The sequence below is a fragment of the Bacillus sp. FSL K6-6038 genome, assembly GCF_038050455.1.
GTDB lineage: Bacteria > Bacillota > Bacilli > Bacillales > Bacillaceae_G > Bacillus_A > Bacillus_A pseudomycoides.
The window spans coordinates 2,423,161-2,480,831 of sequence record NZ_JBBOUH010000001.1; the positions used below are offsets into that span (position 1 = coordinate 2,423,161).

A 57,671-nucleotide genomic window follows, 5' to 3' on the forward strand; every position below is an offset into this window, starting at 1 on the left:
CATTGGAGAAATGGCCTGGCGAAACCCCGGGCGGTGTGCTACGCAATATTGCATCTCACAACTCCTACCATTTAGGAGAAATTGTGCTGATTCGCAGATTATTTAGTGCTTGGCCACCGCCAACAGGCGGATATCCGGTCTAAACAAGGTTATGGGTGGAACCCTTTCCTTTGAATTGATTCAATATAGTTATATTGCGGATATTAAGTGGATTTTGAGGGGAATGGAAAGTTGTAAGAAGAGTTGAACACTATTATGTGAAGAGACACCGCCTGTTAAAACAGGTGGTTTTTTTGCTCTCGACCTATATTCTTTTAGGGGTTCTGTTGCAAAGTTTTCTAAATGAGACTACACTCTAGAAAAAAAGAGTAAGGAGAAACACAAATGCGATATTTTAAGTAAGCGTCAAATCGTCCCCACAATTTAATATTCAATTAATGATGAGATAATCTCCTCCAAGTATTTATGTACTTGAGGAGATTGAACATTTTTTGTAATTTTATTTAAAATCTATTTACGATTAGTCTTAATTCCTATTTCTAGTATAATGAGTTCCTCTTATTACAATAGTATTTGTGTTTTCGTCCTTTCCACGCTTAAGGTTTCTGGTAAGCTTAGCCATAATGAGCTGGGATTCTGCATCATCTGCACCTTCGATTTTATATAAAAATTTCTTTGCATTTTCACCTGAAAGTACTTTTATAAGCTTATCATACCAATAAATAAGCACCTTATCGTCTTTCTTAACATCATATGAAAAAATTATATCGTTAGTTTGATTCTTACCTTTATCGAACATAGCTATTCCATACCTTTCGACCATAATGACTATTCATACTTTAGTGGGTGGTAAATAACTTTCTATTTTTAGTTTTCATAGTCGTATTCATGATTATATATATTCGTAATATCTAACCAAAAACCTTCACTATTAGACAAAAATTTCACTGTTATATGATTGTTTGGGCAAGAACTTCTTGATATCCTTGTTTTTGGTTAAAAGGTACCCATATCAAGTATCCAACATAATTGTCTTCTAGTTACAGCAAGTGGGGACAGTTTGATGCTTACGTATATACTTATCTAATGTTCCAAATTTGTTATGTTGCTTATTTAAAATAGAAAGATAACTTTTTTGGAACCAATCCTAGGAAAAATGAATTTTAAAAATTTCTTCGTTTGATTTACGTTTTTCATTTTGCATATATAAACATAAAATGAGAGAAATAAATGATTCGGAGGAACTAGATATGGAAAATAAAATTTATGTAAGTGACGTAATTACTACAGATGTGTATGTGTCAAAGTTCTATAATGAAAATGAAATCGAACGTTCAAGAGAATCTGTATTAAAATTTACAAAAAGAAATGTAGATTAAGTAAATTTACGGGAGTTTATTAGGCTGACAGGATGCGGATGTCATACAGATTATCAGTAAATAACAATTTTTAATTTTGATGAGTATGTTGGCTTATCAAAAAATGATAAAATAGTTACCGCAATGGTAAAATTTTATCATGATAAAAAAGAAAGGGGAATCTCTATGAAATTGCTACGTTCATTTCTCATTCTCACTCTTGTTGTATTGTTAAGCGCATGCAATACAGTAACAAAAGTCACAAAGGTTCAAAAAAATGGCGAAACGACTTTAAAAATTGGCTCCCTGCAAGGGTATCACGATGTGCAAACGATTAAAGCTGAAAAAGGAAATGTGGAAATTCCTTATGAGGCAGCCGTTGAAGAAGGTACGATTTTATTGCAAGTCACAAAAGACGATAAGGTCATTTATGAAGAAGAAGTCACTTCTCAAAAAGAAGGTTTGCTTTCTTTTGAAGCGCCAAAATCCGGATCATATGATTTAATTGTACGCGTGAAGGGTGAAGAAGAGAAAGCGAAAGGAATTCAAATACATACGAAGCTATGAAAAATCGGCAAGCGGAGTGTACCCGCTTGCCGTTTCCATTTCCAGTTGGTTCTGGCACAACACATGCTCATCAATTTACTCAGTTACTGTATATTGTTTGGCGGAATCGTATTTGCTATTTCTTTATTTTTGGGCTGAGATTGAACCGTTTCTTTTTTTACTAGTTGTGTTTCTATATTGTTAGAACAACCTGTAATTATAAATAAAGAAGTAATTGCTAATCCTGTTGCTACATAATATTTTACGTTTTTAGACTCCTTTCCTATATGTATGATATTTCAAGTATATGGAATAAATGTCAAGAAATTGTGGAGTGATATGCATGATTTCGAGTGAAAAGGAATCGTTGGGGAATCTGTATCTCGCTTAAACTGGCAGTAGGACGCTCACTGATTAATGTTTTACTTTCTACACGATAATTATTAATTGACGAAAAATTATAACAATAATAAAATGAATTACATTGGATAATTTGTTTTGATACATAGAATTCAAGGGGGATTATTATGAAGCCAACATTTTTTGCCCAAAATAGAGAACGATTAACGAGAACATTGCCAGATGAATCGATTACTATTTTATTTGCCGGACAGGCACCACATATGTCAGCTGATGCACACTATAAATTTGTGCCGAATCGAAATTTTTACTATTTAACGGGAATCGATGAGCCAAATGTTATTTTTATTTTAAAAAAATTTGGAGATAGTGTAGAAGAAACTCTTTTCATTGAAAAACCAGATCCAGTGCTTGAAAAATGGGTTGGTAAAACCGTTTCGAAAGAAGAAGCAGAAAATATTTCTGGTATTAAGAAGGTTGTATATATAGAAAGTTTTGAAGTAACAATTGCGAATACACTTTTCGCAGAAAATGTGAAACATGTGTATTTAGATTTAGAACGTCGTAATTGGAAAGGTACTGAGACGAAGGCGCTAGCATTTGCGAAGCACGTAAGAGAACAGTATCCTCATCTTTCAATTGGGAATGTCTATCCGAACATTTGTGAATTACGAGTGTTCAAAACAGATGAAGAAATTAAAAAAATAAAAGAAGCAATTGAGGTTACTCAAGAGGGTATTTATAATGTGCTGAAACAAGCGAAAGCAGGCATAATGGAATATGAATTAGAAGCGCATTTTGATTTCACATTAAAATCGTCTGGTATTAAATATCATGCATTCGATACAATTTTGGCGAGTGGTAAAAATGCTACTGTGCTGCATTATGAAGATAATGATGCAAAAGTGCAACAAGGTGATTTAGTACTGCTCGATTTAGGTGCTCAAAAAGACTACTACAATGCTGATATTAGTTACACATTCCCAGCTAGTGGAACATTCTCTAATCGCCAAAAACAAATATATAATATTGTATTAAAGGCATTAAAAGAAACGACTGAACTTATAAAGCCAGGATTAAAATTCGCTGCATTAAATGAACATACAAAAAAAGTACTGGCAGAAGAGTGTAAAGAAATTGGTTTAATTCAAGAAGATGAGGAACTATCTAAATATTATTATCATGGTGTGAGCCATTTCCTCGGTTTAGATACTCATGATGTAGGAACATACAAAGATAGAGTATTAGAAGAAGGTATGGTCATTACGATAGAACCAGGTTTGTATATTGAAGAAGAATCAATTGGAATTCGTATTGAAGATGATATTCTTGTCACAAAGGACGGGTATGAAAACTTGTCAAAAGATATCATTAGAACGGTTGAAGAGATTGAAGAGTTTATGAGAGAAAATAATGAAAACGTTAAGGAAAGACAAGTTGTTACAAAATAGTAAATGTAAAAGACGCTCTTATTCTTACTTCACATATACATAGGCTTCATTTGCAGTTACGTAAACGTAAAGTAACTCCAAAATATACAATAAAAGTTGATTTTGGAGTTGCTTTTTGTTTACTTCACTTTTTTCGGCATTCTGCATCTAGGAGGTAAATCCGTTGACCACGGCAAGACTTTATCAATTTCTTCTTTATTGTTTAAATCGATATTGGGAAGTGTTTCAAACAAATAAAGAAGATAATGATAGGGACTTAAATTGTTCTCTTTTGCGGTTTCAACCACACTATACATGATGGCACTTCTTCTAGCACCTCGCGGTGTATCTGAGAAGATCCAATTTTTTCTCCCAATTACAAACGGTTTAATGGAAATAACCAAAAAAGTCAAATGTAATTTGTCTAAAGATATGGAATTTTTAACAAAAATGCATAATTGTGTTATATAATTATGTTGTCAAACCATATTTTAGGCATTTACCCCCGATTGTGTATAATGTATATTTTATTTTGATGTGCTAAAATATTTAGCTGAAAGAACTTGTAGCGGGGCTTGCTACAAGTTCTTTTATTTTATTTGGAGTGGACCTTACTTTAACTAGTAAACAGGGAGCAGCCCCTTATGTCTATAGAATTGAAGGATATTCTTTTAAAAGTGAAACGCTGATAGCGTTGCAAGCAAATGAAGCGGAAACTACTAAAATTAAGATACCTGATTATATTCCTGTATTAGTTGATTATGATATAAGTGTTAAAGGTGAGATTATAATAGGTGGGTATGTTTATAGATTCCGCGCAGGTGAAGAATCAGGGTTTTCCGCAACATCACCTGACAGTTATGGCGGAGGAGTTTCATTTAAGTTTGAGAAGGAAGCGTGATAATAGAATGCGAAAAATTTCAAAAATAGTTATATGTGTTGGTGCGTTAATAATGATTATACTGGGCATGATTGTACATGATACATGGAAGGATAGGATTTACTTTTCCTTAGCTGTACTTTTTGTTACCGTACTTTCTTTACTATGGAACATAGTTGCTCATAATATTGTGGATAAACTTAGAAAAATGGAGAATAAATAGTTATGAAACTGTTACCGATTGGAACAGTAGTTAAATTATAAGATATAGAACAATTTGTTATGATTATTGGAAGAATGGTGACTTCAGCAGATAATCGTGATTTTGATTATATAGGTGTTCCTTACCTAAATGGCTATCTTGGAGAGGAAAAAGCATTATGTTTTAATCACGATAAGATTGTCGAGGAAATACATAGAGGATATATGACTGAAAGCAAATTAGTTCTACGTGAGAAATTAGTAGAAATGTAAAAGAAGAGGTTAAAATACAAAACGGTTTAGCAAAAGAAGACATAAATTTAGTTAAATTTGTGATAAGTCACTATCTAAGGCTTCAAAGCTAATAGACGAAGCAAATGAAAAAATGCAAAAGATAGAGTAGGAGTAAGGGCGTAACTAATTTAGCTTATAAGTAGTATTAAATTTTTGGGGGAATTTTAGGATGAAAGCAAAGAAACTCGTATCATTAGCAGTACCATTTCTATTATTAATAGGTTGTGGAACGGATAAGACAGACGCAAAGCCGAAAGAGAAAGTGGAATCTAAAGCAGAAACAAAAGAGAAGTTATCGAAAGACAAGTATCCTGAGCGTATTACGAGTATATCTTCTGAATTCTTACAGAAAGTCGCTGATATATCGGAAACAGCAAAGGATAGAACGAGACCTGATAAAGAGGTAGCTACAACGTTACTAACACAAGTAAATGATGTACAGAAAATCATCAAGAAGTTTGATACGATTGAACCGCCAGTAGAGTTCCAAGACGCCCATAAAGACCTATTAAAAGCAGTAGATTGCTATAGTGAAGCCTATGCAATTCAAGCCCAACTTCTAACAGCAGACAAGAGAGTAGACAAGTCTAAAGCAGAAAAGGCAAAAGACTTAATGAAAAAGGGTTCTGAACTTTGGGCGACTGGTTTCCAACCAATTCAAGATGTGGTAGTAGGTAAAGTAAACGAAATTGAAGGTAAAACAGCTTCTAAAACAGACAGTTCTTCAACTTCTGATACTTCTACTCTTAGCAATGAGACCGTACAAATATCAAGGGACGGTAAAGAGTTGTTTGGTGAGTGGGGTAGTTACAAAGGTTCTGACTTCCATAAAGGAATAGAATTCCGTGAAGATGGTTCGTTTACCGCTTACGATGATACAGGTAAAACATCTTATGAAGACAACCACATGGAAGGAAGTTGGTACTACAGTGAAGAAACGAATCTAGTCACATTAATGCTGAAGGAATTTGTAAAAGACGGTAAGAAGATTGATAGGAACCAATTGGAAGTAGCAATAGACTACAAGATTGAGTCTTTCAAAGAAGGTTCTTTTAAAATGGTAGACGAAAAAGGAAATCGTCTAGAGGGAGAAAGACGTAAGTAATCAGTTCATCCAAAGGGGTAGAGGAAAATGAAAGCAAAGAAACTTGTAACGTTAGCCATTCCAGTTATGTTATTAAGCGGTTGTATTACAATTGAAACAGGTGGGAAGAAACAGGAAACAAAGCAAGAAGAGTCAAAGAAGGTTGAGAAAGAAAGTAAAACTGAAGACAACCTATCAGTAGCAAAAGGTGAAGAGTCAAACAGTAGTTCATCAAGTAGTCAACCAAGTTCTTCACCTTCAAGCAGTTCTACTTCTTCAACGGCTAAGATAAGTGGTGCAGAAGTTGATAAGTATAAGGAAGACATAGTAGAAAATGCGAATAAGATTGGTGACGTTATTAAACTGATAGAGAATTCAGCAAGTTCAGATATAAAAGAGTATAGTTTAAAGAAAAGTGAAATCCAACTGAGTTCGGGAGGGGCGCAAGCATACGCAAGAAAGATAAAGTATCTAAAACCACCAACTGAGTTACAAGCGGAACACGAAAAGATAGCACAATCCATGGACTTGTACTATGAAGCCTTTCAACTTCTATCAGAAGCAGTAGAGGAACAAAACGAGAGTAAGTTGAGACAATCAATGGGGAAATCACATCAAGGTGCAAAAGTATTTGAAGAAGCAACGATAGGTATTGAAAGTAAAACAAACTAACAAAGGGGTATATAACAATGAAACGTAAAATGTTAGCTTTATTAATTCCTGCATTACTTGTAACAGGGGTAGGTTGTACATCGGTTCATAAGATGGTAGACAAGGAAGCGGCAGAAGAAAAGGTAAAGAGTGAAGACTACAAAGACCAGTTAGCAAGTCTAATGAAAGACTTCAAAAAAGAGTCAGCTAAGTTAGACAAGATATTAAACGGTGATAAAACATTAGAAGAAAAAGAGAAAGAATTCAAAGTAGAATCAGAAGCTTTAGTAAAGCTAACAAAAGAGGTAGATAAGCTAGACCCTGGTGAAAAGTATAAAGACGTACAAGCTAAGTTATATAATGCAATGTCTTTAGTTAGAGTAGGGGTAACTTCAATTCAAGGCGGTTTAGAGTATAAAGAGAATCGTACAATACAAAGCGGTGGAGAAAGCTTATTAGAAGCTTCACAACTCATAACAGAAGCAGATAAGTTAATGAGAGAGACTAAGTAAAGACTTTATAAGTCAGTAACCGCAAGGTCAGTTAAAGTAAGAAAGTAGGGGTATAAATGAAACGTAAGGTGTTAGCAGTTGCTTTACCTTTACTATTAATAAGTAGGGTAGGTTGTTCTGGTGTGAAGTAAACGTCAAGTAACTCCCAAATATACAATAAAAGTTGATTTTGGAGTTATTTTTTGTTTTCTTCACTTTTTTTCGGTACTCTGCATCTAGATGGTAAATCCGTTGACCACGGCAAGACTTTATCAATTTCTTCTTTATTGTTTAAATCGATATTGGGAAGTGTTTCAAACAAATAAAGAAGATAAAAATTTGTTAATATTTAGATATTAAGAAAATTATTTCTCAAGAAAGTTCTGTTGATTTTGTAAATAATACAAGTGCGATTTACTTAGTTTTTAAGCTGCAATGATTATAATTAGCAACGAAAGGTAACAAGTCCTGTAGTATTTCCTATTAGATAAAATGGGGGAGAGCGATGTTTAAGAATAACTATGAAATAATAAAAGAGAGAATATTAATTCAGTTAAAGAAAAGCATTTTAATAACGGGGAAGAGAGATAATGTTTTCTAAAGAAGGACTAAAATCGTGCAAAGGAAACCTCAAAATCATAGGTAGAAATGGTTCTGGGAAAGCTGGAAAAATGAAGTAATTATTCAAGAAGTAATAAGGGATTATAACGTTTTAGCTGTGAATGTCGATGATGATTTCTATACTTTATACAGATCAAAAACACATGGAGAGGATAAGACTTTAAAGATTATGAACAATTTAAATCGAATTGAAGACACGCATAATTTTTTAAATACACTAATTAATGCATCTATAGGATTTGATTATGTATTTATCGATGAAACATATCTGTTATTTAAGGATAATCAAAAGGAGTTTGTATCTACAATACAAATTCTAAAAGACAATAATATAAATGTAGTGGCAACTTTTCAAGTAATGGTAAAATTATTTCTGCTTTTCCAAGACAAGGTAGATAACTTATTTATTGAAGGAGAAAATAATATGGATTACAAATTTGAAATACTTAGTACAGGTAGCTTAGTTATTAGATTACCAAAGAAATTCGATATTTTAGAAGCCTTTTTAAATGTAGAGGTATCTGAATTCGGCGATTGGATAGCAGAAGTTATAGATAAAGTTTTAAACGGAAAAAGTGATTATGAAAAAATAAGTGCGAATATTTTTGGAGCAGATGTTCGAAAAGATAAAGCCCTTATATTTAATAAATATGATGAAGATGAAATTGAAGATTCTCTTGAAATAGAAACTATTACATTACGAAATCTAATAGATATTTGGTTAAATGAACACAACAGATTGACAACTGAAAACAACAAAATGTAAATGATGTTACATACAGTACCAAAAAAACGTCCTCACAGGCGTTTTTTTTATACGTAACTATAACTCCAACTCTGCTACCATTACATCCAATATATTCGCCTTCAGATATGTCATCGTGAGGATAGCATTGAGGTATTGACATTAAATCCTGCCCCTCTTCCGGAAAAGGATGTGAAAAAATATGGTAATGGATTTGATATGGAAAATATTCGGAATGTAATCAATGAGAAGGATCCACTTCATCTAGGTGCGAAGGCGGCGGACATGGTCATACCGGGAAAAAATATATATAATGCGTAACGGTAAGGAACATTCCAAAGCTTTTAAGCAATCAGAGTTTGATAATGATAGGAAACTTATTCGGTTTCAACAGCCTGCTGATTTTAATGATAGAGGTTTGGATAATAAACTGACCCCCTCTGGAACTTTGTGAGAGTGCTGATGAGTTATATGAAGGGTTTACTGGAAATAAATCCAATTTTAATGAGTTCAAATTATATATAACGTAAGAAATCTCTTTCTAAAAAAGTATCCATATTCTTGTCTTTCTACAATAATAAAGAAATAGGGTAATGGCAAACTTCTGCCAGAGCAGTACATCCTTTTATAATGAACTCTTCGATAGATACTAGAACGTATATTTGGTATAATCAAAACATGCTACTAGAAGCTTAATAGTATGGAAATTAATTAACTAATATAACCAGGCGATATATAAGAACTTTAGGTAGACTTTGCAAGTATTAATAGAATAAGCGAACAATTTATACTTTGCAAAGTCATTGTTAGAAAGGAATAGATGAGATGAATCAAATTTCATTTGAAGATTTATTTGATGAGAATGTAGTGGAGGCGACCGAAATAGAAGTACCTTTATCTTCACTGCAGAAAGATATCTTGGAATTACTCAATTCTGAAGAAATAAGTGCAATGCAGCTATGTGAAAAATTAATACTATCAGGAAAAATACCTAATGAAAGATTCACAACCGATAAGCCTAAAGCTTACGGACAAGTATGCTTAATTCTTGAAGGTTTTGTTACTGAAGGAAAGCTTACTTTTATAAAAAATGATGAGAAAAGAGATAGATTATATAAAATGAAAGAAGAAGTTTCTTAATGCTTCAAAAGCGTATTATACCCACTTACTCTACGAATTTACTCTTTCTATATTATGCTTTACGCAGTCTAAGACTCCTTTTGCTTTCAAAATAAATAGACAGGAGAATAGAATGGGATATCAATATGAAATATTTATGTTTTGGTATGTAGGTTTTATTTTCTGGGTGTTACTATTAATTTCTTTAATAACTTTTATTGTCGCTATAAAACGAGAATCTTGGATAATGACACTTGTCAGCCTCATTTTAATAATTCCTAATGTTATATTCATGCTAATAGATAAGTTGGAATTAATTATATATCTAGCTTTAATTTTACCTATCTTACAAATTTTAATGGTAGTTAAATTTATAAAAAAAGGCATGGGTTTAACATGAAAAGTTAAAAAAGTTAGAGAGGGAATTTTCAGTCATAGAAGCAGCTTGATTATGCGTATCTGCATTTCGAATTTAAAGTTAATTTTAAGGATAGTCCTAGATCTTTAAATTTTATTGAAAATATCGTGTATTTGTTGATTTGAAATAAAGTTCAACCGTTTTGAAATTATCAATACCTAAAACGTAAAAAGTCATAAAAAATAAAGGGTGATACATATTAGTCATGTATAATATGTATCACCCTTGTAATTCTTGTTCCACAATCGCGCCCTTTAATGGAATAACTAAAACATGGTCTCAATCTTTAAATTCAATTAATTCTTCTTTCACTATAGCACCCGTTACTTTAAGTACAATTCTTCACATACTTTAAAATATAAAAGGTTGATCATCTATTTTGAACAGATATTCTAACATTCATTCTTATAAATTATGTAGTTGCTAAAACTAATAATTTTCATAAGGTTGAATAAAAACCTCATTTACTTTATGATACGGTTCTCCGTTGTATATCTAAATGAGTTTTTTTCTCTTTTATAAATATCCTAACAACGCATTTAAGCAATCATTTTCCATCCTACTAAGTAGTTTACGGGCTTGTTCGATAATTCTATTTATAAAAATTCGCTCCTTTTTTATTGACAGAAAATTCAAATTCATTATATAATTTTTGGTATTACCAATGTCTTTAACATGTATTACCATAAAATAAAGGGGACGATGGCTTGAAAGAAAAGGAACGCTCCTCAGATAAAATTGAGAATGAATTAATTAGATCCATATTGGCTGGTGTTTATTCTGTAGGAAGTACTTTACCGCCGGAAAGAGAGCTTGCGAAAGAATTTGGTGTTGGTCGCCCAACTATTCGGGAGGCGCTTCAACGTTTAGGAAGGAGTGGATGGATAACAGGGAGAAAAGGAATGCCAGCGCTTATTAATGATTATTGGAGCAATGGGAATCTAACGACACTTATTAATATTGTTGAGAATCATCATACCATTACAGATGAGTTTATTATGTACTTATTAGAATTTAGAAGTTCGTTGACTCCGACTTATATTCGTGATGCTGTTACGTTTAATCAACCTAAAGTGGTTGCTCTCCTTGCCAATCTTGAGCAGCTTGAAGATAGTGCAGAAAGCTATGCAGCATTTGATTGGGATTTGCAAAAAAGGTGTGCTGGGTTTGCGGCCAATCCGATCTTTCTACTCATTTTAAATAGCTTCGATTCCATTTATGTAGATATGGGGAAAAGATATTTTTCTGTAAAAGATCATCGTGGGTTGTCCTTCAACTATTACCACGACTTATTAAAAGCTGCATTAAAGGGAGATGCAATTGAAGCGGAAAGATTGTGTAAGACAACAATGGAGAAAAGCTTGGCTCTCTGGAAAGATAGAAAAAAATAAAGAAAGCTGGAGGCGTAATAAATGAAACTAAAATATTTTAAAGAATATTTTTCCTACCCTGATATATTGATCATGAGCTGTTTTTTCCTCATTAGCTTTGGATTTATGATTCTACATTTAATCTCTATCGGAATTTGGGGTGCTTTTATTTTGGGAATGATTATGTATTCCGTAGCTGAGTACGCTACTCATAGGTTTATTTTTCATCTAAAGCCACCAAAGAATGCATTTTTATTAAAAATGCTTAAGCGCCTACATTATGACCACCATACAAATCCGAATGAATTACATTTATTATTTTTACCCTTATGGTATAGTGTACCCAACATTGCAATTGCAGGAGCAATTTTTTATTTTCTTTCATCCAGCTTTTTCATGACAAACGCATTTATTGCAGGTATTATGCTCTTTTTATTATTTTATGAGTGGAAGCATTATATCGCGCATCGCCCCCTTCAACCAATATCACCATGGGGGCGCTGGATGAAAAAGGTTCATTTATGGCATCACTTCAAAAATGAAAATTACTGGTATGGTGTTACGAACCCAGCCTATGATTTTCTCATGGGCACCTTTAAAGACCAAAAGGATGTTGCCCAAAGTAAAACTGCTAAAAATCTAGAAAAACGTGGTGACCAGAAAATAGAATTATAAAAAATAATCCATTGTCATCATCCTGGAAATGTCGAATGAATTTTGCAGCTTCGACATTTCTCAGGGAGTGACAGGCATTTTTTCCTATTGAGTAGTAAGCATGGTAATAGATTGCATAAGACTCGTTTGAAAGTTTTTCTTACCGAAAAATGCATCCGCTTTGTTCTGTATTTCTCTTAGCATTGCGTCATTTTCACGAAGTGTTTCGCGGATTCTATCTACAATCTGCATCGCGTTTGCCCCAGTGATTTCTTTAGCGACTCGTTCCAGAAGAATCTTTGTATCAACAGAAAATTTCCGCGTAAAGCTATGGCACCTGACAATGTTATTGCGAAGAAACTCGGAATATTCAGGCGTGAAAGCACGACGAATACAGCCCCTCATCCCTGCATAACCATAGGAAATCTCCGATGCGGCCCGATAAAACAAAATCATCCCGTCAGCACGGCTTGATTCAGGGTGCAACCTGAGTTCCGTAATATACGAAACTAAGCGCTTCACCACTACTGTCCCTTGCTCAGTCGCTTCCCACCATTCTAATAAACGCTGTTGTTTCTCTTCAGTCATCCATGTATAATTTGTTCAACAAACCTTTATAATCTTTTTTTACTTCCCAAAAATAATCAAAAAACTGCTTTAGGGCATAACAGTATGTTTTTAGTGTATTGCTGCTTTTTTCTGCTGCATCTAAATACTTCAAATACTTCATCACCGGAACTAAAGGCATTCCTCCTTCATCAAGAAGTAAATACCTTTTCTTACTACCATCAAGTAACACTTCCTGTACTTTCATAACATCCTCCACCTTAAAACATAAGATCATATAGTAAACATATTAAACTAGAATTTTTAAATATAGTTTATAATTCTAATATGTATTAAAAAGAGGATATTAGCTCTTATATTGAACTAACTATCCTCTTATAATCATAGTACAGTTAATTAAAAAAATGTCTTAGCGTGGGTTTTATGTCATTTGATTGGCGGGACCCCATCGCTATCAAGCTAAGATTTTGAAGTACCCCCAAAATGAAAATTTTCTTTCTCTACAGTTAGTTATTTGGAGAAGTCAGTGTTGGTTTAAATAAAGTTTGATCAAAAATGTTTTGCAAATCCTTATTTAGTGAGAATCAAAAAGAAATCATTTTGAAAATAGATTAATCAAGATGGTTTCTTTTTGTGTATTGCATAGGGATTTAGTAGGGTCATTTTAATTAAACTTTATCCCAGTGCTATAGATAACGGCGCACCTTGAAATAAAATAGGGTGTGATGTTTAGTGGTTTTTACATTTTAATAATTGCATATAAATAAAATATGCTATAGAACACCGAGATACAATAGTATTATGTTACTGTAATTCATAATTTATACAGAAAAGGGTAGGGATAGAATATGCTATATTCCAAAAAGTTAGTAGGTATGAGTTTGATAGTATCACTTACAATAGGTGGGCTAAGTACTTGTAATACATATGTAGATTCATCGAAAGTAAAACAAGGAAGTGTATCTAAAAAGAGTGATAATGCAAATAGACCAGCTGAAGCTCTAACAGCTTATATGAATGCGGGCTTCTATGATAAAGACATAGACAAAATGAGTAAATTAACAGGTGAAGATGGAAAACAATTTAATGAAGCGATGGCGGAAAAGGTTAGAAAAGCAATCCTATATAATTATGAAGGCGTATCTAGTATTACAGAAGAATCAGTAGATAACTATTTTAAAGAAGCAATACGGCAAAAGGTGAAATTTGAAACGAATGTTGTATATATAGACGGAGAAGGTAAAACTGCAGGAGTGGAAATAAAATCAAAGCCAATATTGATATCAAGTTTGAGAACAAAAGTTGAAGATGAGCAAAAAAGAATATTAAGTGAAAACCCATCAATATCTAACCCAAAATTAATAAAGCAACTACATGATTATTCATCTTCAATATTACTTGAAGCAGAAATATCTTCTACGGAAGAATCGGTAAGGGTTGATATGTATAATAAAGGTGACGATAAGTGGCATATAAATGGAGAGGATATAACGAAACTTCCAAGGATTTTATATAAACCATAATATATTATTAAACTCTTTATAAAAAAGATACTATTAATTCGATATACAGGTTTACTCAAACGATTTTCGAATTTTCTGTATTGTAAAAGGTAAGAATTTTTCTTGGAGCGAAGTTATGCAGAAACAACATATTGTAGGTTTGAAACAAAGTTTGATTAAAAACACCTCACAAACCCGTATTGTACGATAAATAAAAAGAATCCATTTTGAAAAAAAGTGAACAGCTCCCTGTCAAGTAGACAGGGAGCTGTTCAAGATTGATCGAAATGAATTCTTCTTTTGTAGATATGTTTTAACATTTATAAAAAAGTTTGATCATTATCTAATCCTTATTCAACAGCACAGACAGCTTTCGCTAAATAAAACTATGTCCAGAGAACAGTATTTGAAATTCACGATATAACATGTTGGTAAGTTATATCCCTTAATGTGGGATGTAAGGTTTGATGAGGGGAAACTCAAAATAGGTTTCCTTCTTGGTATATATAGTAAACGTTCTTTTTCGGTTATTTCTTCATTTTTTGATCCATTTAGTATTGTTCCGATGATCATGATTTCTTATTTTATGTTAAAGGAAGTTTTAGTCTTTCAAAGTGGAACAGTCCCTGCTCCGTTTACAATGCGAGTTCTGTTTCAAATTAGTATTCTCACATGCTTGGCTGTGCCAACTGTCATGCTGTATACGGCGCAAGAAGTCCAGCGTGTAAAAAGAGAAGAGTTTATGATGGCAGCAACGGTTCTTGGAGGAAGTAAATGGAATCAATTATGTCGACATGTTTGGCCACATCTGTTGCCATCTTTTTTCTTACTGGTTGCGCAGCAATTTGTTAGTATGTTATTGCTACTTTTACATCTTGGTTTACTCCATTTGTTTTTTGGAGGAACTATATCATATAGCAGTGATACAGATAGTGTGACGAAGGAGTGGACAGGACCGATTGGACAAAATTTCCGTCATTTGACCACACATACTTGGATCGTTCTTGTGCTGATTTTTCCATATCCTTACAATTTCGTCGGGAAATCTTATAAGTAATAGTCTACAAGGGGCGATTGGAATAGGAAATCTGAGGAGAAGGAAAGTAGGAGAGAAAGAAGAGAAAGTTGAGAAACAGGCGAAAAGTGAAAGAGAAGATTTTTCTTTCCATCAAGAAGTATCTAAATAAAAAAGATAGATGAGAACAATCTGTTTTCATCTATCTTTTTTCGATTTTACAAAGGTGGTAAATCAATTTTTCCTTCTTCAAATAACTCTTTTAGCATATGTTTCGTATATCCGGCAGCTTGCCCAAATGTAATTTTTGCAGGCATTGGTGCTTCATTTACATCTACTACTACATCAATAATACATGGCTTATCTTGTTTTACTGCATTTTCAAAAGCAGGGAGAAGTTCATCTAAGTGTTCTACACGGTAGCCAACTCCACCGCATGCTTCTGCATATTTTGCAAAATTAGGGTTTGTTAAATCTGTACCAAACTCAATATTTCCCATTACTTCTTGTTCGAATTTAATCATTGCAATCTTATGGTTGTTGAGTACAACAACCACAATTGGTAATTTATATTTTACTGCAGTGACAAAATCATTCATTGTCATTCCAAATCCACCATCACCACAAATTGCAAAGACTTGTTTATCTGGATAAGCGATTTGACCAGCAATTGCTCCAGGTAGACCACATCCGAGTGTAGCGAGCCAACTAGAGATGATAAATTGTTGATTCGTCATCCGAAAATGACGAGCAGCCCATACTGTTACATTCCCAACATCTACTGATAAAATGGCATCATCATGAGCGACATGTTGCAAGGCATGCATAACTCTTTGTGGTTTGATTGGTGTAGAAGAGTCCTCTTCTTGGTTATGCAATTTTTCTTCCCATTTTTTCATCAGTTCTTGATGATATTCTAGGAATGAAAGATCCTCATGCTTCTCTACATTTTCTAAAAACCATTTCAGTGTTTTATCTGCATCACCAGCTAATCCGATATCTGTCACATAGCGCTTTCCAATTTGCGCAGGATCCGTATCAATATGAAGCGTTTTTGCTTTTTCGGGTAAAAAACCAGTGAAAGGGTAAGAAGTACCGATCATAATTAATGTATCCGCATGCTTCATCGCTTCGTAAGATGGTTTTGTTCCAATTAAGCCTAATCCACCTATACAAAGAGGATGTTCATCAGGAATAATCCCTTTTGCTGGAAGTGTTAAAACAATTGGTGCGCCAATATGTTCTGCGAATGCAAGTAAAGATTCCTTCGCATGTTTTGCTCCTTTTCCAGCTAAAATAACAGGCTTTTTTGCGTTATTTAATGCTAGTTTTGCTAACTTTAGATCCTCTTCTTGCGGAAAGAGTTCGGGTAATGTAAAAGAAGAACTTGTTATACGTGCGCCAGCTTCTACTTCAAACTTCGGAACATCATCTGGTATGGTAAGAACAGATACACCTTTCTTTGTATATGCCATACGAATCGCTTGGTTTACAACCGCAGGGAGTTGTTCTGCTGACATAATTCGTTGATTATAAACAGCGACATCATCAAACATTCTTTCTAAGTTTACCTCTTGGAAAAATCCTGTTCCGAGTAAATCTGATTCAACTTGACCTGTAATTGCGAGAACGGGTGCTTGATCTAGTTTCGCATCATATAATCCATTTAGTAAGTGGATCGCACCAGGCCCAGCGATAGCCATACAAACGCCTAATTTTCCTGTTAATTTTGCATAAGATGCAGCCGCTAATGCACCGGCTTCTTCATGGCGAACTTGAATGAATTTAATTTGGTCTTGTTTTTTTCGAAGTGGCTCAATAATAGAATTGATCGAATCACCGGGCATACCGTAAATGTGATCAACGCCCCATTCGATAAGCAAATCAACAAGCGCTTCACCTGCTGTTTTTCGAAACATGAAAGATCCTCCTTACATACTGAGATACTATTATGTTTCGAAAAAAAAGGTAAAATATACAAATAATAAATAAAAGTGCAGTTCTAATGGTGTCCTGCGAAGAATGTAAAGGCTGTTATGAGTAAAAAACCGCTCACAGACCAGGATAAGAAGGGAAGTAAAGCGAGGTGTTTCTTCGCTTTCCAAAGCATTTCATGTATTGTGACATATCCTAAAGAACCGATTGCACTTCCCATTATCATCCCTTGTAAATGAATCGCTTTCCCGTTCATCATTATCCCAAAGATTGTGCCAGTGCCGAGGATAATTGATAATAACAGAATTGTTAATAGAAATGAGAGATATTTATGCTGTGTAAATAAAAAAGGAATAATTAAAGCTAATCCTTCTGGAATATGGTGTATAATAATCGCAAATAAGAATGGAATGGCAGTTTCATTATGGTTTGTAAAAGCAGCGCCTAATGCAAAGCCGCTCGGCATATTGTGAATAAAAATAGCGAAGGAGAGAAATAAAAAAGTTTGCCATGCTTGCTGGTCTTTTTTATGTATGATAGGGTGATGGCAATAATTATCTAGTAAACTCATAATTAATAAACCAATGGCAATTCCGAGCATAGGACCTATGATTTCATAGCTTGAAAAAGTTTCTGGAATGATTTCTAGTGATAATAGACCGAGTAAGATACCGCCGCATAGCGCATATAAACGATGCATTTTCTCTTCTATCAGTTGACGTGTGGCAAGTCCGACAGCGCCACCTAATAGTAATCCACCAAACGAAAAAAACGTAACGATCATCGGAATCCATAATCGTTCCATAGAATCACACTCCATTTTTATGGCCTTCATTTTCAGCTTACTGTGTGAAAGGGGAGATTAGTCCAAATTATTTGGAAGTAATTCTAGATTATTGAGATTCGAAGTATCCGAATAATATGGTGAAAAAATTGTTAGTCTGAAACAACGGGAGATTGTATTTGTTTTAGAGAAAAGCGAGTCTGTTCATATACAATCCAATCAGAATATATTGATAGCTATTGAATCAACTTGAACTTGTAGAGTTTTCTAATGAAATGTAATGATTGATATCTGTAAGTAGAATTTGTATAAAAAATTTCAAAATGATAGACTTTCAAACTTGTGAGATATTTATTCGAATACATGGTTAATATGAAAAAAAGGGGGAATAAGGTGAAAAATAAATTATTATTTGCTTGTTAAAAAGCAAAAATACTTTTGATTTGAAGAAGTTTAAAAAGAAGCTACTTTTAATATTACAGACGAGGGATTATGTATCGAGATCAGAATTAAAATAAACTAAAAAGGGCAAATATATTAGACTTACATAATATGTTGATTGCTTTTTTCTATAAGAAGTTGAAGACAGTTCTTCAATCACATTAATGTTGTCTTTTCATTCAATCCATGATGTATACACTTCTCTTATATAAAACATAAAACGTTCATTATTTAAAAAAGTAATTCTTATAATGATAGGAGCAAGTATTAAGTAATGTAAGGATTTTTGGATATTTTGTAGAATTTTATAATTATCAAGCACTTAATCAGCTTTTTGAAGAACATTTATCCCGCTATTTGTGGGCAGACCCCTACCTCAAAATTCAACAAAAGCAAAGAAGTTGGGTGGGGGATCAACTGCCTGTAAAAGCCCGATTGGTCAGGCTAATAATCAGTAGGATGCTTACTACCCATAAATACATACCAAAATTCACCTGTTAAAGGGGGATATAGTTTTGACAATTAAAAAGGAGACAAATCTTAATTCACCGCTGCAATCCAAAGAAACAAGTGGAAATGTGCTTTCAACAATTACACAGTTGCCTAGTATATACGTGATTTTTGTTTTTGGCTTACTGATTTCCAGGGTTGGTGATTCCCTTTATACGTTTGCCCTTCCTTGGATTGCCTATGAGTTGACTGGTTCAGCAGTAATAATGAGTTCTCTTTTTGCTATTGGTGTGCTACCCATTGTTTTATTTGGTCCAATAGTAGGAGTAGTGGTAGATCGTTGTGACCGACGAAAATTAATGTGGACCGCTGATCTAGGATGTATTGCTTTGGTAGCATTCATTCCCATTCTTCATATGCTAGGTCTTCTCCAAATCTGGCATCTATACGTTGTTTCTTTTATTTTAGCAATACTATCCATGTTGTTTGATGTAGCTACTGTTACAGTAATTCCACATATCGCAGGTCAGTCGTTAACAAGAGCCAATTCGGCATACCAAATGGTTAATCAAATTGCTAGTTTAACAGGACCCGCATTAGCGGGCATTATAATTGCTGTAATAGGAGGACTTAACGCTCTCTGGATAAATGTCCTCTCTTTTGTAGCTACTTTAATTGTAGTCTTGCTATTACCAAAAATCGAAAAAAGAAAACCCATGGATAAAGCGGGAAATCTATTGGGGAACCTAGGGAACGATATGAAAGAGGGATTTAAATGGCTATTAAATGATCGTCTTAACCTTGCTTTATCTTTTCAAGCAATGGTAGGTAACTTTGGCGCTAGTGCCATACTGGGAGCACTTATGTATTACTTGCTTTCAACATTACACTTATCTGCTGAACAAAGTGGTCTTAATTATACGTTGATCGGAGTAGGTGGCCTTTTAGGAAGTATCATTGTTGTTCCGCTCGAACAACGTTTTAGACGTGGAATTCTTATTCCTGTTCTTTTAGGTATAGGTGCGATTGGATTGACCTATGCCATATGGAGTAAATATTGGCTTGCACCAGGTATTGCATTTGGTATTGCTATGATTTGTAATATAGCTTGGAATACCATTGTAGCATCGGTCCGACAGGAAACTGTACCTACCGATATGCAAGGAAGAGTTTTAGGATTCTCAAGAGTGCTTACCCGTCTGGCTATGCCGTTAGGAGCATTAGCGGGTGGAGTGATTTCTGACTTTAACCCAGTTGCAATATTTATACTAGCATCAGCTACAAAGTTCATTGAAGTCATAATTGCACTTACGAGTCCTATACGTAAACTATGAGTATTTGATTCAGATGAAAATCCATTAGAATGTTGTCAAGGGCATATTCAATCGGATATTAAGATACCTAGAGTATAAATCTAACGTAAATCCAACTGAGAATTTTGGTGAGAGTGCAATGAAGCTTCAATGTAAAGATACCAAAGGGAATTTATATACAGAATATGTTATTGGATATTTTGAAAGAGGTTATTCTGGAAATGCTGTAATAACGATAAAATTTGTTGATGCAAATGGAAAACTTGACATAGAAATCAAAGATACTACATCTTTATATTGAAATGTACAATTCTCCAATTCTTCCTCGTTTCTTTATCAATCTTGAGGTGAGAGTCCTACTGCCTGTTAATATGGGATAAAATAATAACCTGTTACTAAAAAAGTATATGAAAGTCAAGACGCATAGATGAAAAATGTATTCGAAATGAGTAGTAGTCGTATTAAAATTTTTGGGGGGAATATTTTGAAACGCTATTTTATCAATAATGGGAACATAGATGTACATATTACAGAATGGGGGAGTAAAAATAATCCCGTAATCTTTTGTTTACATGGATTAGGAAGCACGAGTCTTAGTTTTATAGAAATTGCTGAGCAGCTCAAAGCGGAGTATAGATTGATTTCAATTGATGTGCCTGGACACGGTAAAACTTCTCCGTTTGAAAGTGCTGAAGAATATGAAATGCCTCGTTTGGCAACATGGTTAAACGACCTATTGAATCATCTTGAAATTGAACAATTTTATTTCTTATCACATTCTTGGGGAAGTTTGGTGTCTTTGTTTTATTTGATGGAATACCCCGAAAGAGTAAAAGGCAGTATTCTCATCGATGGAGGATATCAAACAAAAAGACTTAAAGAAGAAACTGTAGAAGAAGAAATAGCTTACTATGAAAAAGATTTTGAAGAATATGTATTTAATGATTGGAAACCTTTCTTCAAAAGTGAAAAAGCAGCATATACAAGATGGTCTGCCTTGTTAGAACTGGCCGTAAAAGACCTTGGTTTAGAAAATGACAATAAAGTGTATTGGCATGCAAGAGGTGTAACAGCCGGTCATATCATTAAAGCTATGCATAAACATGAAACAATAGATATTTATGAAAATTTGCCGTCCAACATCCTATTATTAAGGGCTACATTACCCAATAGCTGGGATGCATATAGAAGTAAGACAGCAAACATCTTTAAACAGAAAACAGGAGGAACAGTAAAATTAATTCCTAATACTACTCATATGCTACATTGGGATAAACCAGAGGTTGTAGTGGAAGAAATAAGAAAGTGCTGGTCTCATTCTTATTAAACAAATAGATGTTTTAGTTGAATAAGTCAAAGAAAAAATCGATTCCTTTCAAGTTCAGGGAATCGATTTTTTAGGTGTGTAAATTCAATAAGGATATTATTACTTGTTATATCTTTTTTACATATTGAAAATGAGAATAGAACTCTTAATTTAGTGAATGAAAATGTTAAAATTATAAATATTAAATCAATAAAAAGTGATAGATATATTTGATTCTGTATCATAGGAATTTAGAATAGTAATCAAAAGCAATTATTGAATTAAAGGGGATAAAAATAACAGGGAGGGGATAGCCATGATTTATGTAATTAGACACGGGCAAACAGATTTGAACAAAGAAGGAAGACTGCAAGGGAGATTAGGATTACCATTAAATGAGTATGGTATAGAACAAGCAGAATGTTTAAGAGATAAGCTTAAACATATAAAATTTGATTATGTATTTTCTTCTCCGCAAGAAAGAGCAGTTGAAACAGCAGAAATCGTAACGGGTATAAAAGCAATAACCGATAAAAGACTTGATGTTTTTGATTTAGGAGAGGCAGACGGATTAAGAAAAGACGAAGTAAAAATGGCTGGAGGTGCTCCTGATTCTAGAGCTTATAATGGAGTTGAAGATAGTAACAGCTATGTGCAAAGAATTTTTAACTTTATGCATGATCTTGAAGTGAAATATAGAAAAAGAGAGTTAAATATTTTGTTATCTGGACACAGGTGTACAACTGGCTGTATCGGTGCTTATTTTGAGGGGATTCCAGAAGACAGAAATATTTCAAAGTTTTCATCTAATAATGGAGAATATAAAGTATATAAATTTAATCGTAACTCGTGATATAAAGGCTTATGAAATATTGTATTTTTGGGTTTAATGTTAACGTTAACGTTGATGTTAATTGAATAAACTAAAACTCAAAAAGGCATCTGCTGATTCTCAGTGGATGCCTTTTTAGTATTGAGAATGCGGGGGCAGATTTTATAAATAATAATGGTAATAGTCCCCTATTTTACTTTTGATTGCCATACACTATGTTCAGCAAACAGTTTCTTTCTAATTACTTAAAAATCTTTCGCAAAATTTTAATTTTGTTCCTATACGGTGGAAATACAAACCCTAAATCTATCCTTGAGCTTTTCTTTAAAATACTTTTACGATGTGTAAAAGTATCAAAACTATGTTTGCCATGATAGGAACCGAACCCTGCATTTCCTACTCCACCAAAGGGTAAGTGGAGATTAGCCATATGTGACATTGTATCATTGACGCATCCTCCTCCAAAAGAAATTCGTCCTAATACCTGTTTTTCAACATTTTTATTTTCAGTAAACACATACAAGGCTAACGGTTTAGGATGGTTGTTAACCATGTGAATGACCCCATCTAAATCGTTGTACTCCATAATTGGTAAAATTGGTCCGAAAATTTCTTCTTTCATAGCTGCATCATCCCATGATTTTACTTCAAGAAGTGTTGGTTCAATATATAAATGACTTCTAGATGAATTTCCACCAAATATTATATGATTTTGGCCTTTTTCTAATATAGAAATAAGTCTATCAAATTGTCTCTCATTGACAATTCGACCATAATCATTGCTTTTTGATACATCCGATCCATAAAAGCGGGTGATTATTTCTTTCATCTTCGAAATCAGTTTTACCTTAACAGATTTGTGTGCAATAACATAATCGGGTGCAATACAGGATTGCCCAGCGTTTATGAATTTTCCCCAGATAATACGTTTGGCTGCTATATCGAGGTTAGCTGTTTCATCGACAATAGCTGGTCCTTTTCCACCAAGTTCTAATGTTACTGGTACAAGATTTTTTGCCGCAGCTTCCATGACAATTTTTCCAACTTGAACGCTACCAGTAAAAAAGATATAGTCAAATGGTGCATGAATTAATAAAGAAGTTGTTTCTCTGTCTCCTTCAATTACACGAATATATTGCTTATCAAACGTTTCACTTATTATTTTGTTAATTACAGTTGAAACATTTGGTGCATTTTCTGAAGGTTTGAGAACTACACAGTTTCCTGCCGCAATTGCCCCAATAAGAGGTTCAATTAATGATTGGAATGGATAATTAAAAGGTCCAATAATTAGCACTGTACCATATGGCTCTTTTATTATGTAGCTTTTGGAAGGTAAAAAGTGAATAGGTGTTTTTACTTTTTGTGGTTTCATCCACTGTTTTAGGTATTTCATTATAAAGTTGATACTGTTTAATGTGAAACCAATTTCTGCAGCATAAGCTTCAAACTCGCTTTTGTGTAAATCTTGATATAATGCGCTCAGCACTTGATTTTCATATTGTTGAATAGAAATTTTTAATTTTTCTAACTGTTTAAGGCGGAATTGAAGACTATTTGTATAATCATTATGGAAAAATTGTCTATGCTCTTGAATAAGTTGTTGAATATTATCAACCATTAGGAAATCCCTCCAATAGAAAGAAAATATTTAAATACTATGTATATCAATTATAGAGAGTATTTGCTCCATATATTCTATTCACTAATGCATCCGTTTGCTGAAAAAAGCTACTGTTAAACTAAGGGTGGTTATCTTAGAATTGGGTAAATTCTATAAATATTACATAGTATTTCAAAACATGCTCTTCATATTTGCTTTTATATCAAGGTTAAAACCGTTAATTTAATCAAACTTTACTTTTAAGCTACACGTGAACGTTTTTGTATTAACAATAAGAAAGAAATTATAGATAGAATATTTTATTTCAATATTCTTTAATTTTTAATTTTTTTATAAACACAGTAACTGCTATGATTTTTTTATTAGGAGGGGATTTGTGGTGAATATAGTACCAATACAGAAAGATGATGTTCCTTATGTTATTATGGGAAAAGATTTAAGCACTATATAATAGCGAATATCTCATATTTGTAGGAAACTATAAAACAAAAAAGAAGACTTGCTACTAAGAGCTTCTTTTTTGTTAGAATTTTAAACATTTAATCTAAATGTACCGTGCAATTATATAATTCTGAATCCCATCCGTTCTCTATTTTTATAATTTTAGTTATTGATGTATTTTTAGGAGATTCTATCATGCTCAAATGAGGTACTAATTCTTTGAGAAGCTGCTTAATGAATGAGCCATGACTAACGATTAAGATGTTTTTGTTAGGATATTTATATGTAATTTCTTCAATAAAAGGTATAGCTCTTGCTTTAACGCTATCAGCACTTTCGATTCCTAAATCAAGCTCTCTCCAATTATCTCCCCACTTCGAAATTCGTTCGTCTTCGGTCGTTCCTTCAATTTGTCCACCGCTTACTTCGCGAAGTCTAGGGTCTAAATGGATTTCTATATTTTCAATGTTTTTTTCTATTGCCTCAGCAGTTTGTTTCGCTCTTAATAAATCGCTAGAGTAGATTACATTCCACTTCTCTGTAGCTAAACGTTCTGCAAGTTTATAAGCTTCAGATAATCCAGCTTGATCAAGTGGAATATTTGAATTTCCTTGTGCTCTACCTTCTTTATTCCAATGTGTGCTGCCATGCCGGATAATACCGAGTGTAGTCATATGAAAACCTCCAAACTATAGTTTTTAGAAAAATAAAAATGATTCCGTTATTATATGACAATTCAGGAAATAAAAAAAGGAAATTTTATATTTTCTATACAAAAGTTTTAAGAATATTGTTATGCAAACAGATGAATTAGGAGATTTAAAGATAAATGCAAGTAGGATTCTTGTATAGAAATAAAGAACCTTTAATGTATTAGTTGAAAAGGAGGTAAAGTGATGGAGGTTACGATTCGTGCAGTAGAAATACAAGATGCTAGAGCAATTCATCGTATATGCATACAAAATGATGTTTTACCATATATGGTTTTCTTGCCTAGTATGCGAGTGGATGCGATGGAAAATAGGATTCGAAATCTAGCGCCGAATCAATTTGAATTTGTTGCTGAGTATGATGGAAAAGTCGTTGGGTTTATTGGTTTAACGCAAGGGCAAGGACGAAGGTCACATTCGGGAGATTTATTTATCGGTGTAGATAGTGAATATCATAATAAAGGCATTGGGAAAGGTTTGATGACGAAAATGCTGGATCTTACAGATAATTGGTTAATGCTAGAGAGAGTAGAACTTGGTGTTTTGGAAATAAATCCTGGTGCAAAAGTACTATATGAAAAATTTGGATTTAGGGAAGAAGGTATAAAAAGGGGGAATCAAAAAGCTCATGGTAAGTTCATTGATGAAATTATGATGAGTCGTCTTCGGCCCAATGGTTTAATTGTACATAATTAAAAATTACAAGAAAAAGAATGCTTTTTTTGTAAAGCATTCTTTTTCTTGTAATGGGGAGTAGCTTTTTCTTAAAGATGTAAGATTTACATAAACATAACACTTTTACTTATTATGTAAGTAGTCTATACTAGAGTACATATATTTTCAAATTGGAGCGAGTAAATAAAACATGGAGCTGAGAAAATTAGAACATATCATTGAAGTGAAAAAAGAAGAACTTTTTGCACTTGTTTCAAATTATGGATTTCAACACCAAAAAGTACTTGAAATGAGCCAGGAATTAGACAAGTTAATAAATTATTTTATGTTATTAAAATAAAGAGCTGTCACTTTATACAGAAATAATGATTAAGTGATAGTTGGTTATTTTAATTGTTAGTTTATTAGCTGTAAATATTAAAAAGTATAATTATTTCCTTATTTAAATATATCTTCTAACATCATTAAGCGTTACGAACCTCATTTTAGAATCTCATCATGTTATAAACACTACTGTAATATGAAGTGTGTTTTATTTAAATAATTTAATGAAAGAAAGTAAATAGATTAGCGATATTTTTGTTTATGAAAAGACCACCAAGTAAAATGAAATCATTAACTTTTGTTGATGTTTTTTCCAGTTCAACCATAGAATTGAGAAGAAACCTTATAACAAGAAGCTGTGCATCATAAAAAATATTTGAAAATGAAGAAGTAGTTTCGTATATGAATGAAATTCATGAGAATAGTGCTGAGAGAACTTTCATTCAATTATGGAATGAAACGAATCGTTATCCTTTTTGTGAAACTAGTGATGTTTCTAATCTTTAAGTGCCTGCATTATGTATTGCTGAAGGGAGTTCGGAGGATGAGTCTTCAGCTGCTATATCTTTTAAACAACTAAATTCTGAGATTCATATTGCTATGTTTCCTTTGGCTTAATCATTTAGTGTATAATGATCAATCTGAAATGTATTCACATACATTGTATACCTTTTCAAGAACTTTGAAAGTTGCTAGTCGAGAAAGCTCATTTTTGGGTATAATAATAAAGGAATTTATTTATAGTATCGGTTAGGAGCGTAGCAGGTATGAAAACAGTTGTTGTCATAGGTGGAGGTATTACAGGACTTTCTACTATGTATCATTTAGAAAGATTAAAAAAGGATTACGATATAGATTTGGAATTAATCCTTGTAGAACAGAATGAATATTTGGGCGGGAAAATTCACAGTGTGAAAGAAAAAGATTTCATCCTGGAAACAGGAGCCGATTCAATCGTTGCACGAAATGAAAATGTTATGCCATTTGTAAAAGAACTGAAATTAGAAGATGAAATGGTATATAACGAAACAGGTATTTCTTATATTTACTCAAATGATACGTTACATCCGATTCCTGCTGACACAGTATTTGGTATACCGATGAGTGTAGAGTCGTTATTTAGTAGTACGTTAGTTTCAACGAAAGGGAAAATCATTGCACTGAAAGACTTTATTACAAAGAATAAAGATTTTACGAAAGATACATCACTCGCTGTATTTTTAGAAAGTTTTTTAGGAAAAGAGTTGGTTGAAAAACAGATTTCCCCCGTTCTTTCAGGAGTGTATTCTGGTAAATTGAATGAGCTTACAATGGCTTCTACACTACCATATTTACTTGATTACAAAAATACATACGGCAGTATTATAAAAGGTTTTGAAGTAAATAAAAAACAATTTCAGGCTGCTGGGAATAAGAAGTTTTTATCATTTAAAAATGGACTTTCTACGATTATTAATCGTTTAGAAGAGGAATTAGCTGAGACAGATATACGAAAAGGAGTAACAACGACGAAGGTAAATAGAGTTGATGATGGATATGAAGTTTCTTTTTCAAATCAAGAGACAATAAAAGCGGATTACGTTGTTATAGCTACTCCACATGATGTTGCACAAACATTATTAAGTTCTAATGAATTAGATGATGATTTCAATAAACTAAAAAATTCTTCGTTAATTAGCATTTATTTAGGGTTTGAAATAGCTGATGAACAATTACCGGTAGATGGAACTGGTTTCATTGTTTCAGAAAATAGTGATTTACTTTGTGATGCATGCACGTGGACAAGCAGGAAATGGAAGCATACATCAGATAAACAAAATTTATTGGTGAGATTGTTTTATAAAAGTTCGAATCCTGCTTATGAAAAAATGAAACATAAAAGTAAGGAAGAATTGATTCAAGTTGCCTTATCTGATATTGAGAAAAGCCTTAGAATTCAGGGAGAACCGCAAATTGTTGAAGTTACGAACTGGAAAGATTTAATGCCAAATTATCATTTAGAACATAACCATGCAGTTCAATCTTTAAATGAGAAATTATTAGATGTTTTTCCAAATATGTATCTAGCGGGGGCTTCATACTATGGTGTAGGCATTGGGGCTTGTATAGGAAATGGAAAGAAAACGGCAGAGAAGATTATTGAAGTATTGAATAATCACTTTGAATAACGTAACCTTTATATTTTTGACGAAATCCCTCTCTAGTATAAGAGTGGGATTTCGTCTGTTTTTTACTGAAAATTGTATCTATCGTTTATTCTTTAATTTTGATTAGGGTTTCTGCACGTTTCGTTTTATTTTCTGTAATTGTTAATGTGACGTTACCAGCTTCTTTAAATGAATAAGGGGAGAGTTGATAAATCTCTTTTATGTTATATTTTTCTTTTATTTCTTTTGTGGATGTATTTTTTATTAGGGAAATATTCGGTTTCCAAGTTTCTGTTTTACCAGAAGGGTAGTTTATGATAATTTGAGGTTTTTCTAAACTCAGTGTTTTCCAAGAAGCGAAATAAAGTTCGGTTTCTTTTTCTTTTTTGATTATTTGTTCTGAGAAATAACCAAATTCACCAATATCACCTGAAACGATATATTGTGTATTGTTTAGTTTAATGTCTAGCAAGGAAGGTTGATAAGTGGCTGCGTGATAAAATCCATATGAAAGTGATAATACCGAGGCGATTACAAGCCCAATTATAAATTTTTTCAAGCTGTTTCCTTTGAAACTTGTCATCATCGCCGAGTTTGGTGCGAATCGCTGTGCGAATAAAAAAACAAGTGAAATGAACAAGAGGGCAATGCCTATAAAAATATACATGATTTTCGGTCACCTCCGTTAATACAACTCTTATCTCTGCGTTGAATAATAACGTGATGTATTGTTCACTAATATTTTAACATAAATATCCAATTGATATTGGATATGGGGAAGCTTTCGAGAAACAAATGTATATAGTTCATTTTTAAAGAGGTGCTTGTTATATTAAGCACCTCTTTAAATAAAGAAACATTAATTCTTATTTTTATTTGTTAATTCCATTTTCCGTGTTCCGAATAATAGTAAGAATCCGATTATGGTAATCATAATGATTGCAGTTACTATTAAATCAGTAAACATCAGATTTTGGTTTTGAATTTCTTTTCCGGTAAGTGTTAGAAATACTTGAAAGATAATAATTTAGAGTATTAATTCTGTTAGATTTTGTGTATAAACCGAATAAATTAAGAAAACCATGGGGGAAGCCTGTTTCATCTATTTAGAAAACAGGCTTTTATTTATGATGAAACTTCCGATTGGAGAAGATTTTTCTGATATAATAAATCAGTAAAAAGAAAAACATTAGGAGGATTTCAATGGCATTTCCTGTTTTAGAAACAGAACGGTTACGTTTAGTTGAAATTGATCAATCTTATTGTCAAAAAATATATGAAATCTTTTCGCTTGAAGAAGTAACGCGCTATTATGGAATGAATTCCTTTACAGAATTTGGTCAGGCTTCGCGTATGATTGAATCTTTTTCAAAAAATTTTTTTGAAAAACGTGCAATTCGATGGGGAATTGTATTGAAGGAAACAGGTATTTTAATTGGTACAATTGGATTAAATAATTTACAACTTTGGAGTAAACGTTCTGAGATTGGTTATGATTTACATCCTTCTTACTGGAGAAAAGGCTATGCAACGGAAGCTGTGCAAAAAATCATTACTTATAGTTTTCAGGAGCTAGGGATATTCAGAATCGGTGCAATTACATATCCTGAAAATGTAGCATCTTGTAAGATGTTGTCCAAAATAGGATTTCAGAAAGAAGGACTATTAAGAGGGTATATTCATCAAGGAGATCAACAACGAGATGTATATATATATTCTATTATACGAACAGATTTAGAAAAGAACCATGAGATATAGTACGCATGGTTTTTCTTTTATAATTAGATAGTAATGAAAAATAACGAACCCCTCTTATCAAAAGATAAGAGGGGAATGAAGCAATTAACCTAATTTAGGTAATAAACGTTCTCCGCTTTTCATGCTACTTTTACATAAAGGGCATTTTGGCTCTTCTTCAAATGAAAAGTTCTTTCTCATCCATCCTAAACAATCCTCTGATTCACATTCCCAAACAGGGGTTTGTTCTGGTGGTACTTCTGCTACATCGTTCTTTCGATTGCGATACATGTGACCACTCCTTTTATGTAAAAATTTTAATTATATATTAAAAAGGTTGTTAACCGTGCGATGGTAACAACCTTTTTATTGTTTAAATTATAGCTTTACAACGTTTTTAGCTTGAGGTCCGCGGTTACCTTCTTCAACTTCGAAGCTAACTTCTTGACCTTCGTCAAGAGATTTGAAACCTTCGCCAGTGATAGCTGAGAAGTGAACGAATACATCGCTACCGTCTTCAACTTCGATGAAACCGAAACCTTTTTCGCTGTTAAACCATTTTACTTTACCTGTTAATGTCATGGTAAATGCCTCCTAAAAATAAGAAAAATAAATTACAATATGATCCGTCTTATTTCAACGAAAATAAAAATTCACATATTATCAAAAAACCATTAGGAATACTTATTATTCTTAATAGATGCTTGATAATATGTAAAGTTAAGCTTTTATAAATTTGACCTTAAGACCTATCTTACAACAAATGGTGAGAAATAGCAAGTGTTGGAAGGAAATAGGATATTTTTAAGAGCGAGTGCTTCAATAATGCTATTGGTATAGGGATTTGATTGTATTTCATGTATCTAAGTTTTTTATTAACAAGATTAAAAATATTCACTTTTATGTATTATTCCTGGTTCGAAAATATGTGAAAATACTCCAGATGATTACGAGTGGCATTCCTTGTTGTATTTTTTTATTTATGGATATGAATTTTAAATGAGGATATAAAAGTATAAAAAATAATAAATTTAGTGTAAAATAGGAAGTATTTGTAAGTTATAGGAGGGAAGGGAGGAGTTGTTTTGAATAATAGTCGATTTAAAACAATTGAAGCAGCAAAGGAAGGTCGAAAAAAAGTACATCCAATTTTAGCAGTAATATTATCGATTGTATTTTTAACACTTGGTGAGTTATTCATGCTATTTATGTTGTTTTTACCAAAAGCAGAAACGACATTGATGAAAGGGATTTATGATAACTTAAGGATGTTATTAACATTTGGCGGAGCAATTTTATTTGTATTTTTATGGGTTCGTTTTGTGGAAAAACGTCCATTTTCATCAATTGGTTTTTGGAAAGATAAAGCTTTAAAAAAATACTTACGCGGAGCATTCATTGGGCTTACATTTATAACAATACCCGTTTTAATTTTAGTCTTAAGTGGTTCTGTTACCTTACATATACAACAGTTTTCAAGTACAGTCATATTGGGAATGGTAGGTTCTTTAATAGCATTTTTAGTACAAGGTGCCACAGAAGAAATTGTTGTACGTGGTTGGTTATTTCCAGTTATTTCAGTTAGAAGTCGGGTATGGATTGGAGTTGCTGTTACCTCATTACTATTTGGATTTCTCCATCTACTGAATCCAGGCATTACAGTTCTTTCTATATCAAATATCATATTAGTTGGTGTATTCGCAGCGTTTTATGTATTAAAGGAAAATAGTCTTTGGGGTATATGTGCTTGGCATTCTATATGGAACTGGGCTCAATATAATATATATGGTTTTGCGGTAAGTGGTACAACAATATACTCTACACCTCTGTTTAAATCAACAACAAGCGGTCCGAAATCGTTACATGGAGGAACTTTTGGGATTGAAGGAAGTGTAATCACAACAATTATGCTTGCTGTTGTCTGCATTGTATTATGGAGACAATTGTGGGGAAGAAAATTGAAACAACATAATATTGGGTAATTTATGGGGGATAGTTATATTGTGATTAGAACAACATCGTGCATAATGTGAAAAGTAATGAGTATGACTATAACGTTTAGATGTTTGATAGAAGGTTCCTAAGATTAGTATATTTGATTTTTTTATTATGCAACTGTTCTTTGATATGATACAGGATATTTTTTACAATATAAATTTGAGTGTTCTAGATGCCTAAAATCAATATCTTCATGTGGATAAGAATGAAGTTTATTTTGTAATTCATACGTTTCGTCAAAATGAAGGAATGTTATACCTTTATGTAATAAACTCATTTCAGTCATCTTCTTTACGTACTAATCTAGCACAAATTTAAATGACATAAAAATAAAATGCTTTCTTAATTCAACTGATTTCAAAGGGTATAGTCTGGATAAAGCTAACCGTATTTTGCCGAGCAGAGATGGAGTGTGGAAAAATTCTTATGTGAATTTTAGAAAATCATAGTCCTTTTACAGAATAATCTTGCAATATGAAACTGAATAGAAATACAATAAAAGGAAACCTATGAAAGATTTTGATCAAATGTTATTTTGGGGGAGAGAATGGATGGAGAATTTTTAAGAAAAAGCATTTTTAAAGAATAATTTATAACAAGTTATTTTTGAAAAACGCAATAGGTAGGAAAAAAATGAGTGATGGAATGTTGGGGGGAGGAAATATGTACAATGAAAACACTATTAAAAATACTAGGGATAATTGCTGGAATGGTAGTAATCGGTGTGGCACTTACTTACGGAATTTTATATTATCTCAATCATATTAAACCAACCGCTAAAAAAACACCAACTGCGGCTCCGGCAGTGGAAGTGTTAGCTGATAGTAAAGTAAAAGCAGAGAATGCAAAGCTGTTAGATAATGGTAATTATTCATTGCCAAATAGTGACTTTAATAAAGGCTTTAAGTGGACTGATGAAAAATTACAAATCGCATTACATGAAATGGCACATCAAAAAGTAAAAGCGGATCAAAAGTGGGGTTATATTTTTATAACGCAAGAACGAATTGAAAGTTTATTGGGGATTGTTAAGAGTAGTGATATGAATCATAAAAATACATATATAGATATTTTAGAAAGATGGAAACAAGGGAAATACGAGAAAGTTGATGCGGATCATAATACGATTTGGAAATTACAAAGCGGTAATCTTGGCGAAGGTAAGGGTGTAATGTCACAAAATGAGCAGAAAGAGTTGCTTAATAAAGTCTTCATGCAAAAGGAGACATTCTCAGGAAGTATGTTAATAGCAGGTGGTGAACAAGTTAAAAAATAGTTTTGAAAACTTGATAGATAAGGATAAATACGCAGCGAAATATAAAAGTTCCGCTGCGTATTCGCTTTATTTGACATATGAAATAAATGGGAATAAGATTCATATATGAAATAAAGAAGGAAGGCTTTTTCGAATGGATATGAAAAAAAGAGAATTATATGGAAATATTCGAGATGTCTATCATCAACTGCAAAGAAATTTGGATAAAGCGATAGAAGAGCACGATATAAGTTATGTTCAATTTGGTGTGATACAAGTACTTGCGAAGTCTGGAAAGGTTTCTATGTCTAAGCTAATTGAAAATATGGGGTGTGTTCCAAGTAATATGACAACGATGATCCAAAGGATGAAACGAGATGGTTACGTTGCGACAGAGAAAAATCCAAATGATCAACGTGAAACACTTGTGTATTTAACTGAAAAGGGAGAAATAGCTAGGGAAAAAGTCGATGTAAAATATGCAGGTTTTTTAGAAGAAAATTGTAGCTGTTTTACTGATGAAGAAGAACAGAAGCTACAAGAACTATTATTAAAATGGAAGCATCGTATAGTTTAATTGTGATATATAAGAAAAAGTGTAACATTCTGTTACATTTTTCTTTATATAAATAATTCATATATGAAATAAAATAACGTATATAAAATCGGAGGTGTGAGGAGGAATTTAAATAATTACTTCATATATGAAATAAAAAGAGGGGGATACAAGTTGCAAGTAAAATCAATGTTACGTATTTTAGCAGTTATCGCGTTTTTTATCGGTTTAGATTCTTTAATTGTTTCACCATTGTTGCCTGCGATTTCACAGACAACAGGAATGCCTGCTGAAAAGGGAGGGCTTTTAATTACAGCATACGCACTATGCTATGGGATAACAGCTCCATTTTTTGGACCATTGTCTGATAAGGTGGGGAGAAAGCAAATGATTGTCACAGGTCTTATCATTTTTTCAGCCGCTACATTTTGTACCGGGCTTACGAATCATTTTGAAATACTCTTATTGTTTCGTGGACTGACTGGTTTATCCGGAGCTATGATCATGCCAAGTGTATTTGCATTAGTATAGGAGATAAAGTACCGTGCCAGTCACGAGGAAAAGCGATGGGGATGATTATGGGAGCAATGGTTGGATCGACGGTATTAGGTGTCCCTATCGGTGCGTTTTTATCTGAGGTAGGAAACTGGCAATGGACATTTTATATTATTGGATTACTAGCTTTGCTTGTTACGTTAATTACAAGTCGATTGTTACAAAAAGAGATTTCGAAAAACCAGTTATCAATTTCTGCACCCAAAGCAATGATTGGATCTTGTAAAATCGTATTTACAAATTTCTCTGTTTTCTTTGCGTTATTAGCAACGTTTTTATGGACTGTAGGACTACATGGTATGTTCTCATACATAGGTGTGTATTATGGAAGAAATTTTGGGTTTACAATTGGACAGATTGGAATTGTTATTTTCTTTGCTGGTTTAGGAAGTGTAATTGGTAATGTAGTTGGTGGGAAATTGGCGGATAAAATAGGTAAGAAAGTTGTGGTTTCAATCGCAAGTATATTTGCTTCTATAAGTGTGATTTTATTTACTGTATATATTGGAAATGTAAAATATGCGATTACCGCACATATGATCTGGAGTATATGTATTGGGTCAGCCTTCGCTCACTGCCTTGATTTCAGAATTAAATCCAGCTATACGAGGGACAGTTATGGCATTAAATAGTTCTGCAATGTATATCGGAATGACGATTGCTTCAAGTGTTGCATCGTTTACTTTGAGTAAAGGTTTACCGTTCTTTGTCTTAGGAATAATTTGTGCAATTGCTAGTTTACTCGTCCTTCCGAGCATATATTTTCTTGTTCAAGAGAAGGCTACAACTACGAAAAATCAAATTGGCATATAAAATGGGAAGGAAAAAGAAGGTATACGTTATAGGTGAGAAATGAATGAAACTCCAAAAAGAGTTGGTATCCTTCAGCAGAGACAATCAACTCTTTTTCTTTGTTTACTTTACCTTTGTTGTTTCACCTAGTTTATATTTAAATTTCTATTTTTTGAAAAGAAGCTACAATCTTTTGTAACTGCTCAATAAACATTCGTGTAGCGGCACACATATATTTATCCTTTCTATAAATAATTCCAATTTCTATTGTTGCAGTAGGATTTTTGATTTTAATAGCTTGAATAGAGTTACTCTGTAGAAAGTCTATATATGGTTTAGGCAACACTGTAATTCCCATTCCTTTTGACACCATGTGAATTAATGATTCCATTGTACTTATTTCTAAAATTGGTTTTGGTGTAAAGTTAAAGTTTTGACAATGCGAACGAATAAGCTGTGTTAAAAAGAAATTTTTGGGAAGAAGGATAATAGGATATTTCTGTAACACTCCCATCGTTACAGTAGTGTGTTGTGTTAATTCGTGATTAGTTGGCACTACTAAAGTAAGTTCATTTTGATAAAGCGGAATAGATATGATTTCTTTGTCTTGAACAGGAAGAAATGTAATGCCAATATCTAATTCATTTTGTAACAATTTTTCACGAATTTCCCCAGTACGAAGACCTAATACGGAAAGTTCAATATTGGGATATAACGCATTAAAATTCAAAATGGCTGGTGGTAATAAGTAGTTTACGGTTGTCAATAGAGCACCAATGGTTAACTTTCCTTGCTGAAGCCCGTTTAAATCTTGAATTGCAGCATACGCTTGTTCTACTTCGTGAAAGACTTTTTTACTATGTGAAAGCAAAATTCTTCCCGCTTCTGTTAAAGAGATTTTTTTGCCAATTCGATCAAAAAGAGGCATACCAATTTCATGTTCAAGTGCACGAATCTGTTGACTCAGTGAAGGTTGTGAAATGTTTAATTTTTCAGCTGCTTTTGTAAAATGTAATTCGTTTGAAACAGCTACAAAGTATTCTAATTGTCTTAACTCGATGGGAATCACCTCTAATGATAGGTTTTACCTATCATTATCATATAAATAATTGAATTGAACAATGATCATCTTGAAATTATACTCACATTAGTAGAACAGCAAAGTAATCATTGTAAAAAATAGATGAGGTGATGAAATGATACAAGCATTAAAATCTAATACATTACCAGGTAATTATTCTCAAGAACTTCATAAGAGATATCAACAAGCTGTACCAATAGGGGTATATAATTTAACACCTTTGTACGTACAATCGGCAAAAGAAGCAATGATAACAGATGTAGATGGAAATAACTTTATTGATTTTGCGGGTGGAATTGGTGCAATGGAGCTAGTGACCGATCATGTAACGAAAGAACCCGCAAAAGAATTAACAGCGCAGTTAATTAAGGAGTTTTGGAAAAATGGGCTTATAAGCATTGGGGCGGGTATACATGATAATGTTCTTCGATTTTTACCACCACTTGTAATTTCGAATGAAGAAATTGATAAGGGGTTTGAGATAATAAATCAAGCTTTTGAAGCGCTTTGTCAAAATAGTAAAAGGAGTGGGGAATGATGCCAAGGTCGTATGACTTGAGGTCTCTTAATGTAGGTATGCCAAAAGAAGTGTCATATGGTGGGAAATTAATTCAAACGGGTATTAATAAATCACGGGTAAGTGAGCCTGTTTTTTTATCATCACTAAAATTTAACGGAGATGGGCAAGCTGATTTAGTCCATCATGGAGGAATAGATAAAGCAGTTTGTGTTTATTCCTATAACCATTATCCGTATTGGGAAAAGGAATTGAATCGAAAGCTTGTATACGGTGCTTTTGGAGAGAATATGACAGTGCAAGACATGCTTGAGGAAGATGTTTGTATAGGTGATATATTTCAAATTGGCGAAGCGGTGGTACAAGTAAGTCAACCAAGGCAACCTTGTTTTAAATTAGCAAAAAAGTATGATATACCGCAATTACCACTCTACTTCCAAAACACAGGGTATACGGGATTTTATTTTCGTGTTCTAAAAGAGGGGTGGGTATCACCAACAGATTCTCTTACGCAACTTGAGTCTGATCGTAAAGGTATTTCAATCGCTTTTGCAAACCATATAATGCATAAAGAAAAACGTAACTTTGAGGGAGTACGAAGGATTTTAGGAGTAGAGGCCCTTTCAGCAAGTTGGAGAAAAACATTTGAAAAACGTTTGAAAGGAGAAGAAGGAAGTACGAAGGAGAGATTAGAAGGGATTAGTGAATAACGGGGTAGGAACTGGAATGTTTTTTATACTGTAATGTTAAAGTATAAATATTAAGTGACTCCTATGCATCTACCAGAGCTGATTCGTGCAAAATATATCCGTAGTGAAAAAATTTGGATAAATATTGATTGTTCAAATGAAGAAAGATAAACAAAGGATTAGCGAATCTCACTTAGGTATTTTTAGGAGGAGTTAAAGATGAAAATAGGGTTAATCGGTCTAGGGAAAATGGGATTAAATTTAGGTCAAAATTTAATTGATAAGAATCATGAAGTAGTGGCGTATGATGTAAATACAGATGCTATAAAAGAAATAAAAGAATATGGAGCTATAGGTACATCTAGTCTATCTGAACTTATTCAATCTCTCGAAAAACCAAGAATTCTATGGATTATGGTGCCACATGCTGTTGTTGATACTGTTATTAATGAAATTACACCGCTTTTAAGTCAAGGAGATATTGTGATTGAAGCGGGTAATTCCTATTATAAGGAATCCATTCGTCGTTATGATGAGTTTAAAAAAGCTGGTGTACATTTTATGGATGCAGGAACGTCTGGTGGAACAGAAGGTGCTCGTAATGGTGCTTGTTATATGATTGGAGGAGACCGGGAAGCGTGGGAAACTGTTGAGACTGTATTTCGAGATACAGCTGTAGAAAATGGATATTTATATGCAGGAAAAGCAGGAAGTGGTCATTTTTTAAAAATGGTTCATAATGGGATTGAATATGGTATGATGGCTGCTATTGGTGAGGGATTTGAAGTGTTAGAGAAAAGCGAGTTTGATTATGACTATGAAAAAGTAGCAAGAGTATGGAATAATGGTTCAGTTATTCGTTCATGGCTCATGGATTTAACGGAACGCGCATTTTCAAAGGATGCAAAGTTAGATGACATTAGAGGAATCATGCATTCTTCAGGAGAAGGAAAATGGACAGTTGAAACGGCTCTTGATTTACAAACAGCGACACCTGTTATTGCCCTGTCCTTATTAATGAGGTATCGTTCATTAGAAAATGATACATTTACAGGTAAAGTTGTTGCAGCACTCCGTAACGAATTTGGCGGACATGCGGTAGAAAAAAGTGACAAAAAATGAGTCGTTATCTTAATGTAATTGAAAAACGTTTTCTACATAAAAACAACCTCGTTCTTAAAAGAACGGGGTTGTTTGATATTTATATATCTTTAAAAAGAAGAACACGTGCTGGAGAGGCATCAGTTCCAACTAGTTTTAATGGTGCAGCTACCATAAAATACTGATCTGCCGGCACGTTTTTTAAACGTAATCCTTCAATGACGATAATATTTGCATCGAATAATGCCTTATGAGTTGGGTGTCCTGGTTGGCTACGTTCCACCCCGAGAGCATCAATACCAACTCCTCTAATGTTTCGCTTCGCTAGATAATGGGCACCGTCTTCTTTTAAAAAAATAAATTCATAATTAAACTCGTCTTCAAAAGAATTACGAGTTTTAAATAAGATAAAGTCATTCTCTTGAATATCGAGGTGTTGTAAATCAGTTATTGTAATTCCATCTTCAACAGTTGTTAAATCAAAAACTTTAACAGGTCCCACTAATTTTTCTAATGGAATACTTTCAAAGGTTGCTCCTTCGTTAATCATATGTAATGGTGCATCAATATGTGTACCTGTATGGACGTCTAATGTAATACGTGACTCCGTGACATGCGCATTTGTTGTTCTTGAAAATTGTGGTTGTTTTTCAGGCTTATTTTTGTAAACAGTCATCCCTTCAAATATAGGTGCTGTAATATCATGTATTTTCATTGTAACTTTCTCCTTTCAAATGAGAGGTTATCGTTGGCCACCAATGGAAGCGATCTCTTTCTAATAAAGCATCAGATTCTTTAGGGCCCATTGATCCAGACTCATAGTTAGGAAAATGTTTCGCCGGTTTATTACGCCAAACACTCGAGATTGTATCAACGAATTTCCAAGAAAGACATACTTCGTCCCAATGTGTAAAGTTAGTTGAATCACCACGCATACAATCGTATAGAAGAACCTGATATGCTTCAGGTGTATTCATTTTGTCCATACAGTTATTACAATAACTTAATTGGATGGGTGTCGAAGTAGTACCGCTATCGGTTTTTTGCGCATTTAAATGGAGGGTAATTCCTTCTTCCGGTTGAATATGAATGACCAATAAATTAGGATGAACTTTTTTTTCCTTATTAAAATATAGATTCATTGGTAAGTCTTTAAATTGTATGACAATTTCAGTTGATTTTTCTTGCATACGTTTCCCAGTTCGAATATAGAAAGGAACTCCTGACCACCTGAAATCTTCAATCATTAATTTACCAGAAACGAATGTTTCTGTGTTCGATTCTGAATCTACTGCGTTCTCTTCACGGTAGCTAATTACTTTTTCCTCGTCTATCATACCTGGTCCATACTGTCCTCGTACAAAATTATGTTCTACTGTTTCTTCTGAAAGTGGCTGTAAAGCACGTAGTACTTTGACTTTTTCACTTCGGATTTCATTTGCGGTTAGCTTTATTGGTGGTTCCATTGCAAGGAGTGCCACCATTTGTAACATATGATTTTGGACCATATCACGTAGTGCACCTGAATCTTCGTAATAGCGGCCTCGATCTTCTACTCCTAAAGTTTCACTTGAAGTAATTTGGATGTTAGCTATATATTGATTATTCCAAAGGGGTTCGAAAATTGCATTCGCAAATCGAATGACTTTAATGTTTTGAACCATTTCTTTACCTAAATAGTGGTCAATACGATAAATTTCATCTTCTGTGAAGGCATGGCGAATTTGATCATTTAATGCTTGTGCTGATTCATAATCATGTCCAAATGGCTTTTCAATCACTAAACGAATCCAACCTTCTGTTGAAGTTAATCCTTCTGATTTTAAATTCGTGGCAATTGTGCCGAAAAAATCAGGGGCCATTGCTAAATAAAACATACGATTCCCTTCGGTAAAATACCTTCCATCTAGAGTGATTAATAAACTTTTTAGCTCCTGATAAGAAGATAAATTCGTTACATCAAAAGGATGATAATAAAAATGGGAAGCGAATGTATCATGAGTCATGTTTTCTTCTTGTAAATTGTGAATAGATTGTTTAACATTTTCACGAAATTCTTCAGTAGATAATGGTCTTCTTGCCACACCAACAACGGCAAAGTTTTCAGAGATTTTCCCTTGTCGAAAGAGCCTGAAAAGAGACGGGAATAATTTGCGCTTTGCTAAATCACCTGTCGCACCAAAAATAACGATAATACATTTAGGAGTAGTATAATTTTTCATGGTTAAATAGCCCTCACTTTAAATGAAATTAGTTCCCACTTAGTATGGTGATTATTGAACAATACATGTAAGAGTAAGATAAAATAATTTTTATCCCGCTATTCGCGGGCAGTAAGACCCCCCCACCTCAAAATTCAGCGAAAGTACAGGAATTGAGTCGGAGATAAACTGCCCGTAAAAGCCCGATTGGTGAGGGCTAATAATTAGTGGGGGATGAAGAAAACCCGCACTGATTAAAGTTTCACTTTATCTGACATATATCGGTTAGCTGTTAAATATAAAAATTATAAAAGTGTTGTAATACTAAAAAAATAATTCCTTAGAGTTTTACTGAAAAGAACTTGTCTGAATCATAAAGGGAAAAAAAAGGTGGATTAGTATTCGGAGTTATCTTGAAAATCTTAACTTATTTTGGTATATTTTGTGATGATGCGTTGAGTTGTAAGAAGACTTACTTGATTTAAACACAATAGAAAACAATTACATTGATAAGAATGAACTTATGGAGGAACAATATGGGGAATCTTATTCTTTCTGAAAACTTTTTTGTGGAGGAATCGAAAAAGGAACCGTTATTTCAATTATTTGAAGAAGTGTTTCGTATTCCTGTTCAAACGTTACAAAATTTTGAGGCCAATGGATTTTGGGACACTACATACAAACCTTTTTCATATTTACAAGAAGGTCAAGTAATAGCAAATGTGTCTATGTTTTCGCTACCGATTTTTGTAAATGGAGAACGGATTTATGCAGCTGGTATTCAATCTGTCATGACACATCCAGAATATCGGAGAAAAGGCTTGATGAAGCAGCTGTTTTGTAAAGTATTACAAGAAATAGATACAAAGTATGAATGTGCAATATTATTTACAGAGAAACCGGAATTATATGAACCATTTGGTTTTCGAGTCGTACAAGAATATCTGATGACATTATCATATGATAATACTCTACCTCGCTCGTCTTCACTTCGAAAATTAAACTTTTATGATGAAAAAGATATGGAACTTATAAAGGGAATAATAGAAAACGCTCAACAGCTTTCAATGGAATTTTCAACATTAAACTATCAGTCTTCTTTTTATTTTAATATGTACGATGCGAAATGGAATGAAAAACTATATTATTCAAAGAAACTCGACGCGCTTATTGTATTTGAAGTGAAAAATCAAGTACTGAAACTATTTGGTATTTTCGCACAAATCTTTCCGATTTTAGATGATATATGTGCTGAAATATCTGAGCCATTTACAGAGATTGAATTTTACTTTTACCCTGATGAGTTAGGGCTTGAAGAGGTAGCGCACAAAGAGTTTCAATCTAAAAAACATTTGATGGTTCACGGTGGTGAAAAGATCGATTTTAAAGGATATAAATTTCCAGTTTTGACTGAATTTTAAATAGAATCTTAATCTAGAAGTAACTATTAACAGATACTTTTTGATTGGATTACAGGAAATGATAGATAAGTGAATTATGGAATGTTTAAGAAATTATACTTGTAGTCCATCAAAAGATAATGGATTTGAAACAGAATTTTTGGATTTTACAATTGAGCATACATAATTAAAATTAGCCGCATTCTATTATGAAAGAATGCGGCTTTTTGTTATTGTCTTGAAATAGAGTTAAATAAGCGTCCATAAAGTTTTGTGATAAAAGTCTTATTTTCCATCAAATTAAGGCACTTTGATTGACGAATGTATAATTAATACTCATCATTTAATAATGTTAAATATTAACCTGTAGAACATAATTGTAGTAGTGATGAAAATGTCCAGATGAATAGAATGGAGGGGGATTTGAGTTATAAAATGACAATTTCATAAGAAAAGGAGACAATGTATGAAATCATTTCGCAAATTGTTACAGTATTTAAAACCATACATGTTCTTCGCCGTTATTGGACCACTGTTTATGGTACTTGAGGTTGCGATGGATTTAATTCAACCGACAATTATGCAACATATTATTGATGTTGGAATTGCTAATCAAGATTTTCATTATGTAATTAAAATGGGAATTCTTATGATAGGAGCAGCAGCACTTGGATTAATTGGTGGGCTTGGATGTATGATGTATCCTACGAAAGCGGCTGTTAACTTCGCAACGGATATAAGAAAAGATGTTTTTACAAAAATCGAGAATCATTTGGGACTGGGAAATTACTAACGATTGTTACAAATGATATTACATCCATTCAAGCAGCCATGACGATGACATTACGCGTTCTTGTTCGTGGCCCATTATTATTTATAGGCAGTATCATTATTGTTTTTGTTACAGCAAAAGATCTATTTTCTATTCTACTTGTTGTTGTCCCTATTCTTTTAGTTGCAATTGTTTTTATCGCTGGGAATGCAAGTGGATCCTTTAGAAGGGTACAAGAAGCGCTAGATAAAGTGAATACAAAACTACAAGAAAATCTATCTGGTGTTCGCGTTGTAAAGGCTTATGTAAGACAGAATCATGAAATTTCTCAGTTTGAAAAAGTAAATAAAAACTTAACGGGCATTAATATTCGTGCAGTACAAATCATTTCATTAATGATGCCGATCATCATGCTCGTTGTAAATGGTGGTATTGTAGCTACCTTATGGATAGGTGGCGTAAAAAATTTTAATGGTACACTACAAGTTGGAGCGATTTTGGCATTTATTAACTATTTGAATATGATATTAATGTCACTTATGTCCATCAGTATGGTATTTATTCAAATTGCGCGTGCTTTCCCATCCGCTGATCGTGTGCAACAAGTACTAGAAACTAATGTTGATATTGAAAATGAAAAAAATGTGTATCAGCCGGAGGAAGTAAAGGGAAATGTTGAATTTAAGCATGTAAGTTACAGTTACAGTAAAAATAATGAATATGTTTTAAAAGATATTTCATTTACCGCAAGAAAAGGTGAAAAAATAGGGATTATTGGTCCTACAGGAAGTGGGAAATCTACTTTAGTTAAATTACTTCCACGTTTATATGATGTTGATCAAGGTGCGATTTTTGTTGATGGTGTCAATGTCAAAGAGTACGATTTACAGGTGCTTCGCTCTTCAATCGGATTTGTTCCACAAAAGGCATTGCTGTTTTCAGGGAGTATTGAAGAAAATATGCGATATGGTAAAGAAGAAGCAACGCAAGGTGAAATAGAATCTGCATCAGGGGCAGCTTGTGCAACGGAGTTTATAAATAAGCTTGAAAATACATATCAGTATAACTTAACGCAAGGCGCAACGAACCTTTCTGGTGGTCAAAAACAGCGTCTTTCTATCGCAAGGGCACTTGTTCGAAAGCCATCTATCCTTGTGTTAGATGATTCTACATCTGCAGTTGATGCAAAAGCAGAAGGAATTATACAAATAGCATTGAAAGAAGAACACACAGAAACGACAACATTTTTAATCGCCTCAAAAATATCATCTGTTATAGATGCTGATCAAATTCTAGTTTTAGATCATGGTGAGTTAGTTGGAAGTGGGACGCACGAATATTTAATAGAAACATGTGAAGTGTATCAAGATATATATCTTTCCCAAGGTGGTAGTTTGCATCAAGAAAGGGGGGAAGAGCATGCGTAATTTTCAAGGACAGTTCGGAAATAAAGGTGGACGTAGCAATTCCAAATCAGGAAAACCAAAAGATACAAAAGGAACTGTAATGAGGATTTGGAACTATATGGGTTATCAAAAAGCAGCTCTTATGTTCGTTACTGTTCTTGTATTTGTCACAACATTACTTGGTTTACTAGGTCCATATTATATGGGAGTTATTATTGATGAATATATCATACCAAGAGATTTAAATGGGACAGCAAGAATGTGTATGCTGCTCATTGGGATTTATGGCGTTACGGTATTATTAACGTGGCTGCAAACATACTTAATGGTTAATGTTGCATTAAAAACGATACAAAAAATAAGGCAAGATATTTTTGAAAAAATCCAAACGCTTTCTCTTCGTTTCTTTGATGTTCGTTCACAGGGAGATTTAATGAGTCGCGTTACAAATGATATCGATAGTTTAAACCAAGCGTTAACACAAAGTGTCGTGCAAATCATTTCGTCTGCTTTAACATTTGTTGGTGTGACGATTGCAATGTTTTCACTAGATTGGATTTTAGCAATTGTGACACTCATTACAGTACCCATCATGTTTTTTGTAACAAAAAAATTGGTTGCATATAGTGGTAAAAACTTTGCGAAGCGCCAAAAAGATTTAGGAGAATTGAACGGTTTTATTGAAGAAGCGATTACAGGTGCAGATGTTATTACGTTGTACGGAAAAGAAAAAGAAACAGTAAATAAATTTCATGCGATTAATGAACAACTTAGAATTTCTGCTACAAAAGCTGATACATTTTCAGCGTTTATCTTCCCAAGTATGAACTTTATTAACAACTTAGGGATGGGACTTGTTATCTTAGCAGGTGCTATTATGGTTTTAAATGGTATGACAACAGTTGGTGTCATCGCAGCTTTTATTAACTATTCTCGTCAATTCTCAAGACCACTTAGTCAGTTTGCAACGCTTATGAATACAATTCAAGCTGCAGTTGCTGGGGGAGAGCGAGTTTTTGAAATTATGGATGAAGTTCCAGAAATTCAAAACAAAAAAGATGCAATTGTTGTTCAGAATCTAAAAGGAAATGTTTCTTTCGAACATGTATCATTTGGATATACGAAAGAAAAAGAAATTTTAAAAGATGTAAACTTACATGCGCATCCAGGAGAAACGATTGCACTTGTTGGCCCCACTGGATCAGGAAAAACAACAGTCATTAATTTATTAACACGCTTTTATGATATTCATAAGGGCCAAATTAAGATTGATGGAAAAGATATAAAAGATTACGATATTAGCTCCTTACGAAGTAAAATAGGAGTCGTCTTGCAAGATACATATCTTTTTGCTGGTACAATTATGGATAATATCCGTTATGGACGGCTAGATGCAAGTAATGCAGAAGTTATTGCTGCAGCAATAACTTCTGCACATTTCTTTATTAAACATTTACCAAATCAATATGAAACAGAGATTGCTTCAGAAGGATCGAATTTAAGTCAGGGGCAAAAGCAACTGCTTGCAATTGCGAGAACAATTTTAGCAGATGCAGATATTTTAATTCTTGATGAAGCAACATCAAACATTGATACAAGAACAGAACTTCAAATTCAATCTGGATTAAACAATTTGATGAAGGGACGCACAAGCTTTGTAATTGCCCATCGATTAAAAACAATTGAAAGAGCGGATCAAATTTTGGTTATTCAAGATGGAGAAATTATTGAGAGGGGCAATCATGAATCTTTAATTGAAAGTCAAGGGTTCTATTATGGACTGTATACGAGTCAGTTTAAAATTTAAATTTAAATGTTGATGTAATGCGGTTTCTTGTATTTGAGAAACCGCATTTTTTTGTGATTGCAAACATCAGAAGTACAAAAAAAACAAAAGAGGGCGAAGAACCAAAATACGGATTCAAGCCAGTTGGTTTTTATTCATCTGTTGAAAAGGCGTGTATTGCTTTTTTGGATAAAGAATTGAAAGATAGTTAGGTCACAAGTTGAATTTATAAGCAATAGTAAGTTATCTCCTGAAAGTAAGAGGATCATTAAGGCATTTATTAAATCTTTAGTTTATGCAAAAGGCGTTGGATATGATAAACCAATGTATGAAGCTATGCTGGAGATAGAAAATGATTATACCTTATTTTCTTTGTTATATAGAAATTACACAATGGACTAGTAAACAACTTAATGAGACAAGCATATTATGAAGTGTGGGACGAGTTATCATAATTGAGATGATACTTGGAGCTCCATACTCCTTTCGCAAAAGAGTACCTAATGGCGGGTACTCTATTTTATTGAACAAAATGGACATTTGAATTGAAAGGATGATGGCAGTGGAAATAATTAATAAATTCGTTGATTACTTGAAGAAATTGGCTGGAAATAAAAAGGGAGTTATTGAAGAAGAGGATGTAAAAGATGTTTGCTGAGGATATAGAAGTTTATTTAAACAATAACGGACATATCTACTCTTACAGTGGGAAAGTAAAAAAATGGCAGAGCAAGTGTTGGTAATTGTCCATGTATTTTCTGAACTGATAATAGTTATTAAATAGAAGGAATGTAGTTGCAATTCAATTTAAGTGCTAACAAAACAAACGAACTCAACGAACCAAGATAGAGGGGGGAAATCATGGACTCTAATGTTACGTTTACTATGCAAATGAATGGTGAAAGTAAAGATGCTTCAAACAACATCTCTATATCCCGATACTAACTATACCAATGGTGAATGCTTGTTGTAATCCGTGTGAAATAATCTGGATAATCAAATAATAATATCATTTAATAGAGTCACCTTGTTTTGAACAAGAGTTTTCTACATAAATGTTCTTTCAAAATGAATAATCATTTACTTATTTTATAAGAGAAAGAGCATCTGTTATGGATGCTCTTTTTTGATGTGTATATATTACACAGTAAATTTAATTCTGAATAAAGTGAAAAATTCTATTTGTTTTTACCGCAATTACATCCCTTTTTCTTTACATATCCTTGGCGATATAGGTTTTGTGATGATTGGTAATTGGAAGATTGTGAAGATGAATTGCGGATATCTTTATTGTTAGAAGAATTTTTGTTAGAATCGTACTCTTTATTCATGATACCATCACCTCCAGTTTGATATATAAATAGTATATGTGAAAACTCTAGTAATCGTTACGGTAGTTTAAGGTAATGAAACAAGATGAAAATATGATTCGTACATACAAGACTTTTACAGTTCTAAAAAGATGTTTACAGAGTAAGTAAACATCTTTTTAGAACTCATTTTTCAACTTATTAACTCAAGTAAAATTCAATGTAATTTCTATAGGGTCTTAAGTGAAAGATACTTAAACTCTAATTTACTGGATAAAGAATAGCTTTGGGATTTTCATATATTTATAAAATTTAATGATAACTCCTCCTATTAATACCCTCAATATGGATGAAATGGAAACTGTTGTTGGTAGTATGAAGGTGGCTGCTCGGGATAGGTTGGGTTTTGAGGTAGTGTATTGTACATAGTATTTCGATTCTGAGTGCAGTTTGCCGGAGGGCCAATTACAGTAGTTGATTGAATAGGAGATATTGCTTTCTTCCACTCTTGTTCATCAAGACAATAGGTATGAGCCATTACATTTGAGGGTGTCAGCCTTAAAATATCTGAACCAAATATAACTTCTGGTGTAGGAGCGTTAAAAATTGCTAATAAATGTGTATTGTCTACAGAGGCAATTTCATAATGCCACCAACCTTGGGGTACGTTGGCAACTTGCCCTGGTTTAATAGGGAGATTAAGAATTTGATTCGTAAACGGGTTAAGTAATGAAACAATAGCTGCTCCAGAAATACAGTAAACAAGTTCAGCTGCATTTTGATGTACATGAGGTTCAACGACGTTACCAGTGCTTAAAAAAATATCTAATAACGATGTATTGTCTAATGTATTTAATTGTTTAATTCCCAGTACATTTATATAATTTTGCTCATCTTTTTTAAAAAAATTACTCGTACTTAGATCATGAGTGAAACGGACAGAGGGAGAGGTGTAATCTATATAAGAAGTCATTTATTCTTCCTGCCTTTCTGTTTTGAAATAGGATTAAGTATACGAATTAGGATATGAGTCTAGTTATTTTAGTGTGCAGTATTGATTGTACCTATTCGTATACAATGAATGTATTTTTGAATCAAATATAAAATAGAATTAGAGCGAATAAATGATGTTTTTTTTGAAAAAGCATGGGCTTCATTTACCTTGCAAATATCAAACTATTTTCGTAAATACATTGATACCTTTGAGTGATGTAACGTTTAAAGAAAAAAGGTATCGTATTCTTACATTCAGAATGATAAAGGAGTGAACGGCCATGTCATATAGTGAAATGATTAGAAAAGAAGTGCTGAGCTGGGAAGGGGTTTCTGAAAAACCACATCGATTTGGTGGTATTGAATTAAATTATAAAAAGAAAGAGTTAGGTCATCTTCATGGAGATACATTAGCTGATCTTCCATTTCCAAAATTAAAACGGGATGAATTGGTTAATCAAGGGTTAGCGCAGCCCCATCATGTATTACCTGAATCAGGATGGATTAGTTATCATATAAAAAGCGAAGAGGATCTTCCGGTTGTCATTGAACTTTTTCGGATGCAATATGATAGATTTACAAAAAAATTAGAGAAAAGATGAAGTTGGTATTTCATTTAAATACAAAATAACTAGGTATTTATACCTAGTTATTTTGTAAATTACAGAGGAATTTTGATTAATTCTTTGGAAAATAAATATGACCCGTACATACCTAATATTCTGGATAAAATATTATTAATATAAAATAAGGTAGTAAATTAATAATGTTTTTAAAAGTTATAAAAGGATAAAAAATATTAGATTTATACAATTCATGTTTGAATTATATGTATGAATTCAGTTAATATATGAAAAAATAGAATATTAACTGAGGAGTGTGAGTTGTTTATGAAAGAAGATATTAAGATTAGAGATGCCGAAATTAGTGATTTATCTAGTATAGTGGATATATACAATTCAACTATTTCAAGTAGAATGGTAACCGCTGATACAGAACCTGTTACTGTTAAGAGTAGAGAACAATGGTTTAATGAACATTCACCTTCTTTTAGACCTTTATGGATAATAGAATCTCAAGGAGAGATATGCGGATGGGTTAGTTTCCAATCCTTTTACGGTCGACCTGCTTATAATGGAACAGCTGAAATAAGTATATACATCCATCAAATGTATAGAGGTAGGGGGATGGGTAAACATATACTACATAAAGTGCTAGATACTTGTCCGAAGCTCAAGATTAAAACAATACTAGCGTTTATATTTGCTCATAATAAAGCTAGTCTTCAATTATTTTCTTGTTTTGATTTTGAAAAATGGGCGCATCTGCCTAACGTTGCAGAATTAGATGGGGTTGAAAGGGATTTAATCATTCTTGGTAAAAGGGTTTTATGATATTTTAATAAAATATCATAAAAGTAGTATAACAAGTTCAGTAAAATAAGAAATGATATTTGTATGTGGAAGTAGATAGTATGAAATTGGAGTTTAAAATAAACAAGCTAATTAATCTAGCTTGTTTATTTTAATATTATGCATTATTACATGCAAACGATTGCGTCTTTTCGTTTATAATGAAAGCGAATACATGAAATCTGTAAATTAAAGAGGAGAGAAGCAATGAAAAATCAGTTTCAATATTGTTGTATTGTCATTTTGTCTGTAGTGATGTTATTTGTATCATTATTAATTCCGCAAGCGAGTTCTGCAGCTGTAAATGGAAAAGGAATGAATCCAGATTACAAAGCATATTTAATGGCGCCATTAAAAAAGATACCGGAAGTAACAAATTGGGAGACATTTGAAAATGATTTACGATGGGCAAAACAAAATGGTTTTTATGCTATTACAGTTGATTTTTGGTGGGGGGATATGGAAAAGAACGGAGATCAGCAATTTGATTTTTCATACGCACAGCGCTTTGCTCAATCGGTAAAAAATGCAGGTATGAAAATGATTCCTATTATTTCCACACATCAGTGCGGTGGAAATGTTGGGGATGATTGCAATGTACCAATTCCTTCATGGGTTTGGAATCAAAAATCCGATGATAGCCTTTATTTTAAGTCTGAAACAGGAACTGTCAATAAAGAAACATTAAATCCACTTGCTTCAGATGTAATTCGAAAGGAATATGGTGAACTATATACAGCATTCGCAGCAGCTATGAAACCATATAAAGATGTAATCGCAAAAATATATTTATCTGGAGGACCAGCTGGTGAACTAAGATATCCTTCATATACAACTTCCGATGGGACAGGATATCCCTCACGTGGAAAGTTTCAAGCGTATACAGAGTTTGCAAAATCTAAATTTCGTTTATGGGTATTAAATAAATATGGTTCTCTAAATGAAGTGAATAAAGCATGGGGTACGAAACTGATTTCAGAGTTAGCAATTTTACCACCAAGCGATGGGGAACAATTTTTAATGAATGGATATCTTTCTATGTATGGAAAAGACTATTTAGAATGGTATCAGGGCATCTTGGAAAATCATACAAAATTAATTGGTGAATTAGCACATAATGCATTTGACACAACTTTCCAAGTACCAATTGGTGCAAAAATTGCAGGTGTACATTGGCAATATAATAACCCAACAATACCTCATGGAGCTGAAAAGCCTGCAGGGTATAATGATTATAGCCATTTACTTGATGCATTCAAAAGTGCAAAGCTAGATGTAACATTTACTTGTTTAGAAATGACAGATAAAGGTAGTTATCCGGAATATTCAATGCCAAAAACATTGGTACAAAATATTGCAACATTAGCCAATGAAAAGGGAATTGTATTAAACGGTGAAAATGCTTTAAGTATCGGAAATGAAGAAGAGTATAAACGAGTTGCAGAAATGGCTTTTAATTATAATTTTGCTGGATTTACGTTACTTCGTTATCAAGATGTAATGTATAACAATTCATTAATGGGGAAATTTAAAGATTTATTAGGTGTAACCCCTGTTATGCAAACGATTGTAGTAAAAAATGTTCCTACAACAATAGGAGATACTGTTTATATTACTGGGAATCGTGCGGAATTAGGAAGTTGGGACACAAAACAGTATCCAATTCAATTATATTATGATTCTCATAGTAATGATTGGAGAGGAAATGTTGTGTTGCCAGCTGAAAGAAATATAGAATTTAAAGCATTTATTAAAAGTAAAGATGGAACGGTTAAATCATGGCAAACAATACAACAAAGTTGGAATCCAGTGCCACTAAAGACTACCTCTCATACAAGTAGTTGGTAATTATATTATGTAAACAAAAAGATCCTTTAGTATGTGATAAAGGATCTTTTTGTTTTTGAAGGAAAAATAAATCTTAAAAGATGTCACATTCCTCTTTCTTCATCCGTCTTGTGTGTAGAACAATAAGGAGGGAATATATATGGAGAACTTTAATGTGGCAATTATAGGCGGGGGACTTGCTGGATTAACAGCTTCGATTTATTTAGCTAGGGAAGGTGAAAAAGTTGTTGTATTAGAGAAATCAAGTCGCTTTGGTGGAAGAGCAATAACAACGAATAAAAACGGAGTCCTTATGAATCTTGGGGCGCACGCTTTATATCGCGGGGGAGAAGCACTATCAACTTTTGAGGAACTTGGAATTAACATTCCAGGAGACATACCTTCAACTAGCGCGCATGGTATATGGAAAAATGATGTGTATACAATACCGACAGATTTTCGATCAATCTTATCTACACCATTACTTTCATGGGCGGCTAAAATACAATTTTCTCATCTGATGTTAAAGCTAGGGAAATTAGATTTAAATACAATTCCTAAAATGAGTCTGAGTGTATGGACAGAAAAAGAAATTAAAGATCCCATGGTAAGAAATATGTTTTATGCATTATGCCGAACATCAACTTACACATATGCTCCGACAATACAGTTAGCATCTTCTGTACTAAAACAAATACAACGATCAATGAAAGAAGGAGTCTTTTATGTAGATGGCGGATGGGAGACAATCATAACAAAGTTAAGAGAAGATGCTACAAATGCTGGAGTTCATTTTTTAGAGAGCAAAAATGTAGTTGAAATTGAGCACTGTGGTCATATTCAAAGAATTCGTTGTTCTGGTGACGAATTCTTTGAAGTCCCTACGGTTGTTATTACTATACCACCAAAAGAGGCTTGTAAAATTGTAAAAGGTGCAAGAGACACTATGCTGCGTATATGGGAAGAACAATCAGTGCCAGTTACAGTAGCTTCCTTAGATCTTGGCCTAAGAAAATTACCCAATCCATCATATCAATTTGCCTTAGGATTAGATCAACCTTTGTTTTTTACGAATCAATCGAGAGCCGCTAAGCTGAGTGACGATGGAACGGTAGTAGTGGGATTGATAAAATATCATAATCATGCATTACAGACTAGTAATTTTAATGATGATAAAACTTTGTTAGAACATACAATGGATTTATTACATCCGAAATGGCAACAGGAGTTAGTTGAAAAGCAATATTTACCTAAAATAACAGTTGTCTATGATTTTCCTCATATTGGCCGTACTGAAAATCCAGGGCCTAGGGTTCCTGAAATGCCAGGGATATATGTTGCAGGAGATTGGACTGGGCATGATGAATTATTAGCTGACGCTGCGGTTGCTAGCGGTAAACGAGCAGCACTACAAATTTTAGAACAAAGTAAAGTCACAAATTGAAAGAGGGTCATGTTAGTGTGGAAATGGAACAATTGTATCAAGCATATAAACCTTTATTGTTTTCTTTAGCCTATCGTATGCTCGGGAGTGTTATGGATGCTGAAGATATTGTTCATGATACATTTCTTTCATTAAGTCAAATAGAAGAGCTAGAGTCTGTTGATAATGTAAAAGCGTATTTGTGTAAGATGGTTATGAATCGTGCAATCGATAAATTACGTTCAACGGCACATAAACGAAATGTTTATGTTGGCATGTGGTTACCTGAACCACTTGTTGAAGAAAATGATGATCCCTCAATGACATATATAATGAAGGAGTCTATTTCTACAGCGTATCTTTTGCTTTTACAACAGTTATCTGAAGTTGAACGAGCGGTGTTTATATTACGAGAAGTCTTTGGCTATGATTATGATGAAATCGCATCAATTGTCGAAAAGAGTAGTGTGAACTGTCGACAAATCTTTCATCGGGCCAGAAAAAGTATAATAGATAAACCGAAAGCCTCAAAATTAAGTACAAAGCAAATGGCTGCATATGTAGAACAATTCGTTGCATCTTTGCAGCGAGGAGACGTACAGGAAATGTTAGGAATCTTAAAAACAGATGCAATATTTAAATCCGATGGTGGTGGAAAGGTTACAACGGCTCTTAAACCAGTTTACACACCTGAAAGGATTGTTCGCTTATTCTTAGGGATTACCAAAAAGTTACCAGAAGGACATTCCATTGCATTTAGAATGGTAAATGGTACACCAGGTATTATTGTAAATATAAATAATCGCGCTACGTATGTGCTTTCGTTTGAGTTTCAAGAAAAGAAAATCGCATCTATTTATATGATGATGAATCCAGAAAAGCTTATTCATTTAAATCAGAATGTATAGAATGAAAAAGACGCATCTCAAGAGAGATGCGTCTTCGATTTAAGATCATGTAATTTACTTCTCTAACATTTCAAGAGGAACATCCTTTTCGCCTAATACCTCGCACTTAATTTCTCCGTCCTCTTCGTAAATACGTTTAATAATCGGTATAGTTATCATTTGCTTTTTGTACTGCTTACGTTTTCTAGCAGCTTCTAAATTAATCACGTTCATGTTCAAAGCATCCTTTCTTACATACAGTTATAAACAAAAGAAAATGCGTCCGAAAAGGGCGCTTTTTTAATGTGAAATACCGATTAAAAATGATTTTATGATTGCATTTTGATTGTAAAATAATGTGAATGGAATAATTACACGTAGAAATTAACTTTACCAAAAAATGAAACAATATGCTACAAAAAATTTCAATTATTTGTTTTATAACAGGAAAAAGATTTTCGTTTCGCATATAATGAAAAGTAGACAAACATAATCAACTTTCTCATCAATTTTTAATCATTAAATTTGTTAGAAAGGCGATGAATAGTATGAATTCATTAGAATTATTGTTGCTAGAACTTGAAAAGTATGGGGAAGAGCATGATAGCAAAAAAGAAAAGCGAGAAGAAAAGTTAAGAAATGTTTCTCGTGAGATGGGACAATTTTTATCTATTTTAATAAAAGGGTGTAGTGCACAAAAAATTTTAGAAATCGGTACTTCAAATGGATATTCAACATTATGGCTGGCAAATGCGGCTGAAGAAACAAAAGGAAAGGTTACAACTGTTGAGCTTTCTTCAGAAAGGGTCGCAGAGGCACTTATGAATTTTGAAAAGGCAAATCTTAGATATCGGATTGATATTCATAATCAAGAAGCAGGAGCGTTTCTAGATGTACAAGTAAATCGTTCATTTGATTTTATTTTTCTAGATTCAGAGCGTACGCAATATATGTGGTGGTGGGAAAATATAAAACGCATATTAGAACCACAAGGATTTCTTGTCATTGATAATGCGACTTCGCATGCAGAAGAGTTAGCGGAATTTATTCAGATGATTGAAGAAGATGCTACATTTGAAACAGTATTACTAGCCTTTCAAAAAGGAGCATTTGTAGCACGAAAAAAAATAAAAAATATAGCCATAACAAACAAGGAGATTTAATAAAAAATGCGAATACATTCTTATTTCTATGAGCAGGCACAAAAATATCCTGACCGCGTTGCGCTTTCGGAACAACATAATAGTTGGACTTACAAAGAGTTGGCGCAATGTGTTTCAAATCGCGCATCAGCTCTTATGCAAGACGGAGCGATACCAGGGCATATTTTTATTATCAAGTTAGAAAATTGTATGGAATGGATTCAAGATGCACTTGCGGTTTCCAAAATTGGTGGAATTATAATGCCGGTTCATCCAGACGTTACCGAAATTGAATGGCAAACAATTATAAGTAGTACGGAGCCTAATTGGATTATCACATCCAAAGAGACTTTATGTCAAACAATGGAGCCTAATACCATCCCATTTCCTCTTAGACATGTGAGTAGTAAGGATGAGTTATACTTCTTTGGTTATACTTCAGGTTCAACAGGTACACCGAAAGGGTTTGTTAAAAGTCATCAATCTTGGACTAGTAGTTTTGAAGGGTGGAGTAAGGCATTTTCACTAATTGAATGCGATCGTGTAGTAGTTCCGCTACATTTTCTTATTCAGCCCAGCTATATCCGGCACTTCAGGCATTAGCTATAGGATCTGAGATTGTTTTATTATCTAAGTTCACACCAGAAGCCTTTTTAAAAGCGAAAGGATCGTGTGCTTCTATCACACCAGCTTTAATTGAACCTTTAATTCGCCATGCAAAGCAAAAACGAAGTGTGCAGGAAATGATTCCGAGGTGTATGATTTCAGTTGGGACAAAATTATCGCCTATACAAAGACAAAAATTTGAAGAATGTTTTCCTAAATCATTTTTGTATGAATATTACGGATCATCAGAAATGGGCTACGCCTCACTGTTAACACCGGAAGATGCAAGAACTGCACCTGAAACAGTCGGGATACCATTCCCAGATGTAGAGATTGCCTTTTTTAATGAGAAAAAAGAACGAATAGTAACTAATAAAGAAAACTTAGGGAAATTATTTGTTCGATCTGGTCAGGCTTTTGAAGGATATATTGCAAATGAAAAGCAAACAAAAGCAACTTTCATAGAAGATTGGGTAACATCACATGATATTGGTTTCCAAAGAGAAGATGGAAAAATTGTTTTAGTAGGTAGAGACCGAGATGTTATAAAAGCTGCTGGGAGTTTTGTGTATGCTGGTGAAATAGAGGATGTATTACTTAGAATCACCGGGGTTATAGAAGCAGTAGTGTTTTCGGAAAAAGATGAGAATCGCGGGGAAATTATACGGGCTGTTATCGTTAAGGAAGTTTCTCGAGAATTAGTAGATATTCAGAAAGAGTGCCGTCAAAAACTAATATCATATAAGCAGCCAAGAAATTGGACTGTACTATCACGTTTACCGAAGAAGCCGAACGGAAAGGTAGACAAAATGAAATTGAGGGCCGAATTGCTAGGCAATAAACTGTATAACATGTGAAGAATCCGTCTTCCGCACGTAGCCTTCTAGGTCTTAAGTCTGAGGAAAATAATGCACGAAACAGGTATACTTAGGATAAGAAACAGGGAATGACTGCATAAGCAGGAGTTTATTAAAAATCGATTTTAAACAAGTATTATACATGTTGAATACGATATATTAGATGAAATATAGTGCAAATAAATTCGCACATATAAATAAAGGAGCGATTTTGTGACTGAATTAGAGAAAAAAGAACATGTATCAGTAGTGAAAGATAATATGCAAGTAGTTGTTGATACAGTTATTAAAGATGAAGAGCTTGTTGAACTGAATAAAGAAGCTGATTTATATGTACAAAAGTTAAATAGTGAACAAAATACTGACCTTTCAAAAGTATTATCCCAGCTGGGAGATTTAGGAGATAAAGAGCAGCAAGCAGCAGGGCAAACATTATCAGCACTAAAACGTCCTGTTACTGCAATGATGAATGGAAAGAATGAAGAAATTCCAAATACGTTGTTAGAATTACGTAAAGTGGTATCAGAACTCGATCCCAATTCAATGAAAGCATCGGGAATGAAGAAGTTTATGTTTAAGGTTTTCAAGAAAAACCCACTTGAAACGTATGTGCATAAATATCAATCTATAGATAAACAAATTGAAGAAATCATACGAGCGTTGCTTATTGGGCGTGACAACTTACAAGAGGATACAATTGGTTTAGAAATGTTAAAAGAGCAATCACATGATAAAATTCATGCGCTTGATAAACAAGTATATTTAGGACGAAAACTCGCTGGCATGCTTGAAGTAGAAAAGCAAAATCCAGATCGGCAAAAGGATATTCCATTAATCAATGATGCGTTAGAAAAAATTCTTGTACGTACGCGTAACATGCAGCAAGCGAAAAGTGTATTACTGCAGTCTATTGCATCTGTAGACATTATTAAGAAGAATAATGAAAAGTTGACAGAAGCAATTCGTAATGCGATTACGATGACGCAAAACGTAGTTACTGTTTCAGCAGCGATTCAGCTGGCATTAACAAATCAACGTAAGACGATTGATGCAGTGAATGCGACAAACGAAGCAATTGAA

The 57,671-nt window shown here is 33.4% G+C and carries 55 protein-coding genes and 7 pseudogenes (2 of these 62 only partly in view); 45 read left to right on the forward strand and 17 right to left on the reverse strand.

Annotated elements, in window-relative coordinates; translation table 11 throughout:
• Positions 1 to 143, forward strand: the final stretch of a protein-coding gene (locus NSQ40_RS12440) for a DinB family protein (RefSeq protein WP_003207157.1). 355 nt of this gene lie to the left of the window's left edge; the window shows 143 of its 498 coding nt (coding positions 356-498); its start codon lies beyond the left edge, outside the window; it ends in the stop codon at positions 141 to 143.
• Between the two features lie 383 nt (positions 144 to 526).
• Here the strand turns inward: NSQ40_RS12440 and NSQ40_RS12445 are convergent, their stop codons facing one another.
• Entirely contained in the window at positions 527 to 799 is a 273-nt protein-coding gene (locus NSQ40_RS12445; RefSeq protein ID WP_018765174.1) for a hypothetical protein, read from the reverse strand.
• A 451-nt stretch (positions 800 to 1,250) separates the two neighbouring features.
• Between NSQ40_RS12445 and NSQ40_RS12450 the strand changes: the two genes are divergently transcribed.
• The 4 genes from NSQ40_RS12450 to NSQ40_RS12465 all read left to right on the forward strand — a co-directional run bounded on the left by NSQ40_RS12450 (position 1,251) and on the right by NSQ40_RS12465 (position 3,715).
• The gene (locus NSQ40_RS12450; protein WP_018765175.1) at positions 1,251 to 1,379 is read left to right on the forward strand and encodes a hypothetical protein; all 129 of its coding nucleotides are present in this window, start codon (positions 1,251 to 1,253) and stop codon (positions 1,377 to 1,379) included.
• A gap of 165 nt (positions 1,380 to 1,544) precedes the next feature.
• Positions 1,545 to 1,925, forward strand: coding sequence for a BA_1872 family lipoprotein (locus tag NSQ40_RS12455; protein ID WP_033796864.1), 381 nt, complete (start codon positions 1,545 to 1,547; stop codon positions 1,923 to 1,925).
• Positions 1,922 to 2,089, forward strand: coding sequence for a hypothetical protein (locus tag NSQ40_RS12460; RefSeq protein ID WP_179863915.1), 168 nt, complete (start codon positions 1,922 to 1,924; stop codon positions 2,087 to 2,089). The genes NSQ40_RS12455 and NSQ40_RS12460 overlap by 4 nt, the downstream gene beginning before the upstream one ends.
• A gap of 342 nt (positions 2,090 to 2,431) precedes the next feature.
• Entirely contained in the window at positions 2,432 to 3,715 is a 1,284-nt protein-coding gene (locus tag NSQ40_RS12465; protein ID WP_098716532.1) for an aminopeptidase P family protein, read from the forward strand.
• Between the two features lie 119 nt (positions 3,716 to 3,834).
• Here the strand turns inward: NSQ40_RS12465 and NSQ40_RS12470 are convergent.
• Positions 3,835 to 4,089, reverse strand: a pseudogene (locus tag NSQ40_RS12470) (transposase domain-containing protein); the annotation flags it as partial.
• Between the two features lie 209 nt (positions 4,090 to 4,298).
• Here NSQ40_RS12470 and NSQ40_RS12475 point away from each other — a divergent pair.
• From NSQ40_RS12475 to NSQ40_RS12525, 11 genes are all read left to right on the forward strand, one after another.
• Positions 4,299 to 4,595, forward strand: a complete 297-nt coding sequence (locus tag NSQ40_RS12475; RefSeq protein ID WP_224796151.1) for a hypothetical protein — start codon at positions 4,299 to 4,301, stop codon at positions 4,593 to 4,595.
• A 246-nt stretch (positions 4,596 to 4,841) separates the two neighbouring features.
• Positions 4,842 to 5,048: a DUF4176 domain-containing protein gene (locus NSQ40_RS12480; RefSeq protein WP_303745694.1), complete on the forward strand. Its 207-nt coding sequence runs from the start codon at positions 4,842 to 4,844 to the stop codon at positions 5,046 to 5,048.
• A 190-nt stretch (positions 5,049 to 5,238) separates the two neighbouring features.
• Entirely contained in the window at positions 5,239 to 6,174 is a 936-nt protein-coding gene (locus NSQ40_RS12485) for a DUF3994 domain-containing protein (protein WP_098716111.1), read from the forward strand.
• Between the two features lie 27 nt (positions 6,175 to 6,201).
• Positions 6,202 to 6,825, forward strand: a complete 624-nt coding sequence (locus tag NSQ40_RS12490; RefSeq protein ID WP_003204899.1) for a hypothetical protein — start codon at positions 6,202 to 6,204, stop codon at positions 6,823 to 6,825.
• Between the two features lie 17 nt (positions 6,826 to 6,842).
• Positions 6,843 to 7,316 carry a tungsten formylmethanofuran dehydrogenase gene (locus NSQ40_RS12495; RefSeq protein WP_098188249.1) on the forward strand — a complete coding sequence of 158 codons (474 nt, stop codon included), beginning with the start codon at positions 6,843 to 6,845 and terminating at the stop codon, positions 7,314 to 7,316.
• A 1,024-nt stretch (positions 7,317 to 8,340) separates the two neighbouring features.
• On the forward strand, positions 8,341 to 8,682 hold the full coding sequence (locus tag NSQ40_RS12500) for a hypothetical protein (protein WP_033796914.1): 342 nt from the start codon (positions 8,341 to 8,343) through the stop codon (positions 8,680 to 8,682).
• A gap of 135 nt (positions 8,683 to 8,817) precedes the next feature.
• Complete coding sequence (locus tag NSQ40_RS12505; RefSeq protein WP_003204442.1) at positions 8,818 to 8,982, forward strand: hypothetical protein; 165 nt, start codon at positions 8,818 to 8,820, stop codon at positions 8,980 to 8,982.
• A gap of 504 nt (positions 8,983 to 9,486) precedes the next feature.
• Positions 9,487 to 9,801 (forward strand): DUF3895 domain-containing protein, encoded by a 315-nt coding sequence (locus tag NSQ40_RS12510; protein WP_003204444.1) that lies wholly within the window; start codon positions 9,487 to 9,489, stop codon positions 9,799 to 9,801.
• A 112-nt stretch (positions 9,802 to 9,913) separates the two neighbouring features.
• Positions 9,914 to 10,180: a hypothetical protein gene (locus tag NSQ40_RS12515; protein ID WP_018780437.1), complete on the forward strand. Its 267-nt coding sequence runs from the start codon at positions 9,914 to 9,916 to the stop codon at positions 10,178 to 10,180.
• 725 nt (positions 10,181 to 10,905) lie between these two features.
• Positions 10,906 to 11,589 carry a GntR family transcriptional regulator gene (locus NSQ40_RS12520; protein ID WP_003204446.1) on the forward strand — a complete coding sequence of 228 codons (684 nt, stop codon included), beginning with the start codon at positions 10,906 to 10,908 and terminating at the stop codon, positions 11,587 to 11,589.
• Positions 11,590 to 11,610: 21 nt separating this feature from the next.
• Entirely contained in the window at positions 11,611 to 12,243 is a 633-nt protein-coding gene (locus tag NSQ40_RS12525; protein WP_003204448.1) for a sterol desaturase family protein, read from the forward strand.
• 84 nt (positions 12,244 to 12,327) lie between these two features.
• Here NSQ40_RS12525 and NSQ40_RS12530 read toward each other — a convergent pair whose 3' ends face one another.
• On the reverse strand, positions 12,328 to 12,810 hold the full coding sequence (locus NSQ40_RS12530) for a hypothetical protein (RefSeq protein ID WP_033796915.1): 483 nt from the start codon (positions 12,808 to 12,810) through the stop codon (positions 12,328 to 12,330).
• Positions 12,803 to 13,036, reverse strand: a complete 234-nt coding sequence (locus NSQ40_RS12535) for a transposase (RefSeq protein ID WP_224796159.1) — start codon at positions 13,034 to 13,036, stop codon at positions 12,803 to 12,805. The genes NSQ40_RS12530 and NSQ40_RS12535 overlap by 8 nt, the downstream gene beginning before the upstream one ends.
• 628 nt (positions 13,037 to 13,664) lie before the next feature.
• Here NSQ40_RS12535 and NSQ40_RS12540 point away from each other — a divergent pair.
• Positions 13,665 to 14,312, forward strand: a complete 648-nt coding sequence (locus tag NSQ40_RS12540) for a DUF5105 domain-containing protein (RefSeq protein WP_258248456.1) — start codon at positions 13,665 to 13,667, stop codon at positions 14,310 to 14,312.
• A 463-nt stretch (positions 14,313 to 14,775) separates the two neighbouring features.
• Positions 14,776 to 15,478 (forward strand): annotated as a pseudogene (locus NSQ40_RS12545) (ABC transporter permease); the annotation flags it as partial.
• A 46-nt stretch (positions 15,479 to 15,524) separates the two neighbouring features.
• On the opposite strand, the gene NSQ40_RS12550 reads toward NSQ40_RS12545, so the two are convergent.
• Both NSQ40_RS12550 and NSQ40_RS12555 read right to left on the reverse strand, forming a co-directional pair.
• Positions 15,525 to 17,225 carry a pyruvate oxidase gene (locus NSQ40_RS12550; RefSeq protein WP_003204458.1) on the reverse strand — a complete coding sequence of 567 codons (1,701 nt, stop codon included), beginning with the start codon at positions 17,223 to 17,225 and terminating at the stop codon, positions 15,525 to 15,527.
• A gap of 83 nt (positions 17,226 to 17,308) precedes the next feature.
• On the reverse strand, positions 17,309 to 18,046 hold the full coding sequence (locus NSQ40_RS12555) for a ZIP family metal transporter (protein ID WP_098217750.1): 738 nt from the start codon (positions 18,044 to 18,046) through the stop codon (positions 17,309 to 17,311).
• Positions 18,047 to 19,017: 971 nt separating this feature from the next.
• On the opposite strand from NSQ40_RS12555, the gene NSQ40_RS12560 reads away from it, so the two are divergent.
• The 4 genes from NSQ40_RS12560 to NSQ40_RS12575 all read left to right on the forward strand — a co-directional run bounded on the left by NSQ40_RS12560 (position 19,018) and on the right by NSQ40_RS12575 (position 22,388).
• The gene (locus NSQ40_RS12560) at positions 19,018 to 20,250 is read left to right on the forward strand and encodes an MFS transporter (protein ID WP_050774453.1); all 1,233 of its coding nucleotides are present in this window, start codon (positions 19,018 to 19,020) and stop codon (positions 20,248 to 20,250) included.
• A 118-nt stretch (positions 20,251 to 20,368) separates the two neighbouring features.
• Entirely contained in the window at positions 20,369 to 20,530 is a 162-nt protein-coding gene (locus NSQ40_RS12565; RefSeq protein ID WP_003204467.1) for a hypothetical protein, read from the forward strand.
• A gap of 183 nt (positions 20,531 to 20,713) precedes the next feature.
• Positions 20,714 to 21,556 carry an alpha/beta fold hydrolase gene (locus NSQ40_RS12570; RefSeq protein ID WP_098100969.1) on the forward strand — a complete coding sequence of 281 codons (843 nt, stop codon included), beginning with the start codon at positions 20,714 to 20,716 and terminating at the stop codon, positions 21,554 to 21,556.
• Between the two features lie 295 nt (positions 21,557 to 21,851).
• Positions 21,852 to 22,388 carry a histidine phosphatase family protein gene (locus NSQ40_RS12575; protein WP_098217748.1) on the forward strand — a complete coding sequence of 179 codons (537 nt, stop codon included), beginning with the start codon at positions 21,852 to 21,854 and terminating at the stop codon, positions 22,386 to 22,388.
• 220 nt (positions 22,389 to 22,608) lie between these two features.
• On the opposite strand, the gene NSQ40_RS12580 is transcribed toward NSQ40_RS12575, so the two are convergent.
• Complete coding sequence (locus NSQ40_RS12580) at positions 22,609 to 23,988, reverse strand: aldehyde dehydrogenase (protein WP_097787406.1); 1,380 nt, start codon at positions 23,986 to 23,988, stop codon at positions 22,609 to 22,611.
• A 542-nt stretch (positions 23,989 to 24,530) separates the two neighbouring features.
• Positions 24,531 to 25,106, reverse strand: coding sequence for a histidine phosphatase family protein (locus NSQ40_RS12585; RefSeq protein WP_003204480.1), 576 nt, complete (start codon positions 25,104 to 25,106; stop codon positions 24,531 to 24,533).
• A 222-nt stretch (positions 25,107 to 25,328) separates the two neighbouring features.
• Between NSQ40_RS12585 and NSQ40_RS12590 the strand changes: the two genes are divergently transcribed.
• The 3 genes from NSQ40_RS12590 to NSQ40_RS12600 all read left to right on the forward strand — a co-directional run bounded on the left by NSQ40_RS12590 (position 25,329) and on the right by NSQ40_RS12600 (position 28,309).
• On the forward strand, positions 25,329 to 25,838 hold the full coding sequence (locus NSQ40_RS12590) for a GNAT family N-acetyltransferase (RefSeq protein WP_098217747.1): 510 nt from the start codon (positions 25,329 to 25,331) through the stop codon (positions 25,836 to 25,838).
• Between the two features lie 169 nt (positions 25,839 to 26,007).
• A complete protein-coding gene (locus NSQ40_RS12595) occupies positions 26,008 to 26,157 on the forward strand; it encodes an aspartyl-phosphate phosphatase Spo0E family protein (RefSeq protein WP_003203953.1) in 150 nt (49 codons plus the stop codon).
• 751 nt (positions 26,158 to 26,908) lie between these two features.
• Entirely contained in the window at positions 26,909 to 28,309 is a 1,401-nt protein-coding gene (locus NSQ40_RS12600; protein WP_003203954.1) for a protoporphyrinogen oxidase, read from the forward strand.
• A gap of 85 nt (positions 28,310 to 28,394) precedes the next feature.
• Here NSQ40_RS12600 and NSQ40_RS12605 read toward each other — a convergent pair whose 3' ends face one another.
• The gene (locus tag NSQ40_RS12605) at positions 28,395 to 28,955 is read right to left on the reverse strand and encodes a hypothetical protein (protein WP_003203955.1); all 561 of its coding nucleotides are present in this window, start codon (positions 28,953 to 28,955) and stop codon (positions 28,395 to 28,397) included.
• Positions 28,956 to 29,491: 536 nt separating this feature from the next.
• Between NSQ40_RS12605 and NSQ40_RS12610 the strand changes: the two genes are divergently transcribed.
• Complete coding sequence (locus tag NSQ40_RS12610) at positions 29,492 to 30,046, forward strand: GNAT family N-acetyltransferase (protein ID WP_003203956.1); 555 nt, start codon at positions 29,492 to 29,494, stop codon at positions 30,044 to 30,046.
• A gap of 84 nt (positions 30,047 to 30,130) precedes the next feature.
• On the opposite strand, the gene NSQ40_RS12615 is transcribed toward NSQ40_RS12610, so the two are convergent.
• Together NSQ40_RS12615 and cspD are read right to left on the reverse strand one after the other, a co-directional pair.
• Positions 30,131 to 30,316, reverse strand: coding sequence for a cold-shock protein (locus tag NSQ40_RS12615; RefSeq protein WP_000286203.1), 186 nt, complete (start codon positions 30,314 to 30,316; stop codon positions 30,131 to 30,133).
• 87 nt (positions 30,317 to 30,403) lie between these two features.
• Positions 30,404 to 30,607, reverse strand: coding sequence for a cold-shock protein CspD (gene cspD / locus NSQ40_RS12620; protein WP_003203959.1), 204 nt, complete (start codon positions 30,605 to 30,607; stop codon positions 30,404 to 30,406).
• A gap of 503 nt (positions 30,608 to 31,110) precedes the next feature.
• Between cspD and NSQ40_RS12625 the strand changes: the two genes are divergently transcribed.
• Positions 31,111 to 32,007 (forward strand): CPBP family intramembrane glutamic endopeptidase, encoded by an 897-nt coding sequence (locus NSQ40_RS12625; RefSeq protein WP_341286116.1) that lies wholly within the window; start codon positions 31,111 to 31,113, stop codon positions 32,005 to 32,007.
• Between the two features lie 112 nt (positions 32,008 to 32,119).
• Here NSQ40_RS12625 and NSQ40_RS12630 read toward each other — a convergent pair.
• A pseudogene (locus NSQ40_RS12630) lies at positions 32,120 to 32,300 on the reverse strand (arginase family protein); the annotation flags it as partial.
• 393 nt (positions 32,301 to 32,693) lie between these two features.
• Here NSQ40_RS12630 and NSQ40_RS12635 point away from each other — a divergent pair.
• The 3 genes and pseudogenes from NSQ40_RS12635 (at position 32,694) to NSQ40_RS12645 (ending at position 35,202) form a co-directional block, all read left to right on the forward strand.
• A complete protein-coding gene (locus tag NSQ40_RS12635) occupies positions 32,694 to 33,299 on the forward strand; it encodes a PRK06770 family protein (protein WP_003203964.1) in 606 nt (201 codons plus the stop codon).
• A 133-nt stretch (positions 33,300 to 33,432) separates the two neighbouring features.
• Positions 33,433 to 33,855, forward strand: coding sequence for a MarR family winged helix-turn-helix transcriptional regulator (locus NSQ40_RS12640; RefSeq protein WP_003203966.1), 423 nt, complete (start codon positions 33,433 to 33,435; stop codon positions 33,853 to 33,855).
• Positions 33,856 to 34,008: 153 nt separating this feature from the next.
• Positions 34,009 to 35,202, forward strand: a pseudogene (locus NSQ40_RS12645) (MFS transporter).
• 136 nt (positions 35,203 to 35,338) lie between these two features.
• On the opposite strand, the gene NSQ40_RS12650 reads toward NSQ40_RS12645, so the two are convergent.
• Positions 35,339 to 36,250, reverse strand: a complete 912-nt coding sequence (locus NSQ40_RS12650) for a LysR family transcriptional regulator (protein ID WP_003203974.1) — start codon at positions 36,248 to 36,250, stop codon at positions 35,339 to 35,341.
• Positions 36,251 to 36,509: 259 nt separating this feature from the next.
• On the opposite strand from NSQ40_RS12650, the pseudogene NSQ40_RS12655 reads away from it, so the two are divergent.
• From NSQ40_RS12655 to gnd, 3 genes and pseudogenes are all read left to right on the forward strand, one after another.
• Positions 36,510 to 36,800, forward strand: a pseudogene (locus NSQ40_RS12655) (aminotransferase class III-fold pyridoxal phosphate-dependent enzyme); the annotation flags it as partial.
• On the forward strand, positions 36,800 to 37,489 hold the full coding sequence (locus NSQ40_RS12660; RefSeq protein WP_018767020.1) for an MOSC domain-containing protein: 690 nt from the start codon (positions 36,800 to 36,802) through the stop codon (positions 37,487 to 37,489). The pseudogene NSQ40_RS12655 and the gene NSQ40_RS12660, both read left to right, overlap by 1 nt.
• 198 nt (positions 37,490 to 37,687) lie before the next feature.
• Complete coding sequence (gene gnd, locus NSQ40_RS12665) at positions 37,688 to 38,590, forward strand: phosphogluconate dehydrogenase (NAD(+)-dependent, decarboxylating) (RefSeq protein WP_003203980.1); 903 nt, start codon at positions 37,688 to 37,690, stop codon at positions 38,588 to 38,590.
• Between the two features lie 79 nt (positions 38,591 to 38,669).
• Here gnd and NSQ40_RS12670 read toward each other — a convergent pair whose 3' ends face one another.
• Both NSQ40_RS12670 and zwf read right to left on the reverse strand, forming a co-directional pair.
• Positions 38,670 to 39,284, reverse strand: coding sequence for a cyclase family protein (locus NSQ40_RS12670; protein ID WP_033797583.1), 615 nt, complete (start codon positions 39,282 to 39,284; stop codon positions 38,670 to 38,672).
• Positions 39,271 to 40,791, reverse strand: coding sequence for a glucose-6-phosphate dehydrogenase (zwf, locus tag NSQ40_RS12675; RefSeq protein ID WP_258248448.1), 1,521 nt, complete (start codon positions 40,789 to 40,791; stop codon positions 39,271 to 39,273). The genes NSQ40_RS12670 and zwf overlap by 14 nt, the downstream gene beginning before the upstream one ends.
• Positions 40,792 to 41,306: 515 nt before the next feature.
• On the opposite strand from zwf, the gene NSQ40_RS12680 reads away from it, so the two are divergent.
• From NSQ40_RS12680 to NSQ40_RS12690, 3 genes and pseudogenes are all read left to right on the forward strand, one after another.
• Positions 41,307 to 42,191, forward strand: coding sequence for a GNAT family N-acetyltransferase (locus NSQ40_RS12680; RefSeq protein WP_258248449.1), 885 nt, complete (start codon positions 41,307 to 41,309; stop codon positions 42,189 to 42,191).
• A 445-nt stretch (positions 42,192 to 42,636) separates the two neighbouring features.
• A pseudogene (locus tag NSQ40_RS12685) lies at positions 42,637 to 44,369 on the forward strand (ABC transporter ATP-binding protein).
• Positions 44,362 to 46,155 carry an ABC transporter ATP-binding protein gene (locus NSQ40_RS12690; protein WP_258248450.1) on the forward strand — a complete coding sequence of 598 codons (1,794 nt, stop codon included), beginning with the start codon at positions 44,362 to 44,364 and terminating at the stop codon, positions 46,153 to 46,155. The pseudogene NSQ40_RS12685 and the gene NSQ40_RS12690 overlap by 8 nt, the downstream one beginning before the upstream one ends.
• A gap of 1,629 nt (positions 46,156 to 47,784) precedes the next feature.
• Here the strand turns inward: NSQ40_RS12690 and NSQ40_RS12695 are convergent.
• Positions 47,785 to 48,417 (reverse strand): cupin domain-containing protein, encoded by a 633-nt coding sequence (locus NSQ40_RS12695; RefSeq protein ID WP_097787505.1) that lies wholly within the window; start codon positions 48,415 to 48,417, stop codon positions 47,785 to 47,787.
• Positions 48,418 to 48,718: 301 nt separating this feature from the next.
• On the opposite strand from NSQ40_RS12695, the gene NSQ40_RS12700 reads away from it, so the two are divergent.
• The 5 genes from NSQ40_RS12700 (at position 48,719) to NSQ40_RS12720 (ending at position 54,007) form a co-directional block, all read left to right on the forward strand.
• Positions 48,719 to 49,039 carry a luciferase domain-containing protein gene (locus NSQ40_RS12700; RefSeq protein ID WP_018767029.1) on the forward strand — a complete coding sequence of 107 codons (321 nt, stop codon included), beginning with the start codon at positions 48,719 to 48,721 and terminating at the stop codon, positions 49,037 to 49,039.
• A gap of 288 nt (positions 49,040 to 49,327) precedes the next feature.
• Complete coding sequence (locus tag NSQ40_RS12705) at positions 49,328 to 49,831, forward strand: GNAT family N-acetyltransferase (protein ID WP_003197676.1); 504 nt, start codon at positions 49,328 to 49,330, stop codon at positions 49,829 to 49,831.
• Positions 49,832 to 50,056: 225 nt separating this feature from the next.
• The gene (gene spoII, locus NSQ40_RS12710; protein ID WP_018780455.1) at positions 50,057 to 51,697 is read left to right on the forward strand and encodes a beta-amylase; all 1,641 of its coding nucleotides are present in this window, start codon (positions 50,057 to 50,059) and stop codon (positions 51,695 to 51,697) included.
• Positions 51,698 to 51,836: 139 nt separating this feature from the next.
• On the forward strand, positions 51,837 to 53,120 hold the full coding sequence (locus NSQ40_RS12715) for a protoporphyrinogen/coproporphyrinogen oxidase (protein ID WP_097787507.1): 1,284 nt from the start codon (positions 51,837 to 51,839) through the stop codon (positions 53,118 to 53,120).
• Positions 53,121 to 53,137: 17 nt separating this feature from the next.
• The gene (locus tag NSQ40_RS12720) at positions 53,138 to 54,007 is read left to right on the forward strand and encodes a sigma-70 family RNA polymerase sigma factor (protein ID WP_033797587.1); all 870 of its coding nucleotides are present in this window, start codon (positions 53,138 to 53,140) and stop codon (positions 54,005 to 54,007) included.
• Between the two features lie 54 nt (positions 54,008 to 54,061).
• Here the strand turns inward: NSQ40_RS12720 and NSQ40_RS12725 are convergent, their stop codons facing one another.
• Positions 54,062 to 54,220: a hypothetical protein gene (locus NSQ40_RS12725; protein WP_018767033.1), complete on the reverse strand. Its 159-nt coding sequence runs from the start codon at positions 54,218 to 54,220 to the stop codon at positions 54,062 to 54,064.
• Between the two features lie 305 nt (positions 54,221 to 54,525).
• Between NSQ40_RS12725 and NSQ40_RS12730 the strand changes: the two genes are divergently transcribed.
• From NSQ40_RS12730 to NSQ40_RS12745, 4 genes and pseudogenes are all read left to right on the forward strand, one after another.
• Entirely contained in the window at positions 54,526 to 55,149 is a 624-nt protein-coding gene (locus NSQ40_RS12730) for an O-methyltransferase (protein ID WP_003207169.1), read from the forward strand.
• Positions 55,150 to 55,155: 6 nt separating this feature from the next.
• Positions 55,156 to 56,102, forward strand: a pseudogene (locus tag NSQ40_RS12735) (class I adenylate-forming enzyme family protein); the annotation flags it as partial.
• Between the two features lie 258 nt (positions 56,103 to 56,360).
• Positions 56,361 to 56,591 (forward strand): AMP-binding enzyme, encoded by a 231-nt coding sequence (locus NSQ40_RS12740; RefSeq protein ID WP_239500036.1) that lies wholly within the window; start codon positions 56,361 to 56,363, stop codon positions 56,589 to 56,591.
• A gap of 213 nt (positions 56,592 to 56,804) precedes the next feature.
• Positions 56,805 to 57,671 carry the 5' portion of a toxic anion resistance protein gene (locus NSQ40_RS12745; protein WP_003197687.1) on the forward strand. Its footprint extends 243 nt past the window's final position, so 867 of the gene's 1,110 nt are visible here — the first part of the coding sequence; it begins with the start codon at positions 56,805 to 56,807; its stop codon lies beyond the right edge, outside the window.

Bases quoted from the DNA above. Each gene is read 5' to 3' on its own strand.
- NSQ40_RS12500 (WP_033796914.1), top strand. From the start codon at position 8,341: ATGGATTACAAATTTGAAATACTTAGTACAGGTAGCTTAGTTATTAGA.
- NSQ40_RS12730 (WP_003207169.1), top strand. From the start codon at position 54,526: ATGAATAGTATGAATTCATTAGAATTATTGTTGCTAGAACTTGAAAAG.
- NSQ40_RS12700 (WP_018767029.1), top strand. From the start codon at position 48,719: ATGTCATATAGTGAAATGATTAGAAAAGAAGTGCTGAGCTGGGAAGGG.
- NSQ40_RS12540 (WP_258248456.1), top strand. From the start codon at position 13,665: ATGAGTTTGATAGTATCACTTACAATAGGTGGGCTAAGTACTTGTAAT.
- NSQ40_RS12550 (WP_003204458.1), bottom strand. From the start codon at position 17,225: ATGTTTCGAAAAACAGCAGGTGAAGCGCTTGTTGATTTGCTTATCGAA.
- NSQ40_RS12635 (WP_003203964.1), top strand. From the start codon at position 32,694: ATGAAAACACTATTAAAAATACTAGGGATAATTGCTGGAATGGTAGTA.
- NSQ40_RS12610 (WP_003203956.1), top strand. From the start codon at position 29,492: ATGGCATTTCCTGTTTTAGAAACAGAACGGTTACGTTTAGTTGAAATT.
- NSQ40_RS12695 (WP_097787505.1), bottom strand. From the start codon at position 48,417: ATGACTTCTTATATAGATTACACCTCTCCCTCTGTCCGTTTCACTCAT.
- NSQ40_RS12515 (WP_018780437.1), top strand. From the start codon at position 9,914: ATGGGATATCAATATGAAATATTTATGTTTTGGTATGTAGGTTTTATT.
- NSQ40_RS12670 (WP_033797583.1), bottom strand. From the start codon at position 39,284: ATGAAAATACATGATATTACAGCACCTATATTTGAAGGGATGACTGTT.
- NSQ40_RS12690 (WP_258248450.1), top strand. From the start codon at position 44,362: ATGCGTAATTTTCAAGGACAGTTCGGAAATAAAGGTGGACGTAGCAAT.
- NSQ40_RS12490 (WP_003204899.1), top strand. From the start codon at position 6,202: ATGAAAGCAAAGAAACTTGTAACGTTAGCCATTCCAGTTATGTTATTA.
- NSQ40_RS12460 (WP_179863915.1), top strand. From the start codon at position 1,922: ATGAAAAATCGGCAAGCGGAGTGTACCCGCTTGCCGTTTCCATTTCCA.
- spoII (WP_018780455.1), top strand. From the start codon at position 50,057: ATGAAAAATCAGTTTCAATATTGTTGTATTGTCATTTTGTCTGTAGTG.
- NSQ40_RS12445 (WP_018765174.1), bottom strand. From the start codon at position 799: ATGTTCGATAAAGGTAAGAATCAAACTAACGATATAATTTTTTCATAT.
- NSQ40_RS12535 (WP_224796159.1), bottom strand. From the start codon at position 13,036: ATGAAAGTACAGGAAGTGTTACTTGATGGTAGTAAGAAAAGGTATTTA.
- NSQ40_RS12465 (WP_098716532.1), top strand. From the start codon at position 2,432: ATGAAGCCAACATTTTTTGCCCAAAATAGAGAACGATTAACGAGAACA.
- NSQ40_RS12615 (WP_000286203.1), bottom strand. From the start codon at position 30,316: ATGTATCGCAATCGAAAGAACGATGTAGCAGAAGTACCACCAGAACAA.
- NSQ40_RS12605 (WP_003203955.1), bottom strand. From the start codon at position 28,955: ATGTATATTTTTATAGGCATTGCCCTCTTGTTCATTTCACTTGTTTTT.
- NSQ40_RS12580 (WP_097787406.1), bottom strand. From the start codon at position 23,988: ATGGTTGATAATATTCAACAACTTATTCAAGAGCATAGACAATTTTTC.
- NSQ40_RS12660 (WP_018767020.1), top strand. From the start codon at position 36,800: ATGCCAAGGTCGTATGACTTGAGGTCTCTTAATGTAGGTATGCCAAAA.
- NSQ40_RS12600 (WP_003203954.1), top strand. From the start codon at position 26,909: ATGAAAACAGTTGTTGTCATAGGTGGAGGTATTACAGGACTTTCTACT.
- NSQ40_RS12680 (WP_258248449.1), top strand. From the start codon at position 41,307: ATGGGGAATCTTATTCTTTCTGAAAACTTTTTTGTGGAGGAATCGAAA.
- NSQ40_RS12530 (WP_033796915.1), bottom strand. From the start codon at position 12,810: ATGACTGAAGAGAAACAACAGCGTTTATTAGAATGGTGGGAAGCGACT.
- NSQ40_RS12715 (WP_097787507.1), top strand. From the start codon at position 51,837: ATGGAGAACTTTAATGTGGCAATTATAGGCGGGGGACTTGCTGGATTA.
- NSQ40_RS12555 (WP_098217750.1), bottom strand. From the start codon at position 18,046: ATGGAACGATTATGGATTCCGATGATCGTTACGTTTTTTTCGTTTGGT.
- NSQ40_RS12450 (WP_018765175.1), top strand. From the start codon at position 1,251: ATGGAAAATAAAATTTATGTAAGTGACGTAATTACTACAGATGTGTAT.
- NSQ40_RS12485 (WP_098716111.1), top strand. From the start codon at position 5,239: ATGAAAGCAAAGAAACTCGTATCATTAGCAGTACCATTTCTATTATTA.
- NSQ40_RS12590 (WP_098217747.1), top strand. From the start codon at position 25,329: ATGGAGGTTACGATTCGTGCAGTAGAAATACAAGATGCTAGAGCAATT.
- NSQ40_RS12575 (WP_098217748.1), top strand. From the start codon at position 21,852: ATGATTTATGTAATTAGACACGGGCAAACAGATTTGAACAAAGAAGGA.
- NSQ40_RS12495 (WP_098188249.1), top strand. From the start codon at position 6,843: ATGAAACGTAAAATGTTAGCTTTATTAATTCCTGCATTACTTGTAACA.
- NSQ40_RS12640 (WP_003203966.1), top strand. From the start codon at position 33,433: ATGGATATGAAAAAAAGAGAATTATATGGAAATATTCGAGATGTCTAT.
- gnd (WP_003203980.1), top strand. From the start codon at position 37,688: ATGAAAATAGGGTTAATCGGTCTAGGGAAAATGGGATTAAATTTAGGT.
- NSQ40_RS12705 (WP_003197676.1), top strand. From the start codon at position 49,328: ATGAAAGAAGATATTAAGATTAGAGATGCCGAAATTAGTGATTTATCT.
- NSQ40_RS12585 (WP_003204480.1), bottom strand. From the start codon at position 25,106: ATGACTACACTCGGTATTATCCGGCATGGCAGCACACATTGGAATAAA.
- NSQ40_RS12525 (WP_003204448.1), top strand. From the start codon at position 11,611: ATGAAACTAAAATATTTTAAAGAATATTTTTCCTACCCTGATATATTG.
- cspD (WP_003203959.1), bottom strand. From the start codon at position 30,607: ATGACATTAACAGGTAAAGTAAAATGGTTTAACAGCGAAAAAGGTTTC.
- NSQ40_RS12510 (WP_003204444.1), top strand. From the start codon at position 9,487: ATGAATCAAATTTCATTTGAAGATTTATTTGATGAGAATGTAGTGGAG.
- zwf (WP_258248448.1), bottom strand. From the start codon at position 40,791: ATGAAAAATTATACTACTCCTAAATGTATTATCGTTATTTTTGGTGCG.
- NSQ40_RS12595 (WP_003203953.1), top strand. From the start codon at position 26,008: ATGGAGCTGAGAAAATTAGAACATATCATTGAAGTGAAAAAAGAAGAA.
- NSQ40_RS12725 (WP_018767033.1), bottom strand. From the start codon at position 54,220: ATGAACGTGATTAATTTAGAAGCTGCTAGAAAACGTAAGCAGTACAAA.
- NSQ40_RS12455 (WP_033796864.1), top strand. From the start codon at position 1,545: ATGAAATTGCTACGTTCATTTCTCATTCTCACTCTTGTTGTATTGTTA.
- NSQ40_RS12565 (WP_003204467.1), top strand. From the start codon at position 20,369: ATGAAGCTTCAATGTAAAGATACCAAAGGGAATTTATATACAGAATAT.